Here is a 57,671-nt window from a genome sequence, read left to right on the forward strand (position 1 = left end):
AGCCAATAACCTTATTAATCGTCCTAGAAACTGGTGTCAAAATTTCTTCTAAGATATCGGATATCACTCTTTCCTCCATAGACACATAACGCCTTGTTAAGGTGTGAGGCACGCAATACCGAAGGTTCCGTATAACACCTTAACCACTAAAGCTAACGCATAGTAAAAATGCCACGCGTGCCGAATCACTCTTGAACAATTTGTTATACGAATTTCTTCAGTGCCAACACTTGCCGTTCAAATAACTCACAATCTGACTTTGAGTATGACTTAGCTACATTAACCCATTGAACGCCCGTTTCATCTATGTGGCGAAACTCGACTTGAAGTGCATATTTAGAACAACGAAAAAGAGCAAAAACCAAACCTACAACCGTCAGACTAAGAACTAAAACTAGTAGCCATTGTGGCACCTCTTCCAACCTTGGAATAACTAACCAAACTGCCCCTGAAAAAACACACACCCAGAATAAAACTTGACCTAAATTATCAAGAAAGCTTAACTTTTTAACCCTAACATTGTTTATCTTAGACAAAGGATATGAGTCTTTCTTAAACCTGAACTCTTTTGAATCCAAGTTAAAATCAGTATTTTTGTACATAATTTCCCTCTATTCGTATAACGCCTTGTTAAGGTGTGAGGCACGCAATACCGAAGGTTCCGCATAACACCTTAACCACTAAAGCCAACGCATAGTAAAAATGCCACGCGTGCCGAATCACTCTTGAACAATTTGTTATACGAATTTTTTCAGTGCCAACACTTGCCGTTCAAATAACTCACAATCTGACTTTGAGTATGACTTAGCTACATTAACCCATTGAACGCCCGTTTCATCTATGTGGCGAAACTCGACTTGAAGTGCATATTTAGAACAACGAAAAAGAGCAAAAACCAAACCTACAACCGTCAGACTAAGAACTAAAACTAGTAGCCATTGTGGCACCTCTTCCAACCTTGGAATAACTAACCAAACTGCCCCTGAAAAAACACACACCCAGAATAAAACTTGACCTAAATTATCAAGAAAGCTTAACTTTTTAACCCTAACATTGTTTATCTTAGACAAAGGATATGAGTCTTTCTTAAACCTGAACTCTTTTGAATCCAAGTTAAAATCAGTATTTTTGTACATAATTTCCCTCTATTCGTATAACGCCTTGCTAAGGTGTGAGTAACGCAATACAAAAGCTACCGCACAGCGCCTTAATCACCATAAGCCACCGCATAGTAAAAATGCCACGCGTTACGAATCACTCTTAAGCAATTTGTTAGTACATGCGCTACTTCTGTTTATGCGCTCCAAGATATTGAAAACTGGCATGATATGAAAGGCTTTGAACACTGAAGTGAGACGGGCAGCTACAAAACTTAAACTCGATTAAGAGACGAGAGTTGGCTAGAAGAAAAATGGACTGAACAGCCCTACTTTCACTTGCTTCAAATTGGAAAAGGATTCGATCCTCGTACTCCGACAGCAGCTCTAAAGGAAGACAAGATTCGCTTGGAAAGCACAGCGAAAGTGAAGAAGCGCCAAAGAAATAGGCTAAGAGTTAGAAACCGTAAACGGTGAAGTAAAAGCAAACACTCCGCATATAGTGCCACCGGAAAAAACGTGAAAGGTACAAACGTAAAGGTGTAAAGACAAGCGCCAAAACAGATAAACACCAAAACTTATGACCTTTGATGTAAAACCCGTACTAACGCTTTGTTAAGGTGTGAGGCACGCAATACCAAAGCTCCCGCATACCACCTTAACCACTAAAACTAACGCATAGTAAAAATGCCACGCGTGCCGAATCACTCTTGAACAATTTGTTATGTAGCCGACTTTCAGCTTAGTGCTTTCTGCCCAATTAGGATTTTGGGGGCAATACCAGCTTTGCGATACAAACTTAAAGCAGATTCATTGAAGGAATATACTTCTAAAAACAGCTCTTCTCCGCCGTTAGAGATAGCCCTTTCCTCAAATGCCTCTATTAGCGCCAATCCAACGCCTTGGCTTCTAAAGCATGAATCCACTACTATTTGTTCAATGCTCGCGATTTTTCGCTGTTTGAGCGTCCAAGACTTACGAACCCATAGCTCACCAAAAATAAAACCTACTAACTGCCCATTGCTCTCGGCTACCAGGAAAATCGAGCTTTCACTTTCGATTATCTTGTGTAGGTCTATTTTTTGCTCAATTTCTTCCGGTGATAAAAAGTCATCAGGTAAATTTGCTTGATGATACTCATTAAGCTGAAACTGTAGTTTCTTGATAACGCCGATATCTTCAATGCGAGCTTGGCGAATATTTAACATATATAAATCCTTTTAACTTACCGTCTTCTCGTGGCTACATAACGCCCGCTTAAGTGGTGAGCAACGCAATGCAATGTTTCTGTACACCACCTAAATCACTAAAATCAACGCATGGTAAAAATGCCACGCGTTGCGAATCCGTCTTAAAGCGTTTGTTAGAAATACGTTACTCATTGAACACTTTGTTAAGTTGATCTTTTATTTCGTCACGCGAGTCTCCGGTGACTATATAGACTTTTTGATTACCTGAAATTTTATTATGCTCAGTAATCAATTCCTTAGTTCTCTGAGTCACCCCTGAAGAAACGACCAAAATACCGCCTTTTTCTGACTCAACAACCTTATGTAAGAACTCTCTGGCTGTTCCCAAACCCAACAATTTCCGATACCTTTTTACCTCAACAACCATTTGTTTTTGCGCACTTTCAACTATGAAATCATATCCATCAACATTTGTTGCCGAAAGTACACCTAATTCTTTGAGTATTTCTCCGACCATTTTTTCATATTCAAAACCTGCAATAAATGCTGAACCATGATGATTAACGATAATATCACCTGACATAATATCGGCTTCAGTTTCCTTGTCAGACTTGAATTTAGCTACAAGACTCGCAGCTCCTATGCCTGCAATCAAAGCTCCAAAACCCGAAAGCAAGATTGATAAAATACTGATCCAGTCAGTTTTAGCAGAGATGGGTTCAGTCGGCGGTTTGTATTGAGAACGGATAGTGTTAATCGTATCCAGCAACTCACCCCTTTTTTCTAAAGGTATGAACTTATTACTCATAAAGCGTTCTTGCACTTGGACTAATAATTCTTCAGATGTATAAGGGTAAACAGCACCTTGCTTTAACTCCTTACCTCTAATAAAAGTTTCGATGTCTGAAATCGTGACTTCTCTACCATGAAAAATAACCTCTTGCAGATCATCCATTAAACTTTCATGGATGACGTTAATTTTACTTGTTGTAATGTCTTTGACGTAATCAGGAACATACATTAAAGAGAAATAAAATGTACCAGCCACCCCTATTGCTCCAAACAAGTTCCAAGAATTTTTAAGTATCCACTTTAGTAAAGAATTCAAATATTACTCCTAACTTAATTCGTATTTCTAACGCCGCATTAAGGTGTGAGCAACGCTACCACCAAACCCAAACCATTGCACCGTAAACACGAAACCCAACCTTGAACTGAAAATGCCAAGCGTTGGGAATCACTCTTAAATGCTTTGTTAGCACTATTTTTCTTGATTAATTGCGTCTAATACAAATTTTCTACTAATCTCGTCGATAGGTATATCCATTTCATCTGAATATTTTTCTATAACTTTGTACTGTTCGACCGAAACCTCATACGAAATAGCCATTGGGTTTGAGTTAAAAATAGTTACGAAGACAACACTGATGGGAATACTGATACCTATTATTTTACAAAACTCTCTTTTTATGTCTCCTTTTTCAAACTTTACACCTAATCTTAATTGAGAAGAAAGCAGAGCAATAAAGAAAAAGAGTAGTGCATATAAAGCAAAAAACTTCGCATAATTCACATAAAGAGCACCTTTAAATAAGCTCATAAATAGTGACCCAAAAGCCATGCCAAGAATGACTGAAATGGCTGGTAAACTTAATTGTTCGATTCTCTCAGACAAGTGTTTTACCAACTCATCAAGATACTTTTCTATAGATGGGCAGGTGATAAATTGATACAGAACAACGCCTAAAAACTGCACCAAAAATACGGATACAAGAGTGTAAAATGGTATATGGTCTCCAACCAGAGTCGAAAATAGCCCTCTATTAATGTGGTTAGGTAGCAAAGCCATAACTTCCATCAATAGAGAGGAAATGAAACCAAACACCCCAAAAAACCTGAGTTCATTACCGAGATTCAAACAATAGTGTTTAAGATACACGCAAATTTTGATAAAAGATTGTTTCATAAGAATATTTCGTAAAATTTTCTAATAATATTCATATTACGTAGAAATATCAACTGATAGTGCTAACGCCCTGTTAAGGTGTGAGCAACGCAATACCGAAGCTCCCGCATACCGCCTTAAACACTAAAACCAACGCATAGTAAAAATGCCACGCGTTGCGAATCGCTCTTAAACAGTTTGTTATATTTTTGATTTCAGTGGACTCAATACCTCAAGTAATCTTTTATGAATTGAGATTCGATCGACGTTACCAGTTTCTTGACAAACAAAAGCCGCACCCTCTTCTGCCAAAACCTCAATAGCCTGAGGTTTACAAATTTGCATAAAACTGAAGTGCGAAGCACCTTTGATTTCATTGTAAGAAAGATTGCTTAGGTTGGTATTTATATACGGAGTAATTTGTAGCTTAGGCGGGATAGTCTCGTCCAACTCAGCACCAACTACTACTGTTTTTGCCGACAGAGTATCTAACGATTTAGGTAATATCGCAGGCACGTAACCTGGAGCAATCGCAACTGCATTTTTTATCCGTTTATCCCTGTAATCGCCCGAGATCATAAGACGTTCTTGTTGTGAAAGCTCATTCAGTACATTGCTATAATAATCGCATGATGCATCATTGTACTTATGACAGTATTCTTGATACCCCTTAATATCGAATTTTGCGCCTGCTAATGCTAATGCTGTATAACCACCCAAAGAGTAACCGATGACCGTTATATTATCTTTGTCTACATACTGGGCGTAGTTACTTGATAGTATCTGATCGATAAGGAAGGAGACATCTCGAGGCTGCTCCCACATTCTGAGAACGCCCTCGGGCGTAGCTTGACCTGTTGTGTAAGTAGGATGATTTGCTGACACGACAAAAGCACCATTCTCAGCTAACTCACTCCCAAGCCATGATAGGTTTTTCCAATTACCTGAAGTCCCGTGAACTAGGATGTACAATGGAAAACCCCTGCCGTTTGGGATTGCTGATTTAGCAGCCTTAAACCCATAGAAAGCAATATTTTCGGCGAAAATGGCTTCGGAAGCAGTTGTCGTTGTCGGGTAAAATAGCTTAGTCTCAATGAGCCTATGCCTTTCATTGTCTTGGTAATTGTCTTCGGCGATGCCTATAGCCGCCATGCTTGCCGAACTTAAGCAGCATAAAGAGGCTAAAACTATTCTTTTCATACTTTCCTTTATCCACTGACGTAAAACAAAAATATAACGCCGCGTTAAGTAGTGAGCAACGCTACCACTGAACCGAAACCATTGTGCCGTAAACACTAAAGCCGATTAAAACAAAAAATGCCACGCGTTGCGAATCTGCCTTAAACGCTTTGTTATGTGTTTTCATCCGCAGCTTTTGGAACAGTATTCTTTGCTATCTGAATCAACGTATATGATATGCCACATACGAAAAATTTTGCGATCCATAGCATTATCCCTGAAACTAGAGCACCGATACCTATTTGAATTCCATAGGAAACAGTGGAAAAAATACCAACTGCAACTGTTAGTACCGCTAGACATGTTACAACCACATCCATTTTTCTCAATAATGACTCAAATTGCTCGACTCTTTTCACTAACACTCCTTGTTATCCATTTAAAAGCGAAGATTCTATCAATTTATGTAGCAGGCTCGACACATTACTGACCAAGACACATAACGCCGCGTTAAGTAGTGAGCAACACTACCACCCAACTTAAAACATGCCACCGTAAACACAAAACTCAACCAAAACAAAAATGCCACGCGTTGCGAATCTGCCTTAAACGCTTTGTTAGCTTATTACTTTCCGAGCATTCCATACTAAAACAACAACTTATTTTGACATTAAACGTGAAGTCGAAATTATAAACATAGCCGACGACTTCAGGCGATGAACTTTGTATTAACTTGAACTTAGCCAAAACCGCCGAGCGTGGAGACTCACGGAACTTCACCCACCAAAGCTCGTATTAGATTTGCTGCTTTCACATGCAAAACTTTGCCATGAATGAAATAGAGGCGGAACTGAAATTACCACCAACAAACCAAGAGCAAGAGCAAGAGCAAGAGCAAGAGCAAGAGCAAGTAAGCTTACAACCACACACGGTAATAATGACCGCTAAAAAATGTTACTTGCTACTGCTGATACTACCAAAATATTTGCCAATCAGATTGCTCATTTTGACGATATGCCCTACCTAACATCAGCTATATGAGTTTGATTTTTCAGACTGTAAGCTAACGCCGCGTTAAGTAGTGAGCAACGCTACCACTGAACCTAATCCATTGTGCCGTAAACACTAAAGCCGATTAAAACCAAAAATGCTACGTGTTGCGAATCTGCCTTAAACGCTTTGTTATGTGTTGTTTGCCCAATTTTCCGCCTTTCGTTTTAGACTAAACCACTGATATCCGCCAAAAACAACACCACCAGTTAGCCAAATAAGCAGATTTTTCAATACATCAAAGGTAAACAAACCACTAGAAAATTGCTCATAAATAAACCCTGTAGCAATAAACATGATCAGGCCAAATGGTAAGCCTGTTTCCACTGTAAACCTAATAAAACCTTTTCTCTTAGCCGCTAACCAAAATGTATCATGAATAGTCATCAAGCTTCCTTACTAACTGATTTAATGGGTAAAAATATAGACAATACTCTGTCAATTTCTCCGATTTTAAGTGACTCTGATCTTAAAAAACCTGAAACACATAACGCCCTGTTAAGGGGTGAGCAACGCAATACCGAAGCCGCCGCATACCACCTTAATCACTTAAACCAACGCATAGTGAAAATGCCACGCGTTGCGAATCCCTCTTAAACAGTTTGTTATGTGACTTGCCCCAAAACCTAATCACCAAAAAACAGTGGGGAAACAGCCAAGAGAACAGCACAACTTAACTTAAAATAGAATACCGCTAGGAATACAAAATTCAGCTTATTATTTTTAGGAACCGGAGTACCTAACAACACATCTGTTCTAGAGTAATGCTTAGCGGAAAATATACCTAATAGAAACACTAAATAGGCACTCAACATTAATAATACCAAATCACCATTAATACGCATGAGAATCGGTACTAATAAAGGCATCAAAAAAACAAAGCAGACACATATAAACCAAAGCTTCAGTATGGAAGAAGTAGCAGCCCATTTAAATTTACTAGCTAATAGTTTGGGTATGTATTCCATGTTATTCCTTCTCTGGTCACATAACGCCGCGTTAAGGTGTGACACGCGCTTGGCTATACTTGAGCGAAGCGAAACTGCCAAGCGTGTGGAATCACTCTTAAACGCTTTGTTATGTATATTTTCCGTAGTGCTCTCTATGGTAGGCAATGAAATTTACACCTACTTTATGTTTCTTATTGGTTCTAAGGACACCTTTAATTCCAATTAAGGTCAAATCATCAGCTATTGTGAAGACACCATTATCAAACATCACGTGATGATTTGGACACAAGCAAAGAATATTCTCTTCGATGTCCGGTCCGCAATGAGGCTGACCTAACGGCTGTATATGCGCAGCTTCCGCGTACAACCCAACGCCTGTGTCTATCGCCAACCCACAAACCTGGCAACTGTAATTGTGGATAGATTTAACCTTTTTAGCTATCTTAGAATCTCGAACGATTCTCTGGACAGTAGTCTCTGTACGCTTAGTCTCACCATACTCTGGTGGTTCGACGTTAACTACATGCTGATTCCCAGTTAGGACATCGACCGCAATTAAACGATACCTCCATATTTTGTATCCTGATAATCCGTTTTCACACCAATAATCAACGACTCGATACAAACCGGCATATTGGAAGCCTTTAGAAGGCGAGTAATTGCTCGGGTGTTTATAGCTACGGGTAACCCTGACAGGGAGACCTTCAAGCGAGTTTCTCGCGAGCGCCATATTTGTCCGTTCTAATTTCTGATCAGCTATTTGCTTGCCTGAGTTCTCATCTCGACCACCTGCTCCGGTGTAAATAATTTCATCACCAAAGTCTTCATCATCTTCATAGCCGCCGGATAAAACTATTGAATCTGCGCCCTCTTTCGCACCGCCACTTATACCAGCCTGAGTTGGAGGGTGAATTCCAACCTTAGCTAAGGTTGCTCGACTTTCAAAAATATCACCGACCTCAACACCAAGAATATGCCCAAAAGTTCTCATGTGCCTCCTTATATACATAACGCCGCGTTAAGTAGTGAGCAACGCTGACTACCGAACCTAAACCATTGTGCCTTAATCACCAAAGCTGATTCAAACTAAGAATGCCGAGCGTTGCGAATCTGTCTTAAACGCTTTGTTATGCTCGTACTCAAAGAAATTGAAGGACTAAACAAGTAATAAACGCTGGCAGACCGGCAATGAAGAAGACTAATCCTGTCTGGTAATTCATTCGATAGTGCTCTCGTTCGTCTTTTTCGAAATCATGCCCTTCTACCATTTTGTAAACTTTATCTCTTCTAGGATCATCTAACCGAGTCGTCTTACTATGGACACCACCTTCCCACATTAGCTTCGCTAAAACCCATATAACGATGACAACAAAGAACAGAAAGTCGACCAACTGAGTCGTAGCAAAGAATGGAACAAACTGGGCTAGAGCGATAACAACAAGAGCCGCTAAGAGGTTAATTAGAAACACTTTCTTGAATAAATCGAGCAAAATCATCTCCTAGAGCATAACGCCGCGTTAAGTAGTGAGCAACGCTACCACTGAACCTAAACCATTGCACCGTAAACACAAAACTCAATTTGAACTGAGAATGCCACGCGTTGCGAATCTGTCTTAAACGCTTTGTTATACGACTGGTACCTGCAGAGTCCCTTTGATGACCGTCACTGCTGAGCCTATTAACTTCGTACGCCCATTAGATAAAAGCTCAGTAGCAACATAACCACCTCGTTCTGAGGCCTGATAGCCTTGTAGTTTTAACTTACCCAGCTTTGCCGACCAATAAACAGTTAAAGCACAATGCGCTGAACCTGTAACGGGGTCTTCATTTACACCTACCCAAGGTGCAAAATACCTTGAAACAAAATCTAACTCGTTACTACGTGAACTTGTAGTAACCAGAACTCCGCGCCCCTTAGTTTGTTTCATTGCCTCAAAGTTTGGCTTGAGGCTCCGTAATGTTTCCTCACTATCAACCTCAATGAAAACCTTCGAATCAAAGCTACCAAAGGAAATTATTTCACATGCCTCTATGCCTAAGTTATCCAATAGCACCTGACAGGGAGAAATGTCGAATTGAAGGGTTGGTGATGGAAAATCCAGTTCAATTGTAGATTCGTTAACCAGTGCAGTTAAGGTACCAGACAAGGTTTCGAAATTAACGGTATCGTGCGTACTTACTTGCCCCCTTTCTTTAAGGACATGAGCAACAGCAAGAGTTCCGTGACCACATAGCTTTACCTCCGCTTTCGGAGTAAACCACTTTAAAGTCATATCAGAAAGCGATAAAAAAGCCGTTTCGGACACAGCCATTTCTTCGGCAATTGATAGCATTAAGCTATCACTTAACCCATTGTTTGTTATACAGACTCCAGCAGGATTACCTTTGAATGCGTCACTTGCAAATGAATCAACCTGATAGATATCTAAGTCCATTTAGTTCTCCTAATTTAATAAAGTCGTATAACGCCTTGTTAAGGTGTGAGGCACGCAATACCGAAGCTTCTGCATACCACCTTAGCCGCTAAAACCAACGCATAGTCAAAATGCCACGCGTGCCGAATCACTCTTGAACAATTTGTTATGTGTTAGATTTTAAAGACTAATTTTTGTTTTTGAGCAATAAGATCAACATCTTCAAGTGGTTCATATTTCCATTTGGACAACGCTTGTACAGCTACCTTTTCAAAGATCCCCTTTGGGGAGGACTCGATTACAACAATATCAGACACATCCCCATTTTTAGTAATGTTAAACGTCATGACCACATACCCTGACAGGTTATTCTCTACTGCAACTTTGGGGTATCTCGGCGATACAAACTCTATTGGCTCTATATCTAAATATTCCGATGAGTAAGTGTTTTCTGCTGAACTTGAACACCCTGCTACTAAGATCAAGATAAATAGTTGCAAAAATCTCATAATCTCTCTCTGACACATAACGCCCGCTTAAGTGGTGAGCAACGCTACTACTACACTCAATTATTACACCGTAAACACAAAACCTAAATTAAACCAAAACCGCCGAGCGTTGCGAATCCGTCTTAAAGCGTTTGTTAGTAGGTCAATTCCAAGAGAGCACCTGTACTTGTTGCCACCTACCCTTATAGCCAGCACTCATTTTGTTGTAGTTAGCTTCTGTCATTGCCTTTTTGTTTGGTTTGATCAACATATCAAATGCGTCCTCTAACCCGTAGGGGGCGAACAGGTTAATATTACCTGAGCTATCTAGATTGAACCCAATAGCAAAGGCAGAAAGCCAAGACTCGATACCTTGTTCGACACGCTCGTATGCCTGAATGGAGCAACCAAACTTCTTAGAGTAGCGCTCATGTATGACTGCTTGGTTTTTGACATCAATGTCGACACTATGACTTAACCGTGAACTAATACGATTTTTGAATTCATCTTCAGTGACATGATTAGAACTGTCGAAATAGACGATATCAAAGTCTTTAACTTGAGCAAGAAGCGATTTACTTTCAATACTGTTCCAGATGATTTGAGTAATAGCGCCACCTGCGATATAGAAGTTTGGCAGCCTTACTTCCCGACACACTTCAGCTGTTTCGATTAACTCAGGAACTTGCTGAATTAGATGCTTGAGTTTTTGTTTGTTCATCCTGACCTACTAACGCCCAATTAAGGGGTGAACAACGCTACCACCAAACCTAAAACATTGTGCCATAAACACTAAATTTGAAGTAGAAGCAAAAATGCCAAGCGTTGTGAATCCCTCTTAAATTGCTTGTTATGTTTTTGATTCCGCGAGCGCATCTTGCTTGTCTAAAAACTTGGAAAGACTTTCAGTATTGTACGCTAACTCTTTTGACATATTGAACTCTTCAAATTTTTGAGCTGGAAAGAGACAATACTTAAAAGTGCTTTCCCCGTTTAACCATAAATCAGGCATAGGATCATCTCGCATTTTTTTACGATGTACTTTTACAAAGAATAGGCAGCCACCCAGCATGAACCTATACAAGCGCACTCTATTTTTCCTGTCAATTAAAGGGGCTCGGTAAGCGAATACACCACTGTCATTTGGATGAGTTTGTAGGCGGAACATAGCCACATTGAACCATTCTGGTATTTCCTGCTCTGAGTAAGCTATTCTATAAACTTCATCTTGGAAACCATATAAGTCAATTTTACCGTACTCTTCCTTTGTAATACTGTATTTCCATAGAATTCCTGCGCAAAACCTTAATATCTTTTCATTCTCAATGCCCGAAACCACCTTGGGTCCAATTTGCAAACCAATACTATTTTCTCTTATCAACCTTAGTATTTTAGCTGTATAGTCTTCAAGCTTTCCTAATATACCGTCGCACTTGGCACATAGAATTTCTTTATCAAATGTTCCCGATTGAGTAACATGAAACTTTCCGTCCTCACCAACTCCTGTTGCATGAGCTTTTCCGACTTGCACCTCTTTACAAAACACCTGTGGAATTAAGTGTGCTTTAATCGTTTTCTTCTCACCGCATCTAACACAAGACATCTATCCTACCTATAGATTAAACACTAAATTCAAACAAAAAACATAACGCCCTGTTAAGGTGTGAGCAACGCAATACCGAAGCTTCCGCAACCACCTTAAACACTAAACGCAACGCATAGTAAAAATGCCACGCGTTGCGAATCACTCTTAAACAGTTTGTTAGGCAATTAGTGCAGCGAGTGCCGGCAAACATGGTGCGACTATCGGACCTAAAACGGTAATATGATTAGAAAGAACAGACATAAAGCTCTGATACTTATCTTTAAATGAATCGGTCCCATAGTTGCTCTCCATTTCCCTAATGCTCGATTGAACCTCAGTATAAGATGCATCATGTTTGACAGACTCTATAGCTTCAAGGAGCTGAGCGAATACTTCAGGTTGGTTTTGATTAGTTATTGCATGCTGCTCAAAATCAGAGCTTCCTGTGGCAACGTTTTGCACATTACCAGTTATGTATGTATTAAAAATTTGATGTACCTTTTCTTGCGGTAAGGGATTTGTATGAAGCGCAGCTTCACCAGCATCAGGAGCTTCAGACTCAATCTCGAGTACGAAGCTGAGTATTCTATTCCTTACTGCATCTAGCGCTGCCACAATTGAAGTTAGTGGAATAACCTTCCATGCTTGTAAACAATTCATTCCCTGATAAATATCTTGCCCCACAAACGCTACTAAGTCAGGATTCCAAGGTTCACTTGCAGTACCACTTGTAGACTTTGAGACTAATGTTTCCAGTGATGCCACAGCACCACGCATGTATGACTTTTCTAAATTTTCGCGAAACTCTTCAGGTATACAAGAAAGTGGAATATCTGCGTTGTTTAGCCCTGAACCAAAAGCGCCCGCGAAATGACCTTTGGAGTTAACAGTAAGGATTCTGTAATCAGGTAGACCATCAGCTGATTTATATCCGTCCAACTCATTATCAACCCAAGACTTAAATTCATCATTTCCGAGTCGAGCTGCAAGCACTTTACATTTTCTAAGCAACGTCGCTAACTCTACTTCAGAGTTAACAGCTGCATCTTGAATCTCTCTTAATAAGGACACGATAGATCCTCCTAACGTTAACTATTGTTGTTATTGCCTAACGCCCTGCTAAGGGGTGAGCAACGCAATACCAAAGCCGCTGCAAACCACCTTAATCACTAAAATCAACGCATAGTAAAAATGCCACGCGTTGCGAATCCCTCTTGAGCAGTTTGTTAGTCGCGAGGCACCGAGCGACAATTTTAAGCCGAACCAAACTTTGCAAACAACAAACTTTATGTGCTTTGATTCATTTAAATCAGGCGTAGTCTCAAAGCGGCTAGTCAATGAAACCACTTGGAACAAACAACGCCGCAGAAAACGGACTGACAACACCAAAAAACGCTTTTGGAAAACCAATCTCACAGTGCGGACTTTCAACAAAGTCACTGAAACCACGTGGAACTTACCACACCAGAGAAAACGTCATTTCAGCGAGTAAATCGGCTTTTGTACCAACAAACTCACCGAGCGGAGTTGCAACCAAAAATCAAACTCTCGATTGCCCTGCTCTGTCAGCACCAACGAACAAAACAACCGCTAGAGCACTTGCAAAACGTTGGACTCAAAACAGCTAAAACTAAGTTCTAATGATCGATGATGAATCTGTGTTCCAAACAAACTGCTGCTAAATTTTAAGCTCAGAAACATGATTTTGATTGCTAGCTTTTTCTGGCGACTAACGCCGCGTTAAGTGGTGAGCAACGCTACCACCTTACCTAAACCATTGTGCCGTAACCACTAAAGCTGAATCAAACAGAAAATGCCAAGCGTTGGGAATCCGTCTTAAACGCTTTGTTATATGCGCAAAGGCTTATATCTGAGATCTTGATAACAAAAATCACACGCAAATAACCTTAAAGTTAGGAAGGTTAAAAACAATAAGGACCCTACTAATGGTAAAAAGAAAAAATGTCCCGTATGGTAGCGATGTGTCTGCTGGAACATATAAATGCTCCGATTGCGGAAAGATATATTCCAACCAATCTAAAACTTCACTTCCACCATGTCCCAACTTTTCTAAAACACCACATCCTTTAAGAGCTTGGGATATTCTTACTGGTCAAGGAGATGCGACCAAAGACCCTTATCCTTAAGCTGCAATTCAACCGAGCACTACATATTGCTGCTCGGTTGAACTGTACATATAACGCCCAATTAAGGTGTGAAGCACGCAACTACGAAACTCAATTTGACTACCGTAAACACCGAACTTAACGCAAACTAAAAGTGCCAAGCGTGCTGAATAACTCTTAAATTGTTTGTTATATGCGCCCGAGAACCCCACAACTGACTAATAAGTCGTGGCCTAAACCCGACAAACCAATCCTGATGTTGTACGAATAATCCAAGTGAGCTGGAATAATTTCGTTGTTTTGCGCTCTCTGGTTTTGAAAATGCGCTTCTGTTGTAGAAATAACTTGAATTATTTCTAGCCGTTTAAGGTTATTCCAAGCAACCTCTAACTCACCATCCGATACTTCATTATTAATGACTTTGTTTTCAGCTAACTGTTCTATGAACACACCAAACATAGGATCACCGTAATTACCATAATGCGCGTCTATGTCTTTATGTTCTAAATAGCCATTGAAGATTGAGTTGATAGACAAAGAGGATTCAACTATCAATTTTAACAAGTTAGCTTCAAATGGTGATAGTTGCTGTAAGATTGCAATATGAGATGGATGAGCGGATTCTTGATGGCTCTTTTGAAATGCGCCTGAGATCAACTCAGCAAACATCAACTTTAAAGTTTCGTCATCACATACAGCATAAAACCCCTCTAAACTATTCTTCAAGCGGACGGGGTTAGGCAAAATTAAGTCATCTTTATCAACACAACTCAAGTCTTTAACTAATTTCTCTTTTAGCCAATCTCTAGCTCCCTTTAAGCCATAATTCACTCCTGAAATCGGTGACAGCAGCTCTATGAGCTGGCCAGCGTCACCAAGAACATTACCAATATGCTTTGCAAAAGGTTGCAAAGTATCTTGATAAATATCCGTTCCAACAGCTTTAATTACTTCATTTTCAGGATTAGACATTAAATTCTCCTACTAATCTCCAAAAGGGGCATATAACGCCCAATTAAGGTGTGAAGCACGCTGCCACAAACTCAAATTGAACACCGTAATCACTAAACTTGATTCAAACTAAAAATGCCAAGCGTGCTGAATCACTCTTAAATTGTTTGTTATGTTTTAGTAGCCTCGAGCTCATTGCCAGCAATGGTACACAAAACCAAACCACTTTCTTTTTCGCTAGAGCTAATAACGAGCTTCCCAAATGAATCCCAAACTGAACTTTTACCACAAGTTTCCCAGCCACCTGTTTCTGATATATGGTTGCTTAGAAGTACAGGGATTCGGTGTTCTAAAGCAATTTCGGATAGGATTTTAGAATCAGGGGTAAAGCCATTACCAGAAATTAGAGCACTTACAACATAAGCATCCGCACCGAGCTTTTTAACCCGCTGAGAATGTTCCGGTGTTGTGAAGTCGGCACAAATAGCCAGTGCTATTTGATGCCCATTAACAGTAAAAAAGTAATCGGTCGTCCCAAAAGAACAATACTTCTCTTCGCCTTCATGCAGATATTGCTTTGAATAAAATTGGACTGAGCCATCGGGAAAACAAACTACCGCACCTATTGTTGGCTTTGAGGAATTGTTAGCTTTTAGCGGACAACCTGCAATAACTATAATCTCATTTTCAACTGACGCTTGAGATAGTTCTTTAAAACTCAACGGCTCAGGTGAAAAAGCCAGCTCAGCAACCAAGTCTAGCTCATAGCCCGTCAATGATAATTCCGGAAAAACGACAACATCAGCTTTGTAAGAAGATGATTTCTTGATCATTTTAATATGATTTTCAATATTCCCACATAAGTCGCCTCTCACGATCGGGATTTGAGCCAAGCTTATAGTTACACCAGCTTTCAAGTTTCCTCCTTAAAACATAACGCCTTGCTAAGGTGTGAGTAACGCAATACAAAAGCTACCGCACGGCGCCTTAATCATCATAAGCCACCGCATAGTAAAAATGCCACGCGTTACGAATCACTCTTAAGCAATTTGTTAGTAAATGCGCTACTTCTATTTGTGCGCTCCAAGATATTGAAAAGTGGCATAATATGAAAGGCTTTGAACACTGAAGTGAGACGGGCAGCTACAAAACTTAAAATCGATAGAGAGACGAAAGTTGGCTAGAAGAAAAACGTACTGAACTCCGCTACTTTTACTGACTTCAAATTAGAAAAGGATTCTTTCCTCGTACTTCAACAGCCACGCCAAAAGTAATCAAGGTTCTCTCAAAAGCCACGACGAAAATGAAGAAGCGCTAAAGAAATAGACTAAGAGTTAGAAGCCGTAAACGGTGAAATCAAAGCAAACACTCCGCATATAGTGCCACCGGAAAGAACGTGGGAGGTACAAACTGAAAGGTGTAAAGACGAGCGCCAAAACAGATAAACACCAAGACTTATGACCTATGATGTCAAACCCGTACTAACGCCCTGTTAAGGTGTGAGCAACGCAATACCGAAGCTGCCGCATACCACCTTAAACACTAAAACCAACGCAAAGTAAAAATGCCACGCGTTGCGAATCACTCTTAAACAGATTGTTATATGCGTGGTGACATTGGCGCGAAAGGTATTTCGCATATTTTCAAGTAAGGCTCCTCACCAAAAGGAGACTCTGTTAATTCAATTTCTCCATGCGATGTATAAACGTCAAACAGAGCATTACTTTCCACCAAATCACCTTCAAGCTCAATGACTCTATCATTTGCGCTACTGCACCCTCCACGCTGCCCTCGTTTGAAGGCTAAATACATTTCGTGCATTGACTTAACTGCAAGCGCACAATGAATCTGTTCATGGCGATAGAGCTTCTCAAGATATAGGCGAAACTCCTCAGCTGACTCAGCTGAAGTCTTAGACATTTCGAACTGCGGAAGTGTATAGGTAACTTCAAGCTCAAATTTATGAATTTCGCAAGAATCATCATTCGTATGGAAGTCGTATTTCCACGCTGTGTACCCGTAAAAGCCTTCATTTACAAGAAACTCAGGTCTAGCGTTAAATGAGCGCTCAATTTCTTCAACACTATTCCCGCTAATCTCATACACTTCAAACTTTTTCTGGAAGGGAAAGTCTAGCTTGACGTCAGCATTAGCCTGACTAAACGCCATTAAGCAGAATATTGAAAGTACTACTTTTTTCATCATTATCCTTGAAGCATATAACGCCCTGTTAAGGTGTGAGCAACGCAATACCGAAGCCGCCGCATACCACCTTAAACACTAAAACCAACGCATAGTAAAAATGCCACGCGTTGCGAATCACTCTTAAACAGTTTGTTAGGCTAATTTATATTGCGCACCCACTTATTCCTGTCTTCTTGGGAACGTACAATCTTTTGGGAACTAGAAAGTTCATGAACAGCCTTAGAAAATTCAGCCTCTGATAGACCAAGCTTGTTTTGAAGATCCAGATCTAGAGCGGTTGGATGCTTTAAAGCTACATAGATTTTAGCTGAAGGCGAACTCGTCATTGCTTTAGTGATTACCGTTTGCTGATAATTCCGATGGGCGCGCTTTTGATTATCTGTCCATTGAGCTCTTGCATGCTTACCTTCACCTTTAGGTAGATCCTTCCGAGCAATTAATTGCCCTTCAAACTTAAAATCCGCGGATATCTTTACAATAAGAAGCTTATTGAAGTTTCCGGCTAGTTTCACCTTAACTTCGTCTTTCCTCTTTTCGGGAGAAATTGTTTTAATTTCGATAAAATCGTTGCCTAACTTTCCATCTGAACCTCTTGTACATGGCTTATGCCGTCTGATCCCATACTCAATTTCAGCATATAGCTCACCTAGCTCTCCCCAGATCTGTAGATAGCGATTTGTATGCAAATAAAATGATTTAGCACTTTCAACCAACGTCATAAAAATTGCTACAAGTTCAGGGTTAACTTCAAAAGCCTCACTATCGAGAGTGTTGTCCAAGGGCTCCCACTCTTCGGAAGAAAAGCCTAGTTCTTCCAAGGTAGTTTCATATGGATTGTATCCGCAAGCTGCCGCGTCAGCTATTTGCTCTGCACTATAACCTTGAGCGTGCATATCATATAGATGTTCCCAATCACTCATTCTTAATCCTTACTTGATACAATTACATGAAATTGCCTAACGCCGCATTAAGGTGTGAGCTGCGCTTGGCTATACTTGAGCGAAGCGAAACTGCCAAGCGTTGCGAATCACTCTTAAATGCTTTGTTAACTTTCTAAAACTCGAAATCTAACCAATCACCATTATCTACAGAATTGCTTTCACTTTCAGTACACTGACTAGGTTCAAGTAAATTTACAAGCCTTTCTCCTTGGTTCAAAAGGTGATCGTAAGTCATTATTGATAAACTAGTTAGTCGTGAATTCAAGCCATGTAGCGCTTTGTGCTTTTCAGCAGTCCAATCGTAAGAGCGACCAATAACAATCGTTGCTCTTGGATGATATGCAACAATTTCAGGGTGATCTGCTAACCCTTTGGATGCGACATCATTAAAGACATCCATATACCTATGACATTGACCAATTGCCTTAGAAACTTCAGAAGAAAAATAGAAATTCCGATGAGAACTATCGTAGTTTAAAACTTCCATATTCGGGCGCTTCAACTCGATGATATCCCTAAAGCCACCAATAACATTGGATAGCATCAAGTCTAAGTGGTCGTGAGGGGAGATAGCTCTAACATCGTCGTTAACGACGTATGCATTACCAAATGCCCAAGGATATTCCTCACACCACTTTTGGTATATCTTTTCATCGTTTTCTTGGTTGTTTAGATGGTTACGCAATTGATTAACTGCTGACTTCATGTCTTTTAGGCGGATAGAACCTTTTAATGCATTTGCTAATTCATCAGATAGGTCTGTATTTTCCAGATGCTTAACGATTTCAGTTTGAGACAACACTGCTGTTAACGCATTTGCGACGGATTGAGGGTCATGCTCAGCTAATTGAGCTGTACCGTCATTGACACGAATTAGAAGAAAGTCACCCTCTGTTTCATCTTTAACCGCAACGTGAGATTTAATAGCTTCATATAGTTTGAGTAACGAACCTGCTTGTAACGACACAGATTTCTCATCAACAGGAAGCCACCCAAAAGGGGTTTTGTCTTTCTTGTACGTGATGATCTTTCCAGCAAGCTCTACGCCATGAGATTTAGTTATATAAAATGGAACAAAGTCTATTCTTGAACGTGTGGTTTCATGGATCGTTACTGGATCACTGTACCCAACGTTTCCAGACTTTGCTTGCTTTTTACCAATTGAGCCTACTGACAAATTTACCTCCAAACTCAAAAGAAAGTTAACGCCCTGTTAAGGTGTGAGCAACGCAATACCGAAGCCGCCGCATAACACCTTAAACACTAAACGCAACGCATAGTAAAAATGCCACGCGTTGCGAATCACTCTTAAACAGTTTGTTATGTAAATTTATTTTCGCGTATCTACCTTTAGTGAAAACGCATTGTACAAACTTATTTGGCTACGCCCTCGATATTCTGAAACAGTACCTTTACCGCAAACTCTGCTATCTACTAACTGTTGCAGTGAGCCATGCTCTTGCTTAAATTCAACGAGATCATCTTCCCATACAACAAGTGTTAGAGATTGTTTTGGGAAGCGATCATCCATATTTAGGTATAGCCCACGCTTGAAACGAGATACTTCTTTTAAAGTACCACAAGCTATTACGTCTTCACCTTCATGGAAAGGAGCATCTTTAGAGTCAATTTTGGTAGCACTGTAGCCGAATGAAGGGAGCAGCAATGATGTAAGCAAAGCTATTGGAGTAATAAGTTTCATACAAGTTAACCTTAAACGTCATAGATTTGCACATTATACAAAACACCATCCCGCTTAGGTAACGAAATTTACATAACGCCCTGTTAAGGGGTGAGCAATGCAATACCGATGCTTCCGCATACCGCCTTAAACACCAAACGCAACGCATAGTGAAAATGCCACGCGTTGCGAATCCCTCTTGAACAGATTGTTAGGCATTCGCCTCATGGTGTGTAGACAGTTTATTAAGCAGCTCATGCTTGACTGCTGAAAGCTCAAATATGGTGTCAGTATAACGACCATTCTCATTAATGCCTTTTAGGGCAGTAATTAGCTCACTTAGGTTAAAATCCAGTTCTTTTAGATTGACTGCATGCTCTGGCGTTAAAAATGGTAGGCAACGTTTCATTAGAACTTCCAAGCCACGCTTCAGGTTTAATTCATCGTGCGCCTCTATGCATGAAAATATGGCGCTAAAGCTACTATCCGTAGCATTCTTAAAGCTTTTATTTTTAATTTGAAAGTTAGCTTGAAGATGAAATAAACCAGCAGACAGAACATGCAACCTTTTATCGTTCTCAGAGCTAGCTGAGTCAAACTTCGAACAGATCTCTTGAGTAATATATTTCATAAGCTCAGCTTGAGCGTCTAGTACCTTTTGCTCAATATGTTTTTGTAGCAACTCAGACTCTAATTTCACTTTTCGATTATGGTAAAAAGTAAACAAGATCGGAATCAAAACACCGACGAATGCAACCAAACCAAGTGTAATTGTCATTAGTTGAGAGAAAGATGTCGCATAGAATCCGTTCACTTTCTCTAGTAATTCAATTGAAAATTTATCCAAGTTTCCTCCTGATGCCTAACGCCCTGTTAAGGGGTGAGCAACGCAATACCGATGCCGCCGCATACCACCTTAAACACTAAAACCAACGCATAGTGAAAATGCCACGCGTTGCGAATCCCTCTTGAACAGTTTGTTAAATTCGTTCTGACGTATACATGCTCAACTTTCTAATTTCATGGAGTAGAGGCTTTACAGACTCTCGACACTCAAAGTAAAGAGAACATGTATCGTCATAACCTTGTACGAAAACAGCCCGATATTCTGGAATTACGAGCTGCAAAGCATCAGCATCCGCAACTGAAAACCTAGATAAACGACGGACAAACAAAGAGCTGTTTCTTGGCTCCTTAAATATCAACCGACTAACAGATCTATATTTGTACTGGTAACACGAAACATCCTCCGCTAGAAGACGATGAAACAAATGCCAACGTAGGTCGATATCGGCTTGTTGGTCTAACGAACGATTAGTAAAATATTGCTCAAACTCTTCTCGTGTTAACCAATGATCGAACACAGTGATTGCAACACATTGCCAATCCTCAATGCTCTCGTTCGTTTTATTGTCTAGAACGGAATAAAGTGACTTGAGGCTACCCTGCACCCCTTTTGATACATTTCGAAATGCTCTCATAAACCCTCAAGAATTTAACGCCCTGTTAAGGTGTGAGCAACGCAATACCGAAGCCGCTGCAAACCACCTTAATCACTAAAATCAACGCATAGTAAAAATGCCACGCGTTGCGAATCACTCTTGAACAGTTTGTTAGGCTATTGATTCTCTGGGGTTCTCACGTACGTCCCATTGAAGGTGACATTTAGCCCCCCACAACCGTTGTCTTTGCTCACTACGAGGGTATCTTGCTCTAATAAAATTTGGAGAGTACAGCCGTCAACGTCATAGTCTATTTGATTACCTTTTAACGTTACGACTCCGTCGATTTCTCCAAAATTTACAAGGCCAGAAGAAGAGTCACCTACCCAAACTGATGTCCCTGATAGTTCGTAGGTGTTCGAACCCACCTTAGTTAAGTCAATAAAGGCAGTGTCAGTATCCAATTGATCATTGTTATACCGCTCATAATGCCCCTGAAAATCAGGAACAACTGCTGCATATGCAAGCGATGAAACAAGCAACATACTTAGAGCTACGCAAACTGTTTTCAAGCTCAAATTCTCCTCAATAGCCTAACGCCCTGTTAAGGTGTGAGCAACGCAATACCGAAGCTGCAGCATACCACCTTAAACACTAAAACCAACGCATAGTAAAAATGCCACGCGTTGCGAATCACTCTTGAACAGTTTGTTAGTTTTTACTATTTCCACTGAGCTCAACAATGACGTCATCTGGTGTGACAACACGTGTTAGCAAGTGAGTGATGCTTGGGTCTTCAATAGGCTCAAGAGCATAAACTGGTTTACCGAGACCTAAAGCATAACCAATATCCATTGCTACACTTTTTCCGACGTAACCACCAAAGTTTAGAATGTAGGTAATTTCGGCTTCTCGAATGCGTTGCAAGCAACCATCAATACCGTTAGCTTGAAGAGGCTCAGAGATAGTAGTTTCAATACCTGCATTGACCAAAGTTTCTCGTATAGCCTGCATCTTTTCTAGATTTTTAAAACTACCAGCAATATAGACAGATTTACTCATACAACTACCCTATTTTTGCGTAAATTTTGATGTAAACACTAACGCCCTGTTAAGGTGTGAGCAACGCAATACCGAAGCTCCCGCATATCACCTTAAACACTAAAACCAACGCATAGTAAAAATGCCACGCGTTGCGAATCACTCTTAAACAGTTTGTTATAGCGCATTTGCACCTTCAAGCGCCCATACCATTACACCATCACGCTCAAACTTAGTCTGACGTCCATACCCAAAATTCGGACACATAAAAAATGCATACTTTAGCTGCGCATCTGTAGCGGCAACCTTGTCGATATCTTTTTTGAGTTTTTGATTATTGCTTGGGGTGACTGATGCAAAAACTTCAGCCGCTAACGTTCCACAATTTGACTCAATATCTGAGCCAGGCGCTGTACCTAAATTTAGAGTATATGGAGCAAGTTCAGAGTGATGCTTAAACAAGACCTCCATTGCGTTAAATGACGCTAAGTAAGTAAATGATTGATTAATTTGTTCAATTACATTCAACTCACGATCAGAATCCAGCGGATCAAAACCGACACCACCAAACTTCATTTTTGAAAATAACCCGTATGCATCCTGTTCAGTGCGGATTTGTTCAACAGATTTATCGATTGAATCCATGACCAACTGCTTTAGAGCTGCGACCTCTTCTTTGTCAGTAACACTGATAGTCTTACGCATTATTTCCTCCTGCGCTATAACGCCGCATTAAGGCGTGAACAACGCAATACACAACGGCTACCGCATTGCGCCTTAAATACAAAACTCGACGCAAACCGAAAATGCCACGCGTTGTGAATCGCGCTTAAATGCTTTGTTATACGCCCAACGCTGAAGCTACGATTTTAAGCCGAGCCCCACTTTGTAAGCACGAATTTTTATGTGTATTGATGCACTTTTGTGAGACTAAGACATTCAGCGATTTTTGATTGAAGCGCACTTGAAACACACAACACCAAAGAAAACAGAACTTCAGCAAGCACATAAGCTTTTAGGCTGACAATTTGGCAAAGCGGAGTTTCAACAAACACTACCGTATCGAACTTGCCTTATTTACCCAGATTGGGCAACACTCGCAAATTTAGAATTTGGGCATGAAGGCTTGGAGTCGATTACCTAATGATTTAGCAAAACTAAGAGGAACTAATGCGAATTAAACAAAGCGATAAGCCACAAGAGAAGGAGTCTTTGACGCAAGGGATTAGCAGCAAAACTCACCCTGCGTATAACGCCCTGTTAAGGGGTGAAGCACGCAATACCTATGCCGCCGCATGCCGCCTTAACCACTAAAATCAACGCATACCAATAATGTCACGCGTGCTGAATCCCTCTTGAACAGTTTGTTATGAGCGTACTTACGTTGCCCACTTACCAGACAAAAAGTTTGAAACAAACGAGGATAAGTGCAACTGTGACAAGACCAATCCAACCGATTGTTCGTGTTATTGCTTCCGGTGATTGTGTATTGAAATGCGGAAATAAAATGACCCCAAAAGATAACAGTGGCACAAAACCGTATAATTGCCCCATTTGTGATGATGTACCCGAAGGGAAAGGCGGAACAAACAAATACAAAATCGTATACGCAATATAGGCAAGCATTGCAATGCACGCTTCCTTTACCGACGTATCACTTTCTCCATACCAAAAGTAGAAACCCACAATGACACAAAAAACAGCCACACTGATCAATAGAACTATTCTCCTAATTACCCTTTAGCTCATAACGCTTTCTATACGGCGATTTGCCGTTTTTCTGGCAGGTTACCGCCTTCTTTCTTATCAAAAGCGCTATCAATCGTAGCACTTATATGTATGAAACAAATAGAAAAACAGTATGAATATGTGTGGTAGCGCGCGCAATTAGTCGGCGCACAGCACGCTAATTTCAAAAGTGGTGATACATTAACGGAGCTGTATAAATAAACAGGTTAATTTATCATGAAAAGTCAGTTTTTACTTAGTGTAAAAGAGCACATGCTTACTCGTCATTATGCGAATAAAACTATCGAAAGTTATCTATTTTGGATAAAACGCTTTATCACTTTTCACCAGCTTGCACACCCATCAACACTAGCAGAAGATGATGTCATTCAATTTCTGAGTTACTTAGCGGTAGAAGAAAAAGTTGCGGTAAAAACGCAAGCTTTGGCGCTGAACTCAATATCATTCTTATATCGTGATTATTTCAAAACCCCACTATCACTTGATATGAGATTTCAGAAATCCTTGACCGAAAAGAAACTTCCCGTTGTATTAACCAGGGAGGAGATCCGAAGATTCGTTCAGCATATCGACCCGAGGTATAGACTCCATATTCAGCTGCTTTACGGCTCAGGGCTTCGAGTTATGGAATGTTTACGCTTAAGAGTTCAAGACATCGATTATGATTATGGTGCAGTTCGCGTTTGGCAAGGAAAAGGAGGTAAAAATCGTACAGTCACATTAGCCAAAGAACTGCATGAACCACTCAAAGCTCAAGTTAATTTAGCAAGAAACTATTACTTTAAAGATAGGCACATGCCTGGTTATGCGGGCGTATACATCTCTGAAGGTTTACGACGTAAATACCCAAAAGCGGAGCTAGATTTTAACTGGCACTTTTTGTTTCCATCAACAAAGTTAAGCGCAGATCGAGACACTGGTGAACTCAGAAGGCATCATATCAATGAAAGCGCAATACAAAGAGCAGTAAAGCGCGCGGCAAGCGACGCAAGCATTGAGAAAACTGTAACTTGCCACACACTAAGACACAGTTTTGCCACGCATTTATTGGAATCTGGCGCAGACATTAGAACTGTTCAGGAACAATTAGGGCATACTGATGTAAAAACCACGCAAATCTATACTCACGTTATCGAGCGCGGGGCTGGTGGTGTGTTGAGTCCATTATCCAGCCTTTAGAAAAACAAAGCCACCTCGAAAGGTGGCTTTGTTTTATAACTCTTTATTGACGAACACCGAGTTTCACATTGCCTTTTGAATCAAACCAAAGTGCTTGCGAACGGCGACGTCCTATTAGTATCGGACCATCGTCATAAAAGAGAAAGTTCTTCCAGTGCTTTTTAAAAATAGACCATTTCGTTTCGATGACATTGTACTTCTCGTAGCAAAAGTAAACGGTTACATCGTCTTGCCAATCGATATGTGCCTCAGCTTCCGCTGGCATGTCAGGATCATCCGACTCCCACGCAGCCATCCAATCCACAGTTTCAGACCAATTCGCCTCATTCATTGGCCAGTCTTGGGAACTAAGTCTATCCATATCAGGGCTTTGAGCACTGATATTTTCTTTCCAAAATTGTGCTGAGCGGGCTTGGCTCATCGGCTTAATAAAAGCCAAATCTTCTTCTGGCACAGGCATCGACTGATGCGTAAAAATCCATTTTCTTTGGTATTCGTCCAAAGGCAAATAAGACATTCAGTCTCCTTTATTACGATTTCAGCCAACCTTTCTCTGTGGCTTCTTCAATCAACTCTTTCGCTTTGTCCCATAAGGTAACAGAGCCAAATTCAATTCGTTTATTAATGGTAAGTGCTTGTTCGCGTGAGACACCATGTTCCTTCCAACTCTGACCATTATTATGGTAGTTCAAGAGCATTGGAATTAACCGATCGAGTGCTTTTGCATACTTAGCATCATCGGTCTGCGCGGCTTCAAATTCATGCCAAAGCGCCAATAGCTCTTGCTCCTGATCGCTGGGTAACATACCAAACAAGCGCTCTGCGGCTCTGATTTCTTTTTCTGCTTGCTCTTGAGACGCAGCAGTATCATAAACAAAGGTATCGCCCGCGTCGATCTCTACTACGTCATGTATCAATAACATTTTCATCACTCGGCAAATATCAACAGGTGCATTCGCATGCTCTTCCATCAATATTGCCATCAGTGCGACATGCCAACTATGCTCACCACTATTTTCGAGGCGCCCTTCAGCACTTTTAACTCGAGTTCGGCGCAAAATGCTTTTGAGTTTATCGAGCTCGATTACAAGTGCTAACTGCTTTTCCAATCGTTCCATACTATCGTCCTTCTGGCTGCCAATTCGGATTAATAAGCGACGTTAGGACGTGGTCTTGCCACTCACCATTAATCAAAAGGTAATCTTTTGCATACCCTTCTCGGTTGAACCCTACATGCTCTAGCACAGATTCACTACGTTTATTGTGAGGCATGTAGCCAGCTTGAATACGATGCAGTTTCTGGACATTAAACATGTAGTCGCAAGCCATGGTTAATCCACGACGCATATAACCATGCCCTTGCGCTTTTTCAGCGAGAGAATATCCGACGTTACAAGAATAAAAAGGGAAACGACTCAAACTACTAAAGGATATCGTACCTAGCATTTCACCCGAAGAGGCTCTGACTAAAAGGCAATAATACCCCAATCCCATTCGATGCAGCTCATTGAGCTTGATAAGCTTTTGCAACCAACCGTTCACTGAGAAAAAAGCCTCTTCACGTTTCGGTTCAAACGGTTTCAGGTATTCTCGATTCGCTTGAAAATATTCGGCAATCATATCTGCGTCACCGATTTCAGCGGTACGAAGAAGCAAGTCACCGTCCAACTTATGAACGGCGATAGATGAGCTGTTATCTTCCATTACAAATGATTAATTCCGTCTTTTCGTTCAATTCGATTAATTCTTACGTATACCGTAATCACGCAGTTTATTAGCGATTGAGGTATGCGATACATTCAAGCGCTTAGCAAGCTTGCGGCTTGATGGGAATGACTGATACAAACGTTCCAGAACTTGAGATTCATAATCACGCATGATCTCATCCAATGAACCGTCGATGTTAAGCGTTGCACTACCAGCGCCGACTGACTGAGGCTGAGGTAAATTGAAGTGATCCGCGTTTAGTATACCACCATCCATTTCCGTGAGCGCTCGAAGAACCATGTTATCCAGCTGGCGCATGTTTCCTGGCCACTGATAATTTGCAAGGGCATCAACTAGACCATCATCAAACTCTGGCTTATCAATCCCAAGCTGTTGAGCATGTTTCGACACAAACAACTCAAGCAATGGTGCAACGTCGTTTGAGCGCTTGCGTAACGGAGGAATGCTGAGCGTAAGTACGTTGAGACGATAAAACAAATCTTCACGGAACATTCCTGCTTCAGAAAGCTCGGCAAGGTTATGTTTTGTTGAAGCGATGATACGAACATCGACATGCATCTCATCTTCTGCACCGACACGACGGAAATTACCATCTTGTAGAAAACGTAACAGCTTGATTTGAAGATGCGAGCTCATTTCACCGATTTCATCAAGAAATACCGTCCCGCCATTTGCTTGCTCAAAGATGCCTTTGTGGCCTTGTTCATGATTAAATGAACCCGGCGCATGACCAAAAAGTTCGGTTTCTGCTACATCGTCAGGCATCGAAGCACAACTCAAAACTAGGAATGGTTTGCTCGCACGGCTAGAACGGCTGTGGCAAGCTTTAGCAAGCATTTCTTTACCGGTCCCCGTTTCGCCCTCAATCAACAATGGTTGGTCAAGCACAGACAGCTTCTTAGCTTGGTTCATTAGTGCTTTATGACGGTTCGATAGACCAACAAAGTGCTCAAAACCCAGAGGATTATGCAGCGGTAGCGCTTCTTCAATTCTGGCAACTTGCTGACTAGAGCGAATCGTCATTAGAGTACTCGCTAGAGTCGAGTTTTGCGCTTCGTCTCGGATATAAACGGGCATCAACTCTAGAACATAGTCCAAGCCATCAATCACAAGGTTTTCCCGTGTTCGGCCATTCACACCCTCAGACCAACGAGAGAAACGAACACTTGGTAACAAAGCACCGATTTGAGTACCAATCACTTCTTGCTTGTGAAGGCCAAGCAATGAAAGTGCAGACATGTTTGCCATGTCTACGGCACCTTTAAGATCAATGGCAAAAACCGGATCGGGCAAGTTATCAACTAACGAGAGCAGCTCCGTATTGTGGCGCTCCATCGGCATAAACTGGATTTTACGTACGTCTTTCACCCCCGGAATACGGCGGATTTCAGCCATCAGCTCACTAAACGTATCAAAATCAATATCCGGGCAATTCAAATAGATAATACCGCTAATATCGATTTCGATACCACGCAAGTCGATGCTTTTAGACGCTAAAATATCGAGCAGTTCTCGGGTCAAGCCGAGTCGATCTTCACATAAGACTTCAAGACGCACTTAAAATATCCCAATTCACAACTGTCAGGAAAAGTTGACAGTAGTTTCTATCATGCTTGGAATGGCGTCAAGCAATCCTATCCATCAAAGTTGATATTCGTTACGGTTTCATCGTAATTGATGCAACTTTCGCCGCCACTGCCTTGCGTATGGTGCCCAACTTAACCTGACGGTCAGGATACCAGGGTAGTGGACGCAATAAGGTCATCGCTTTCAAGCCCAAACGTGCCGTTAGAATACCAACACCTAGCCCCTGCCCCGCACGAGCAGAAACTTTGCCAGCAAGATCCATCGACATCAAGTCCATACTGGCATCAATAGCGAGCTCACTGGCACCAGCCGCCGCCATATTGACAAATACCGCTCTTAGTAACTTGATGCGAGATGCATAACCTAGCTCTACCCCATATACCTTGGAGAGGTTGTCGATCATTTTGAAGTTTCGCCAAGCCACCAGCAACATATCAGCGGCAGCCAGAGGGCTCACGGCGACTAGGGCCGCACACTCGGTTGCGTGCTGTGATACGATTTTCGTTGCCAACTTGTCTTGTTGGCTCACCACCATCGAGTCATACATATCAAGAATTTCAGCGTCACTATGAGCAGGGTTAATACTGTTCTGCCAACGATCAAAGCCCGGATTCTCTGCCATCACACCACTTTGTTCTGCTACGGTTTCGCAAAAGGCTTTCCCTTTCCCAACGCTCTCACTATTAACAAGTGCTTCTGCTTCTTCTTGAACACTAAAATGATTTCGTAGTTTTCGCAGTTTCCAAAGCTCTTTACCCATAGCTCCTAAACCAAGCGAAGCGATCGCAGCAATAAACCCCGTCCAGCTTAAGGCCAGCCAATCAGAAGCCTGAATTGCGGTTATAACCGAGTCCACCGCTTGCCAGCCAACCAAACCAGCAAAAGTTGCAAATGCGCCAGTCGCGAGCCATTTTCTGCCCGATTTTGGACGAATGACATGCTCGAGTTGCAATTCCTGTTCGGTCTCCTGGTGCGCTTCTTTAACTTCAACAGGTACAAATGTTTCTTTTTCGCCGAATGTTTGCTGCGCCGTCAACTCCGGTTGATTCGATTGCTGCTCTTTTTCCATTACCTTTTCAGAGAAAACTTGTTTTTGCTTCAACTCACTCATTTCAATTTATCTCCAATCAGGTAATCCAGTGCTTTGTCTAAGCGTATGTGCTTCACTGGCTCATCATTCGGTGAGGGCATCGGACGAAACGACGTAAAATCAAACCCGTTGTTTTGCCAATAAGCTGCATTTGGTAGCTTTTTCGGCACCTCTCCGGGAAACATAGTCATCGGCTCACCACCCAATGTTGTTCCTTGTAACGCCGGGATGGTCTTATCTCCAGAGGAAATAAACCCCGTCGTGGTTGCTTGGATGGAAGCGATACTCATGCAGCTCATCTCAATATTCTCGTAGGCTGCCGTTTGCCATGCTGGATGCACCATTTGTTGGAGCAGAGACACCAAATTTGGGTGCTGATCGGGCGTGATATGATCCGCTTTTGTAGCAGCAAACAACACTTTGTCGATTTTTGGTGAGAACAAACGACGCAAAAAGCTACTACGACCATAACGGAAGCTATGCATGATCTGTTCTAGCGCTTGGCGCATGTCGTAAAACGCTTCATCACCAGCATTGAGAGGCTGCAAACAATCCACCAGTACAATCTGGCGATCGAAGGTCGCAAAATGATGCTTATAAAACGCTTTCACGACTTTCTGTTGGTATTCATGAAAACGGGCTTCTAGCATCGCTAAGTTACTGCCCTTGGACGCTTTGCTTTCTGAATCAACACGACACGGGAAAAACTGTAGCACCGGCGCGCCTGCTAGCTCACCAGGTAATACAAAGCGGCCAGGCTGAACCCAATGAAGGCCAGCGTCTTTACAAGAATGAAGGTACTCTGTGTATGTGTGTGCAACTTTCTCAAGTAGTTTCTCATTCACTTCTGCAAAGAGATCCACTTTCTCCAGTTCAGAAAGCCAAGCTTTGGCTAAATCGCCACGCTGGCCTTTAAGTGCATCAAACTGAGTTTGCGACCACGTTGCAAAGTCCATGTCCAATAAAGGCAGGTCGAGCAACCACTCTCCTGGATAGTCGATAATATCAACATTTAAAATTGCGGTTTTACTCAACAGCTTTTTCGTGGTTTTATTTGGTTTGTACTTGAGCGCTAAGCGAATCTCACTCACATCACGTGTCGGTACTGGCCACTGAGGTGGAGTCGCATGAATTTGGCTCATCGCCTCATCGTAAGCAAAGCGTGGCACCATCATATTCGATTGAGGCTCACGCTTCGCCCCAATAAGGCGCTTATCTCTAGCCGCAGTCAAAAGAGGCAAATTGTCATGGGTTGCAGTATGAAGAAGCTGATTCACTAATGACGTGATGAATGCCGTCTTACCGGCACGAGAAAGTCCGGTGACAGCAATTCGAACATTAGAGTCCATACCTCTGTTGATAAAGTCATTAACTTCTTTCTTTATTCTCTTCATTACGCTTCTTTATCTTACTCCACTTTAAAACAACGTTGTCAGCGACTTCGAATTTCGAGCTATGAATACTGTTCTATCCCGAATCCTATGAGTTTAACTTTATATACCTTAATAAAAGATGAACAAAACATCCGGCTTAATGCTGTGTTAAAAAAAGAAAAGCCCCTGAGTGGTTCAGAGGCTTACTTAATCTACAGCATTAGTAACTCTATATTCGCTGATTACTATGTTAAACAGGAACCCGCTTTCTTTAAGCCTAGTCGTCTTCGATCAACTTATAGATAACAAATAGAGCGATTTCTAAAATCAGCCACAACACACATGTGATGGTCACGTACTTTTCATCAAAGATGCTGATACCGTGAAGAATCAAGTCATAGCCAACAAAGCCACCTATCACTACAGCAAGAATAATTTGTAGAATCTGAATAAAACGAGGCATGCCGTCTCCTAATTATTGTTCGCATAACGTTTGATTGCTATGCCTAAAGGTTTATATCCTTAATTATATAGACAAAAAGTGCAGGTTTCGCTGCACTTTTGTCAATTGTTTGCTAGGTAAATCAGCACCTTGTCACATTCTCTCTACTGAGACGCAGCAAGATTGCCCTTTGCCTTATGCTTCCATCTCTTGAATTTTCACTTTCCAAGTGTCTGGACCGATTTGGTGCGCGTTAACACCATTTGAGTCGACAGCCACTGTTACTGGCATATCTTCAACTTCAAATTCGTAAATCGCTTCCATACCTAAATCTTCAAATGCGACAACGCGAGCTTTCTTGATCGCTTTCGCCACCAAGTACGCAGCGCCACCGACAGCCATTAGGTAAACCGCTTTGTGATTCTTGATAGATTCAACCGTTGCAGGGCCACGCTCAGCTTTACCGATCATGCCCATGATGCCGGTCTTTTCTAGCATCATGTCGGTGAATTTATCCATACGCGTAGATGTTGTTGGGCCAGCAGGACCAACGACTTCATCACCAACTGCATCGACAGGGCCTACGTAGTAAATGAACTTACCGTTTAGATCTACGCCTTCAGGTAGACCTTCACCGTTATCTAGCATGCCTTGAATACGTTTATGAGCAGCATCACGACCAGTCAGAATTTTACCTGATAGAAGAACCGTTTCGCCTGTCTTCCACTCTTGTACTTCTTCTTTAGTAATTGTGTCTAAGTTTACGCGACGCGTATTTTCGCCCGCTTCCCAAGTGATATCTGGCCAATCTTCTAGTTTAGGTGGTGTTAGCTCTGCTGGGCCGCTACCATCAAGCGTGAAGTGTACGTGACGAGTCGCCGCACAGTTCGGGATCAAACAAACAGGCTTAGAAGCCGCGTGCGTTGGCGCAGTTTTGATTTTAACGTCGACAACAGTCGTCAAACCGCCAAGACCTTGCGCACCGATACCAAGTTTGTTCACGCGATTGAAGATATCCAAACGAAGCTCTTCTTCTGCGTTTTGTGGGCCACGGTCAATAAGCTCTTGAATATCGATGTGTTCCATTAGAGATTCTTTTGCCAATACCGCTGCTTTTTCAGCCGTACCGCCGATACCAATGCCAAGCATGCCAGGAGGACACCAGCCCGCCCCCATTGTTGGTAGCGTTTTTTCTACCCACTCAGCAATATCGTCAGATGGGTTTAGCATCACCATCTTAGTTTTGTTTTCGCTACCGCCGCCCTTCGCAGCGATCTGAATTTCAACTTTATCGCCCGGAACCATGTTGATATGTACGACGGCAGGCGTGTTGTCTTTGGTATTAATACGTTTACCAGCAGGGTCCATAAGTACGGACGCACGCAACGGGTTATCAGGGTTCGTGTACGCTTGTCGAACACCTTCATCTACCATCTGCTGAACCGTCATGTCGGTCGAATCCCATTGCACGCCCATACCGATGTTGACGAAACACGTCACAATACCAGTATCCTGACAAATTGGACGGTGACCTTCTGCGGACATTCGGGAGTTAATTAAGATCTGAGCAATCGCGTCTTTAGCGGCTTGGCTCTCTTCGCGGTGATAGGCTTTTTCAAGAGCTTGAACAAAGTCTAGCGGGTGGTAGTAAGAAATATACTGTAGCGCATCAGCGACACTGCTGATCACATCCTGCTTGCGTATTACCGTCATTACATGCCTCGTTATAGTTATGCTTCCATTATTGGCTTGGCTTCAATCGTGTTTGTTGAGCTTATTGCTCTTTTGAGCTTCGTTTTTTATAAACAATTGTCGAACGGCTGATATCGACACACGAAATGCTGAAGTTGCCTACTTGTAAACCATCTCAAAACCCTATGAATAGAGGGAGTTTGGCTATACAGAGGAATATGATACTCTTGCTGCCCATGACATGCCATGCAGTGAACGATCTCTTTGTCACAAATTACACAAATGAACAACATGGACAATCAATTCATTGATTTTAAAGCGCTGGAATACGCACCAGAGTTTGCTCTTCACCTTTTTTCTCGCATTCAACACCTACCTTGGGCGATGTTGCTGCGTTCTGCATCAAAAACGCATATCGATAGCCGCTTCGATGTATTGGTTGCCAACCCAATTGCAACGTTAGAAACCACTGCCGACAACACACAAGTTGAAACACCATCGAATGCCTATTCAACTCAAGATGACCCATTTGCGCTGCTTCATCAGTTGCAAGAACAGTGGCTTCCTCACGTAGAGTTAAATAAAGAATTGGATTTGCCTTTTGTCGGCGGTGCGCTCGGTTACTTCAGTTACGATTTAGGTCGCCGCGTAGAAACGATGCCAGAAGTGGCAGAAAAGGACCTCAACACGCCGGATATGGCGGTAGGTCTGTATGAATGGGCCGTTGTTGTTGACCACCAGCTAAAAAAAGCATGCTTAGTCGGTCAGAACATCGAGCAAGCTTGGCAATGGTTAAACGAGCAAAAAGCAGAACAAACCGTTGACTTCGCTTTGTCTGGTGATTGGCAGTCAAACATGACGAAAGAGAGCTACGCCACTCGCTTTGACAAGGTGCAAGAATACTTGTTGAGCGGTGACTGTTATCAGATCAATTTGGCGCAGCGCTTTAACGCACCGTATCAAGGCAGCGAGTGGCAAGCGTATCTGAAATTGGAGTCCGCCAACCAAGCGCCATTCTCAGCGTTTATCCGTATGCCTGAGTCTTCGATTTTGAGTATCTCTCCAGAGCGCTTTTTAGAGCTCAAAGATCGCGTCATTGAAACGAAACCAATCAAAGGTACTCGACCACGCAGCGAAGATCCAAAGCAAGATAACGCTAATGCCCATGACTTGCAGACAGCGGAAAAAGATCAGGCAGAAAACCTGATGATTGTCGATTTGCTGCGTAATGATATTGGTCGAGTTGCATCACCGGGTAGCGTTCACGTTCCAAAGCTCTTCGATATTGAAAGCTTCCCTGCCGTGCATCATTTGGTGAGCACCATTCGTGCAAATTTGGATGAACAATACGCTCCTGCGGATTTGCTGCGAGCGTGTTTTCCAGGCGGTTCAATTACGGGCGCACCCAAAGTTCGCGCAATGCAGATTATTGAAGAACTGGAGCCGCATCGACGCAGCGCGTATTGCGGCAGTATTGGCTACATTTCACGCCATGGTCGTATGGACACCAGCATTACTATCCGAACTCTTGTAGCGGAACAAAACAAACTTTACGCTTGGGCTGGCGGCGGCGTCGTGGCAGATAGCGATTGCGCCTCTGAGTATCAAGAAACGTTGGACAAGCTTTCAAAGATTTTACCAGCGCTGCAATCGTAGATTTCAACCGCGGACAACGTCGCTTTAATGCTATTGACGAAAACAATCTAAAACGCCTCCAGAACGGATAATGCCGCTCGTTTAACAGCGAGTGGCATATTTCTGTATCTCATCACCCTGCACAGCGACGAAGGAGCGTGATACAGGTTCTTCTATTCAAGCACTTTGTGGTCAAATTTGTTTCATTACCCGCTCATCGTGCTGCTACTAGATTCTTAGTCTCGCCAAGGCTCGCTAGAATGACCCAAAAAACATCGTTAAATGATCGGCATTATCCAGTGTGGTGCGTTTTTCTGTGTATTTTATTTGCATGTACTTTAGCTTTTAGCCGTTGGCCAACAAAAATTCTTTTTTAAAAGGAAGCGTCTACTGCTCAAGCCACTTACACATAATCTGTTCAATATCGGTTGCGGTGTACGGCTTAGTGAGGATGTCGTCCATGCCTGAATCAATACACTTTTGACGCTCTTCGATGGTAGTGCCAGCGGTTAATGCAATAATAGGATGAGTAAAGCCACGCTCTCTCAGATACATCGTCGCCTCATAACCATCCATTTCAGGCATTCGGCAGTCCATGAATATCAGTTCGTAGTCTTTACTTTTCACCGCTTCTAATGCTTCTTTGCCGTTGGCTTTTAAATCAGGTGTAATGTCGAGTTTTTTCAGCATTTGAGTAACAATGACTTGATTCATTCTGATGTCATCAACCACTAATATTGAGCGTCCTGCTAAATCGCTTCGCTCTATGGTGACCAATTCCCCCTCTGCTGTGCCTTGTGCTTGCCCTTCCTCAAGAGGAATAGCAACTTTAAAAGTTGTCCCTTTGCGCTCTTCACTCTCAAAGCTAATTTGACCTTGCATCAAATCCACGAGATTTTTACAAATCGCGAGACCTAAACCTGAACCTTCAAAGCTGCGTTTCGCCGAGCGATCAACTTGGACAAATGGATCAAATAGTGACGGCTGTGCTTTTATTGGGATGCCAATACCAGTGTCTTCAACCTCAAAATAAGCCGTGCCGTTAAGCCATTCCACACGTAACACGACACCACCCAAGTGAGTAAACTTAATCGCGTTTCCCACCAAGTTAACCAAAATTTGTGTAATGCGCTCTAAGTCACCGACTAAAAATTCAGGGATCCCCAGCTTTTTATCGATAGAGAAATGGATGCGTTTTTCCGCAGCCTTAGCTGCAAATACACCCATGATGGCTTTTTCAAGCTCCTCCCAGGCAAAAACTTTATGTATGATTTCCATCATACCGGCATTCATCTTACTGAAATCAAGAAGATCATTAATGATAACTCTCAATAAGTCCCCTGATTGAGTCAAATTGCTCAAGTATTGACGCTGCTCTTCTTCTAATTGGGTTCGACTCAATAACTCCGCACTACCCAATACGCCATTGAGAGGAGTTCGCAGCTCATGGTTAATCATGGCGACAAACTCCTTCGTCGCTTTTTCTGATTCCTCAGCCCGCTTTCTCAGCTCGACCTCTCGCTCTAAACTTAAGTGTCGACCAATAACACCATGAACTAAGTCAGACACGAGCTCCATCTGTTTGGAAATAAAAGACTGATCGATTTGATCTTGCAACACAGAGAAAATCAACTCCCCAACCGTTTCCCCATCAATGATAACTGGCAAATGCAAATTCTCTCCCTGCCAATTAGGAGAAGTTAAAATCTCGTTGTTATGACGAAGCTGTAAGTGACCAAAGTGATGACGACGCAATGAGCTCAGCTTTGTAGCGTCAAGAAACAAGTAAGCCGCAGAAATGATCGAGTTAGAAGTGAGCTGCTCAATAAAGCTCGCTATCATTGCTTCATCGAACGTGCTCGATAAAAAAGTACGACCGAACTTAATCAACGTGGCATCAATTTGCTCTTCAAACTCAAACTTACGCAGATCCTTTTTAGATTTCAGCTCCAGCTTTTTCAATGCAACACTGAGTTGCTGGTTGGATTCATATAACTCTAAGCTTTTCTGTTCCAACAGCTGCTCAGCTGCTTTTCTTGATGCAACTTCTCGTTTGAGTTTCCTTTCTAATGAGGAACTTCCCGTCATATCGTTCTTATTGAGCCTCTAACCAAAAACGTACTTTGCTGCCATCTTCTGACTGGTTTTGATGTTTGATATGAACTACCTCACCAAAATGTGCAGCACAACCTTTTATCAATCCTAAGCATACGTGAGACATACATCTTGCGCTGTGGTAGTCAAATACCAATTGGGATTGGTTTTCACTAATGAAATCAAATTGCGGAGGGTTAGCATCAGGATAGAGCTTCTTAACTTCGACATGAATAAAGTCTTCAACATGGCGAACAAATTGAAACGTCGTTTCACACTGTTGCAAACTGGCGTGACTAGGAATGGAGCGAAGTAAATTCAAAAAGACGCACTCTCCAAACACTTCTTGCAGTTGCTCGGGGGGAACACCAGATACTTTACTGAGATTCACGATCAACTTAACCAAGTCTTTGTGATCGTAACTACCAACAGCGGTGTAAACACCTTCATCGTTAGAAAGATCGAGAACTTGGTCTAACACATCAAGGCCGAATTTCTCTTCTACTAACTCCATGAACTCGGTGAAAATAATCCCTTTCATTGGCCAATACTTGCCCTATAGTGACGTCCTAAAATAAAGAATGGTGTATAACCTTATAAGTTTCAAATTAATATGTTCAAGCAGAGTGAGACACACAACACAAAGAGGGAAAGTGCTGGCGAGTGCTTTAATGCGAATGTTTTATTTGGTAACCAGTAACGATAACGCCATACGCTTTGCCGTCTTTGAGTATAATAAATAATGGTTAGGCACGATAAATAAGGACTCAGTTTGGTTATCGACAAAACTCATTTACTACAGAACTTTCAATTTCGGCTTCCAACGGGCTACCACAAAGAGTCCCTTGCACGACTGAAATGGATGAAAGAAAAGTCCCTGAGAGATGCGGCAGTCTTAATCGGTTTTGTGGAACGCGATGACGGGTTACAAGTCATTCTGACTAAGCGTGCAGCCCACTTACGCCATCATCCGGGACAAATCAGCTTTCCCGGTGGCAAATATGAGCAGGAAGATATTCAGCTCGTGAATACAGCTTTAAGGGAAACCAAAGAAGAAGTTGGGATAGAAGATGAGCATATTCATGTGTTTGGTCAACTGCCTACACTACCAACGATTAGTCAATTTAATGTGACACCTTTTTTGGCTTTTGTTTCTCCGGAATATAAAACGCATATTGACCCAAATGAAGTAGAGTCAGTTTTTGAGGTTCCTGCCAACCATATTCTGAACCCCAAAAAATTGTATAGCACCAAATTTGACCTAAAAAGAAGCAGTCATCGTGTATTTGCTATCCCATATAGACAGCATTTCATCTGGGGCATGACGGCACAAATTATCGAATCAATGCAAAAACATATTATTTCACATTAAACAGTTGTTGATATCGGTGCTTTTATAGGCGCGATCATTATGCGCATCAATATTAATAAAACGTTGCTTCATAAACATTCATTCACATTAGATTAATTTTCCATTTTCACCGCAAACGCTTGCGGTGAAATAAATTTATACAAACAGCCCTATTGATAAGTTTTTCTAATTTTACTCATTAGCAGAAATCACGAGTAGCACATCATTTTCGTGATAAAAAGCAGGTTTTTGACATATCATTCAATAAGCGTAAGCAATAAATGATTTAGATCTAATTTTCCTAGTGTAAAATCTTGCAAAATTACTCCCGACTTATTTCCTGTTCCCAAAATGAGTAACTAAAAAATGAATACAACTACTTCTGCGGTTTCTACCGCACAATCGTCTAGTAAGTTTTCTTACAAAGACTTTACCTGGTGTCTGTCCCTTTTTGGTACGGCAGTAGGTGCAGGTGTACTGTTCCTTCCTATTAAAGCAGGTGCAGGTGGCTTTTGGCCATTAGTAATCCTAGCCCTAATTGCAGCACCAATGACTTGGTTCGCACACAAATCTTTAGCTCGTTTCGTTCTTTCTGCGAAAAACCCTGAAGCGGACATCACCGACACAGTAGAAGAGCACTTTGGTAAGACTGGCGCAAACCTTATTACGTTCGCTTACTTCTTCGCTATCTACCCAATCGTACTTATCTACGGTGTTGGTATCACAAACACAGTTGACTCTTTCCTAGTTAACCAAATGGGCATGGAATCTATTCCTCGCTGGCTACTTTCTGGTGCACTTATTGCTGCAATGACAGCAGGCGTAGTATTCGGTAAAGAGCTTATGCTGAAAGCAACTTCAGCAATGGTTTACCCTCTCGTGTTCATCCTACTAGCTCTGTCTGTATACCTGATTCCTGGTTGGAACACTTCAATGATGGAAGTGTCGCCTGACTGGGGTGCAATGCCAGCTATCGTATGGCTAGCAATCCCTGTTATTGTGTTCTCTTTCAACCACAGCCCAATCATTTCTCAGTTCTCTAAAGAGCAACGTCGTGTATATGGTGATGACGCAGTTAAGAAAACTGACGCTATCACTGGTGGCGCAGCAATGATGCTGATGGGCTTTGTTATGTTCTTCGTTTTCTCTGTTGTACTTTCTCTGTCTCCAGAGCAACTAGCAACGGCGCAAGAGCAAAACATCTCTGTTCTTTCTTACCTAGCAAACGTGCATGAATCTCCACTGATCTCTTACATGGGTCCATTGGTTGCTTTCGCAGCGATCACCTCTAGCTACTTTGGCCACTTCTTAGGTGCGCACGAAGGTCTAGTTGGTCTAGTGAAATCTCGTTCAAAATCACCAGTAAGCAAGATCGAGAAGATGTCTCTAATCTTCATTGTAATCACAACTTGGATCGTTGCTATCGTTAATCCAAGCATCCTAGGTATGATTGAAACAATGGGTGCACCGATGATTGCGGCAATCCTATTCTTGATGCCAATCTTCGCAATGCAAAAAGTTCCTGCGATGGCTAAGTACAAAACTTCAGCACCTGTGCAAATTTTCACAGCAATCTGTGGTCTTGCTGCAATTAGTTCTGTAATCTACGGCGCTCTTTAATCATCTCTGCCCAGTGCAGTATGATTAATCCAAAAATATAACGATAAAATTAAGCCTCCCAACTCCCCTTGGGAGGCTTTCTTCTGAGGTAATCGATATGATTAGTGTTTTTGATATCTATAAAATCGGTGTTGGACCTTCAAGCTCACACACTGTAGGCCCAATGAAAGCGGGTAAAGAGTTTATTGATGATCTTCGTGCAATGGGAAAACTGCGCGACATCACTAAAATCACCGTTGACGTTTATGGATCACTATCACTGACAGGGAAAGGTCACCACACAGATATTGCTATCATCATGGGTCTTGCAGGCAACACTCCTGAGAAAGTTGATATCGATTCTATCCCGGGCTTTATCGCTCGTGTAGAAGAAACTGAACGCCTTCCTGTTGGCATGCACTGTCACACAGTATCGTTCCCACGTGAAGGTGGAATGAACTTCCACAAAACAAACCTAGAGCTACACGAAAACGGCATGCAGATCCACGCTTGGATTGATGACGAAAAAGCGTACTCAAAAACTTACTACTCTATCGGCGGTGGTTTCATCGTTGATGAAGAAAATTTCGGTAAAGAAGCTGAAAACCCAGTAAAAGTACCTTACCCGTTTACAACGGCAGAGGAACTGGTTAACCAATGCCACGAAAGTGGATTGTCCATCAGCGCACTAACCATGAAGAATGAGCATGCGCTTCATTCAGATGAAGAAACTCGTACTTATTTCGCGAACATCTGGCGCACAATGCGCGAGTGTATGGATCGCGGTATGAATGAAGAAGGTATTTTGCCTGGTCCACTACGCGTGCCTCGTCGTGCAGCAGCACTTCGCCAGCAGCTACTTACTTCAGAAAAGACGACAAACGACCCAATGTCTGTTGTTGATTGGGTAAACATGTTTGCTTTCGCAGTAAACGAAGAGAACGCAGCTGGTGGCCGCGTAGTAACGGCACCAACTAACGGTGCGTGTGGCATCATCCCTGCGGTACTGGCTTACTACGATAAGTTCATCCAAACTGTGACTGAAAAAGATTACATCCGTTACTTTGCAGCTTCTGGCGCAATCGGAGGTCTTTACAAGCGTAACGCGTCTATCTCTGGTGCAGAGGTTGGCTGTCAGGGTGAAGTTGGCGTGGCATGTTCTATGGCAGCAGCAGGCCTTGCTGAGCTTATGGGTGGTAGCCCAGAGCAAGTATGTATGGCAGCAGAAATCGCGATGGAGCACAACTTAGGTCTAACGTGTGACCCAGTTGCAGGTCAGGTTCAGGTTCCATGTATTGAGCGTAACGGTATTGCGGCAGTAAAAGCAATCAACTCTACTCGCATGGCACTACGTCGCTCTTCAGCTCCAACTGTTTCTCTAGATAAGGTTATCGAAACCATGCTAGAAACAGGTAAAGACATGAACGCGAAATACCGCGAAACATCTCAAGGTGGTCTAGCAATCAAAGTGATTTGCTAACACGCCTTTCTGAATACCAATCAAAACCCGAGTCTGTGCTCGGGTTTTTTTTATACCTAAAAAACCCAGGAAAATGCGTTATCAGGACAAGTAAAAAAAACCTAAAACGTTGAATATATCCAAATATTATGGATATCTCAGTAAAAAATCACATCTCTTCCCTAGCTTTATTGATAACGTAGCCAAAAATTAAACTTGGAGCACATCAACACATGATTAGGTTTGAAATTGGAAACCAAATCTGCGTTTGCTTGTCCGAAAACGAAATATCTCTAGAGCTCAATCAGTCACTCCACCACTCCATTCCTGTCAACCCAAATGAGTACGCCATTCTGTCAACTATCGCCACATACGGCAGTTTAAATACGCCGATTAGTCAGCGGTTAATAGAAAGCAAAATCACTCAACAATACAAAATGACACTGCCTGAAAATGGCTTTAAAAACGCGGTGGCCGCTCTAAGAAAGAAATTTCGCAAGCTCACGGAAGAACATTTAACCACTAACAAAAACATTATCGAAAACATTCACCGGACCGGATACTTCATCCCTTTTACTATGCAAAACAACCATCAGAATGGCATCGAACATCAACAGAAGATCAATCAATACACAACCAATAGTCTTCGCAAAGCGCTTCGTATTTGCCTGCGTAATAAAAAGATCTATTCAGAAGCAATGTGGGTTGTGTTGATCACTGCGATCATTTTCTTTGCTATCTGTTACTACGCGATAAACAGCATCGTTAAACATAATTATCTGGATAACGCCTTCGAAATTGCAGAGAATCTTTCCCGCAGGAGTTGCTTTGCTAATGAAAGCGAACTGAAGTCACTATTTGATAATGTGAAGTTGGTGGAATCGAGCATGATGCTAGATCGTTTCAATATTCGATGCTTAGTCACTCCAGAAACCGTTGTCCCTGTCAGCAAAAAAGCGTTTGAAGAGTGGAGTAACAATAGCAATTACACGACACAATCATTTGACTTAAATAACGCAACTGTTTTGGTTCGTGTTAAAAACATTAACTTATCCGACAATGTTGAAAATCATATTTCACGTTTTTTTCTTTCCGGTATGAAGCTATCAACGAATACCGGAACATCGTTAGAGATTGGTAACACCAATGAACGCTTCTTCAATTATCACGTAAAGAATAGTGGCTATAAAGAGGTGTATTACATCTCTGGACCGTTTCAAAGTATCATTCTACTGAGCTTACTTTTTCTCATTATACTGCGTCACCGCTCCCTACAAGCCTTTATGGCTTACTTGTGCGCAATTCGACAATTCAAAATAAAACTGGAACCGATTTATAACACTTCGGCACAAAAGATTGTGCACTACGAAGCCCTCTCCCGGTTTAAGGTAAAAAATACGCAACGGTTTATTGAAACACTGATCCGCAATGGATTGCTGCTAACTCATACCTTACTGGTGATTGATTCCATCTACACCAAACAAAAAGCGTTGCCCATCCCTATCAGCATTAACGTTTGTCCTTCTTTGCTGCGAGGGCGTAACTTTTCAATCCTATATAGAGAGCTATCTAATCGGGATTGCCGTTTGCTGACAATCGAAATCACAGAAAATGCATCGATGTATTATACCTCTGAGATTTATGGCAATGTCGCGAAACTAAAAGCACTGGATTGTAAAATCAGTATTGATGACTTTGGCACCGGCAATAATAATGTGGCGCTTATCAGCAAGCTGAATCCGGACTACCTCAAAATCGACCGAGAATTTGTTATTGGCCTAAAATCTGATGATAAAAAGATAGAAACCTTGCGTCAGTTAATTGCTATGGGCAATACGTATCGCTGCACGGTCATTGTTGAAGGCGTAGAAACGGCAGACAGTGCTCACTTACTCACAACATTGGGCGCCTATATTCACCAAGGTTATTATTACCCTCTTCATTGCTAGCTTTTCTTCACTCGGTTAGTTACTTAAAATAGATCTAATACTCTATAAAAACTCGTGGTGGCATAACGGTATGCCGCCAATTTGTGATTGAGCGATGATTGCGATTAAACCCACCAAACTGAAAGATTTTTCAAGTTTGATGCAATTGGATGTGCAAGAAGAGCAAAAAGGATTTTTTACACCGTTTGAAATGGCTTATCAAAAACGTAGTAAGTCAGAGGCGTTCTTTACGATTTATTCTGATGATCTATTAGTAGGCTACCTTGTTATCGATAAAGGTTTCTCCCAACATGCGCCGTTTGCTAAACGATACGAACTGGAGCTTAAGTACTTGATGATTGATCAACGTTTCCAACGTCAAGGGGTTGGGAGTGAGGCATTGCGTAAACTGTTCCTTTATGCGTATACCATTAACCCTAAAAGCACCTCTCTTTGCGCCACTGTCCCACAAAGTCAGCAATACGCTATCAGTTTTCTTGATGCGTGCGGATTCATTAATACAGAGGAAACAACATTGGGTGATAATGAAAAAGAATGGATTCTACGACACCCATTAAGCTAGCTGGTGAAGCATAATCAAAATTGGGCCATTCAGATACAACAAAGGCAAGCTTCTCGCTTGCCTTTGTTTAATGCTCAACAGAAAGTGACTTATTCGCCTTTGTAAATACAACCCGCTGTGCACGTTTCTTTGATTTCTACTTTACTTAGCAGTGGTAAGCTTGGCTTGAGCTGCTGCCAAATCCATTTTGCTAACACTTCGCTAGTCGGGTTCTCTAACCCTTCAATGTCGTTTAGGTAGTAATGGTCTAAGCGATTGTAAATTGGTTTAAATGCAGCTTTGATCTCTGCAAAATCCACTACCCAACCTGTATGTGGATCAACTTCACCTTCTACATAAAGACGAACAAGGAAAGAGTGTCCGTGCAAACGACCACACTTGTGACCTTCTGGTACGTGTGGCAAATGGTGTGCTGCTTCGAACATAAACTCTTTGTATAATTCTGTTTTCATCTTGATTCTCAGGCTTTAAAAAGACAGGCAATACTAAGGAATTCGCTGCCAAGAGACAAGCGTTACCCCATACAAGCGTAGCAAAAACTTCCGCTGGTTCCCGGCCTCTTTGCTATCACTCACACCAAAGCGCCGTATTTCTGTCACGCGCCAAACATTTGATTACACAGCACTCACATCACAATTACATATCCCCAACATGTGTGGGGTCACAATCATTCATTTCGTTGTTCGCAGTGCGCATTTGTGCACATTAATATTGTGCAGTTTGTTCCAATTACACTTATAAATTTATGCGCTCAACTATCACTTTTAAGCTCTTACTGGCGTTAATTGCTGTCTTCAGCTGCGTTCTAGCTGCCTCTACGGCTTACCAATACCATCAACAAAAAACCTTAATCAATGATGTTCTTAGTGAACAACTCCATGATAAGGCTAGTAATTATTTCGATAGCCTAAATATGATGATGCTTACGGGCACCATGTCGCAAAAAGAAACCTTACGTCAAAAGGCCCTGGCCCAAGAAGGCATTGAAGCAGTTCGCGTGTTGCGAGCTGATACTGTGACCAAACTTTACGGACCTGGGCAACAAAACCAACAGCCTGTCGATGATATTGATCAACGAGCGTTGAATGGTGAACTGGTGATTGAACCAATATCAGCCGATTGGGGCAAAGGGTTAGTAGTCGCGCTACCAATGAAATCGAGCGAAAATTACCGTGGCACCAACTGCGTTTCTTGCCACGTTGCACCAGCAGGAGAAGTGTTGGGCGCGATTCGCTTGGAATACAACATGAATCATGTCAATTCAATGATCAGTAAACAGGCAATGTTTGCGATGGGAATAATGGCCGTAATCGCATTTGTGGGCTTCATCATAACGATGAGTTTGATTCAAAAAATCATTGTACGACCAATTCAAAGAACGTCGAAATTCATGTCGAATGTGAGCCATAGCAAAGATCTATCTCAACGACTTATGCATCACCAACAGGATGAAGTGGGCCAACTTTCTACTGCAATCAATTCATTCATGGATACGGTCTCCGAAAGCTTAGAACGTGTGCAAGACACCTCTCACTCACTTGCCGACTCCGCGAGTAAACTAACTGCTGTCGCGCAGTCCACAGATAAAGCGGCCAATAACCAACAGCTAGAGACCAACGAAGTACAAAGTAATATCACCGATATGTTGCAGCAACAAACTGCGGTTGAGGACTCGACTAACAACGCTACTGTTTTGGTCAATCACACCGTTGATGTCGCCACTCATAGTGCAAGTCAAGCACACAACGTCAGTGAAGACATCAAACAACTAGTAAGTAACATTGATACCGTACGGGAAAAAATCAGTTCTCTAAATCAAAGAACCGAAGAAGTGTCGTCCATTCTTGTGGTTATTAAGGGTATTGCAGAACAAACCAATCTGCTCGCGTTGAATGCTGCTATTGAAGCCGCTCGAGCCGGAGAGCAAGGACGCGGTTTTGCGGTCGTCGCGGAAGAAGTGCGTAACCTGGCTTCTAGGACGGCTGAAGCCACTGGTAATATTGAACATATCATTTCTCAATTCCAGCAAGGAAGTGAAGAGTCATTAACTTCTGTTGATACCGTCTGCCAGTTTGCTCATCAACGCTCTGTCGATGTCGAGGCACTATCAGCCACAATGCATAACGTTGTTGACGAAATGCGCCAAGTGCTCAGACATGCAGAAGATATCCAAAACCAGACGCAAACCACATCTGATGTAAGTCAGCATATTCAATCTAAAATAGATGTGATCACACTGCATGCTAACGACACATCGCAATCAGCATCGCACACGCGTGATATTAGTGTTGATTTAGAGCATCTATCCGAACGTTTAGAGCAATTACTAAACCAATTCACACTTTCAGAGCACAAAAGAGTGAATAAATAGAGAGATTCTCCCCATCAAAACGAATATAAAGGTTGATGCGAGCGAATTGACAGGTAATATGTCTCGTTGAATCTGTAAAATGCTACCCAACTCAGCGCTTAGCTTGTTTTTTGAACAAAAATGTTATTAGACAAGTACTTTAAGTAAGCGTTGAGTTGAATTTTTACCTCAATGGAGAATATTGAAAACATGACTTACGCGCCTGTATCAGACGTATTGAAAGGTCAGCTAGCAGTAGACAGCGAAGTGACTGTTCGTGGCTGGATCCGTTCACGTCGTGATTCCAAAGCTGGAATCTCTTTCCTTGCCATATATGACGGCTCTTGTTTCGACCCGATTCAGGCCGTGGTCCCAAATAATCTTAATAATTACGAAGACGAAGTATTAAAGCTAACGACTGGCTGCTCTGTTGAAGTAACTGGTAAGATTGTTGAATCTCCTGCAAAGGGTCAAGACTTCGAACTTGCTGCCACTGACGTTAAAGTGGTTGGTTGGGTTGAAGATGCTGAAACTTACCCAATGGCAAAAACTCGTCACTCTATCGAGTACCTACGTGAAGTTGCGCACCTACGTCCGCGCACAAACGTAATCGGTGCAGTAGCACGTGTACGTAACTGCCTATCTCAAGCAATCCACCGCTTCTACCACGAGCAAGGTTACTTCTGGGTATCTGCGCCGTTGATCACGGCTTCAGATGCTGAAGGCGCTGGTGAAATGTTCCGCGTATCTACGCTAGACATGGAAAACCTTCCTCGCACTGACGCTGGTAAAGTGGACTACAACGAAGACTTCTTCGGTAAAGAGACGTTCCTAACCGTATCTGGTCAGCTAAACGCAGAAGCTTACGCTTGTGCGCTAAGCAAAGTTTACACTTTCGGCCCTACTTTCCGTGCTGAAAACTCAAACACAAGCCGCCACCTAGCAGAATTCTGGATGGTTGAGCCTGAAGTTGCGTTCGCAGAACTGGATGATGTAGCGAAACTGGCTGAAGACATGCTCAAGTACGTGTTTAAAGCAGTGCTTGCAGAGTGTCGTGATGACCTTGAGTTCTTCGCTCAACGCATCGACAAAGAAGCAATCACTCGTCTAGAGCAGTTCGTTTCTTCTGACTTCGCGCAAGTTGACTACACTGACGCAATCCAGATCCTTCTTGATTCAGGTCGTGAGTTCGAATTCCCAGTTGAATGGGGTATCGATATGTCTTCTGAGCACGAGCGTTTCCTTGCTGAAGAACACTTCAAAGCACCTGTAATCGTTAAGAACTACCCGAAAGACATTAAAGCATTCTACATGCGTGCTAACGATGACGGTAAAACAGTTGCAGCGATGGACGTTCTAGCACCGGGCATCGGCGAAATCATCGGTGGTTCTCAGCGTGAAGAACGCCTAGACATTCTAGATGCACGTATGCGTGAAGTGGGTATCGATCCTGAACACATGAGCTGGTACCGCGACCTACGTAAATACGGTACAGTGCCACACGCAGGCTTCGGTCTAGGCTTCGAGCGCCTAGTATCTTACGTAACTGGTATGGGCAACGTTCGTGACGTGATCCCATTCCCACGTACCCCTCGCTCTGCGAACTTCTAATCACTTTTTAGTGATATCGAATTAAAAAGACCTCCCATGTGGAGGTCTTTTATTTGTACGAATGATTTTCTAGCAACCAGTGTATGCACTCTAGTTGTTATTTTCGTCGTCATCCTCATCTGCTCGCGCTGCGTATTTTACTCCAACCACACACAAGCCAAACATCACAAATGGGATAACGGCAGCAGTGTATTCCGTCCAAACCATATGAGAAAAAGATTTCGCCAATATCAAGTGTGCAAACACCAACAAAAATGCGCTAAAAATAGCAACACCCATCAACCTAAGTTCATGCTTTACCAACTGCTTTTTCATTACGGCTCCTAACCTAAATGGTTGTCTGCCCATGATTGAAACACAGCTTCGGTATCGTCCACTGATACAGTTTGAGCAAAAAACAGGTAAACAGTTGGCTAATGAAGTAATTCTCCGACCGTCTTCACGGCTTGTTCTAATTCATCATTTACAGGTAACGATGTATTAAGCCTCAGGTAGCTCTCATAATTTGGAGCGACAGAAAACAACTGACCAAATGCTACAGTGATGTTCGCTTCCAATAACTTTTGATAAATCGCTTTTCCGCACTTTGTTTTCGGCAGTTCTATCCAAAGAAAATAGCCGCCTTCCGGTTGCGTGTAACGAATCGATTGGGGAAAGTACTTATCAACCAGTTCAATAAACGCCAATTGCCGCTGCTCAAGATTCTTTCGCAGTTTTCTAAGATGGCTATCATAACTATCGTTTTGCAAGTAATGCGCGATACCCTGCTGGATTGGTGCACTGCCTGACAACGTCGAGATAAGTTGCAGCTTTTGAAGTTGCGCATTGAAGCGTTTGTTTACCACCCAGCCCAGCCTATAGCCAGGGCAAAGGCTTTTTGAAAATGATCCACAATGCAACACGCGCTCTTGTGTATCAAAAGCTTTAAGTGAGCTTGGCTTTTTTTCAGAAAAATAAAGCTCTGAATACACATCATCTTCGATCAAGTACACATCGTATTTATCAGCCAGTTCGACGATACGTTGCTTCTGCCCGTCACTTAATAAGGTTCCTGTTGGATTGTGAAAGTTAGTCATTAACCAACATGCGCGAACATCATTGTCGGCAAAAGTCGCTTCAATTTGATCCACTGAATGTCCAGTTAACGGATCCACCGTTATTTCTATCGCCTTTAGACCTAAACGTTCAATCGCTTGAAGTGAGCCATAAAACGTCGGTGATTCAACTACAACAGTATCTCCAGGCTGGGTCACGGCCTGAAGGCTCAAATTCAACGCTTCTAATGCGCCAGAAGTAACGACAATATCATCATGGGTAAACACCATACCTTGTTGGATGTACCGTTGAGCAATCAAACGGCGTAGAGACTCACAGCCCGGCGGCAAGTTATCCAATAACGTCTCTGCCCCCATCTTCCTGCCTGAGCTGGCTAGATTGCGGTTTAGCGCTTCTAATGGGAACAATGCAGGGTCTGGAAACGCGGAGCCAAACTTCACCGCATTCGGTGAGGCCTGATTTTTGAGGTAGTCGTAAAGTTCATCGTTGATGCTGGAGCGATAAACGGAAGTGGCTGGAGAACTCGGTTCGAAGCGGTCCAACTCCGCAGTCACAAAGTATCCAGACTGAGGTTTCGCTGCGACCCAACCTTGTGCTTCGAGCAGCTGATAAGCTTGTAATACCGTACCTGCGCTGACAGAATGGTTTCGGCTTGTTACACGCACTGATGGCAGCTTTTCCCCTGCTCTCCATGTATTTTGCTGAATCTGCGTTTTGAACAGCTCAGCCAGTTGACGGTATCGGTTCATGTTTCCCTCATTTCACTTACAGCCGCACCATAGCATACTTCGCGCCAGCATTCTGATATGGGAGTATTCAATTTAGCAACGTAATTTATCAAGCTTATCAATAGATATTTCAGCCACGAAGTGAGCGTTTATATCCCATACTTTGACCGTTACACACATATTGCCTCACATCTTTGCAATACCTAAAAGCCAAGGTTTTACGTTGGACTGAGTGCGTTAAACTCACTTCGAACTACTGTCTTTAAATCAGGAGGAAGCGATGAAAGTTTTTACAATGGACGATCTCTCGTATCGCGGAAAACATAAAGGTGTACATAGTTGGGACCATCCTGGCAGTACCACCCCTTATTATTGGCATCCTGATTGGCTGCATATCGCTGAAGATGCTTTGGGTGAGCACAAAAAGGCTGACCTTGAAGTCCCTGATGGAGAAACAGCTACAGAAGAGCATGCAAAAGCGGCGATTCTCAAACACTTGAATGACGAGTAGTTTAGGCTCTATCACCGTTCAAGAATAGCATTAGGTAGGCGAATCCATCGTTGTATGCTTTAAACACAAATAAAGCTAAAACCTGCCAAATAGTAAATTCTTCTGAATGAGAAGTACGCATCTTCTATAGCGTTCAAAGGGCAAAATAAGTCGATTGTTATCACATTAATTTTCATTACATCTGTTACATTTAAATAGTAATGGTGATGCACACCTCAACTCATGGATTATGAGAGAAAACAATAATGGCGAAATACAACGAAGAAGATATTAAATACAAAGGTGAATCCAACGGCGTACATTCTTGGAGCTCTCCTTCCGGCCAACCTTATTACTGGCATCCAGATTGGTTACACGTTGCAGAAGATGCGACGGGTACGCATCCGAAGCAAAAACTTGAAGTTGAAAAGACAGAAGTACCAACCGAAAAACACGCATTAAAAGCGATCTTAAAGCATATGAACGACTGGGCGACTGAAAAACTTTCTTCTAACCCTGACATCGAAACCAATGCGGTTGAGTCGGAAATCAATCTGAAGAAATAACCCCAACCGATATCCATACTTCTAACAGTAAACGCTCCACCTTTGGTGGGGCGTTTTTGTCTCAACAAATCCTCACTAGACAACTATAAACGCGTTAACGCAAAGCACTGAATTGAAACGATTGGGATGTGTGCAAAACTTCTCCAACCATGGCATAAATGCCCTTCAAACTCTGTGCCTACCAAACGTTTTCATGGCAAAAACTTTAGTTATGTTAGAATTCTGTTTCAAATCGCAACTTTTTTAGGTTTTCTTTTCAGTAACGGTTGTAACCAATATTGCTGAAAGGTATAAATGTTAGCACACCCCTTCGATTAACATGGATGAAGATTATGTTTGAAAAAGTAGTTGCCGCTCCGGCTGACCCTATTCTTGGCCTTACTGAAGAGTTTAAAAAAGATGCTCGCGCAGACAAAATTAACCTTGGCGTAGGTATTTACAAAAACGAGCAAGGCGAAACTCCCGTTCTTGCGACAGTAAAGAAAGCTGAAGCAGCACTTGTTGAAACTGAAAAAACCAAATCTTACCTAACCATCGAAGGCACAGCAGAGTACGGCATTGCAGTGCAAAAATTGCTTTTCGGCTCTGATGCAGAAATTGTAAACGAAAAACGTGCTAAAACAGCTCAAGCTCCGGGTGGTACTGGTGCACTACGTGTTGCCGGCGAGTTCATTAAACGTCAACTAGGCGATGTAAAGATCTGGATCAGCAACCCAACATGGGCGAACCACAACGGCGTATTTACTGCTGCTGGTATCGAAACGGCACAATACAGCTACTACAATGCTGAAACAAAAGACAAAGACTTCGATGCGATGCTAAACGATCTGCAATCTGCATCTGAAGGCGACATCGTGCTTCTACACGGCTGCTGTCACAACCCTACAGGGATCGATCCTACAGCTGAAGAATGGGAAACATTGGCGAAACTTGTCGCAGAGAAGAAATTGCTTCCTCTGTTCGACTTCGCCTACCAAGGCTTTGCTAAAGGTGTGGAAGAAGATGCAGCAGGTCTTCGTACTTTTGCTAAGTACAACAAAGAAATCCTAGTCGCGAGCTCTTTCTCGAAAAACTTTGGCCTATACAATGAACGCGTAGGTGCCTTCACGTTAGTAGCTGAGTCAGAAGAAGTCGCAACAACCGCATTTTCTCAAGTTAAAGCCATTATTCGCTCTATCTACTCTAACCCACCTGCACACGGCAGCGCTGTCGTGACTCACATTCTTGGCAACGCCGAAATGCGTGCGGAATGGGAAGCTGAAGTAGCAGAAATGCGTGACCGTATTCAAGAAATGCGTGAACTGTTTGTAGCGGCACTAAAAGCAGAGGGTGTGGACGCAGACTTTAGTTTCATCGAACGTCAAAATGGTATGTTCTCTTTCTCTGGTCTTTCTAAAGAGCAAGTTAACCGCCTTAAAGAAGAGTTCGGTATTTACATTGTCGGTTCTGGCCGAATCAGTGTTGCTGGTATGACGAAGTCAAATATGGGCCCTCTATGTAAAGGCATTGCAGCGGTTTTATAATCGACTGTCGCATACTTTATTAAAAGGAAAGGTCAGCATAAGCTGACCTTTTTTGTTTTAACTTAACGCCAAAAACGAACCCGTCCGATCTAGTAGACAAACTTCAAACTCAGCCCTACTTCATTGACGTAATCTGAGCTTTCACCGCTATAATCAGTATCTCTAAACTGATAAAAAAGACCAGTGCCGATGACTTTATGCCATTGGTAGTTAAGACCGATCTTAAAATTGTTCTCATCAACGATATCACTACGGTTCAACTCCACTTCAGCTGTCGCAATAAGCTTTTCACTGAGCAAGTAATTCACCCCAACAGTTACAGCTTGAATCAATTCGCTATCGGAAGACAACGTATTATCCGTTTTGTCGTCCGTCGCTTTCGCTTTGATTGCGCCTATTCCATATAGCCCGTAGATATCGAATTGCTCTGTAACTCCATAACGGTAACCACCACCAAACAAAAGGCGGTCAATGCGAAGAGTAAAATCATCCGGATGGAAAAACTGCGCTGAGTAATCAACATTAAACAACCAGTTCTCAGTAAACAAATAGTTACCACCGAGTCCAACTGTGGTCGCATTAGAGTTATCTAACCATTCTTCGTTTGTCGTTCCGGCACCAACATCCAAATGAATGTGTTCGTACCCAAATTTTTCTGCTTGGTCCATGACCGCTGCGCTTGATATCGCCGGCAAAGCAGCTAAAGAAACAAGCAATAAATTTCTCACCATTCGACTTCCTTTCATGAGAATTATCTAAACACTGTATTCCATCGCCTGAGCTACTTGGCTCAAGAAGAATAGCTTAATCTAAAGACGTGATAACGATCTGAAACAGCCAAAGATCTAATCAGTCATCACGAAGAAAACATATCGACGACGTCTTTTTCAATTGAGGTGACCATATAGTAGTAAAAATGAAGCTCCCTTATCGTGCGATATGTCAGAATCTTATGACTGAGCACGAAAATCGCGGTTCAGATAAGACTCTGTTTTAAAACTAAGTTAAGATTACTTTATTATTTGCGAACTAAAAGGCGCCTTCGATGGATGCAGAACTTCTCGAGATTTACAACTTTCTCGCCAAGTATCCCCCGTTCAATGAACTCCCTGAAGAAACACTAAACAAGGTGACAGAGAGTGTCGAAATCTCGTACTACCGAGAAGATACCCCCATCATCCATTTTGGAGACTATATCCAAGATTTATACGTGGTGCGAAGCGGTGTTGTTGAAGTTTATCGACGCAAAGGTGAGCTGTATAATCGCCTTGACGAAGGTGACCTATTTGGCCAGATGGGCATGCTCACCAATAACAAAGTCCGCTTTCCGGTAAAAGCCATTGAGGATACCCTGCTCTACTGTATTCCTGGTGACATTTTCCAAGAAATTTACGATAACTTTGATTCCTTTGCGGATTTTGTTGAAGTTGAAAATAGCGCTCGTTTACGCCAAGCCATTTCAGAAAACAAAGACGCCAATGACCTGACGACGTCGAAAGTGAAAACCTTGCTGACTGGCGATGCTCATACGATTGATCGTGGTCAGACAATCCAGCAAGCCGCGCAGCAAATGGCGAATGACAACGTATCGGCTTTACTTATCGTCGACCCAGATTTCGTTCGTGACGAAGACGATCCACAGTCCCCAGTACTTGGTATCATTACTGACCGTGACTTGTGTACCCGTGTGTTAGCTGAAGGTTTGTCCCCACAGGACGATGTGTCTAGTGTGATGACCACGGAGGTCATGTCTCTTGACCACAACGCTTACATCTATGAAGCAATGTTAACGATGCTGCGTTACAACGTACATCACCTACCAGTGGTAAAAAACCAATTACCAATCGGTATTATCGAAACCACCGACATTGTTCGTTATGAATCTCAGAATTCGTTGTTGTTGGTGAGTAGTATTTTCCAACAACAGACTATCGAAGATTTAGCCGTTGTTGCCGAAGAAGTAAAAAGCAGCTTCGTGCGTTTGGTCAATGAAGATGCCAACTCTCACATGGTGGGTAGCGCGATGTCGGTCATTGGCCGAAGCTTCAAACAGCGTCTGCTAGAAATGGCAGAAGAAGAGCTTGGCCCACCGCCAATTCCTTATTGTTTCCTTGCACTTGGCTCAATGGGGCGAGATGAGCAACTGTTGGTAACTGACCAAGATAACGCCATCATTCTAGATGAGACTTATCAAGAAGAGAAACATGGTAAATACTTCGAAGCCCTAGCAAAATACGTCAGCGATGGGTTAGATGCCTGTGGCTACAAATATTGCACAGGCGATATTATGGCAACCAACCCACTATGGCGCATGACTCGTTCAGAGTGGGAAGAGTGTTTTGCTGACTGGATTGATAACCCGAACCCGAAAGCACTACTCAACGCCTCCATCTTTTTCGACTTGGATGGCGTCTATGGCCGCTTAAAATGGGCAGAACAGTTAACTAGCTTTATTGTTCGTCGCGCTCGAAAGAACAACCGCTTCTTAGCGTGTTTGGCTCGTAACGCACTAAACAGAACACCACCTCTGGGCTTCTTTAAAGACTTCGTGATGGAAAAAGATGGCAGACACAACAACTCCATCAACCTCAAACGTCGCGGTACTGCTCCTCTGGTCGACTTAATTCGCGTTCACTCTCTGGCGGTTGGTTCACGTGCACAGAACTCGTTTGAGCGTCTTGACGACATTATTGATGCTGGCATTTTGCCAAAAGGTCGAGCACAAGACTTAAAAGACGCGTTAGAATTTATTTCCATGGTACGTATTCGTCACCAAGCGACGGATGTGGAACTAGGCATTGAGCCTGATAACAATATCGAACCGGAAAACCTCTCTGAATTTGAACGTCGCAACCTAAAGGATGCATTCCAGATCCTAAGCAATGGCCAAAATTTCCTTAAGTTCCGCTACCAAGCGAACAAGAGCTTTAAGTGAGGTTTAGCATGATTAAAAAGCTCTTTCAGAAGCCAACCATTCAGTGGCCAACGAAGTTTGAACAAAAGCTGGAGATGGCGAAGGATGAGAATTTAATTGCGTTTTATAGCAACAAGCCGCCTGCTCCAGAAACACCGTTATCTGAGGTGGAGTTCGTGGCGTTAGATTTCGAAACGACGGGTTTGAATCCTGAAAAACATGACATCATTACTATTGGTTTGGTGCCGTTTAACCTGAAGCGAATTTTCCTACGTAACTCGCGTCATTGGAAGGTACGTCCACAGCGTGCACTCGATGAAGATTCAGTCATTATACACGGTATTACTCACAGCGAATTGATCGATGCACCTGACTTAGGCGATATCTTAAGCGAGCTGCTACCATGCTTAAGTGGGAAAATCATTGTTGTTCATTACCGTCGTATCGAGAGAGAGTTTCTGGATAAAGCGCTCAAAAGCCGTTTAGGGGAAGGTATTGAGTTTCCTGTTTTAGATACGCTGCACCTTGAAGAAACGATTCAACAGAAACGTTCAGGCTCTCTCTGGGAGCGTTTAAAAGGGAAAAAACCAGAATCGGTTCGGCTAGCGCAATCTCGACGCCGTTATGGGCTGCCAGACTATACGCCTCACCATGCATTAACCGATGCAATTGCTACCGCAGAGCTACTGCAAGCGCAAATCGCCCATCATTACAGTGAAGAGCAACCCATCAGTGAGTTCTGGCTGTAATATACTTCACGCTTAATAGCGATCAAAAAAGGAGCCAGATGGCTCCTTTTTACTTAGGTTGAGACAAGATTACAGCTTAAAGCGTTGAATCTCTTGTTCAAGTTCGTGTGATAGCTCAGACAGGTGAGCAGCTTGTTCTGCTGCTTGATGAGCTTCGACTGACAGCTCGTTAGACACGTCACGAATACCTTCAGTGTTACGAGTGATCTCAGTGGTTACCGATGCTTGCTCTTCTGCTGCTGAAGCAATCTGCGTTGCCATATCACTGATACGCTCAACAGCAGTGTGGATTTGCGTCAAGCTCGCTGCAGCCGCATTGGCATCATCAACACTGGTATCAGCTAGACGACGACTGTCACCCATAATACCGACCGCTTTGGCTGTTGTGCCTTGTAGCATCTCGATAGTTTCTTGAATCTCTTGCGTTGAAGCATGAGTACGTTGGCTCAATACGCGGACTTCATCTGCAACCACAGCAAAACCACGACCTTGCTCACCTGCACGTGCCGCTTCGATCGCCGCGTTCAGTGCAAGTAGGTTCGTTTGCTCTGCAATGCCTTGAATCGTTGATAGAATCGTATTGATGCTATTTCCGTGTGCTTCTAGCTCTTGAATCACATCAGTAGCAACTTGAACTTCTTGCGCTAAGTTCTGAATAGAGCCTTGCGTTTGAGTTACTTGGCTAGAACCATGTGAACAAGCTTGAACCGCTTCTTCTGAATTACTTGCCGTGCTATCAGCATTACCTGCAATTTCTTGTGTCGCTGCTGCCATTTCGTTCACAGCCGTCGCCACCATGTTGATTTCATCTTGCTGGTAAGAGATACGCTGACTACGCTCCTCAGCTTGCTGTGCTGTCGTGCGTGCTTGCTCTGAAAGCGCAGAAGATACGTGGCTAAGCTTAGTAACCATTGTGTGCATGTTGCCAACAAAACGGTTGAAGTTTTCCGCCAGTTTACCTACTTCATCATCACTGCGTGGTTCTAGGCGTTGCGTTAAGTCACCTTCGCCAGATGCAATTTCTTCCAGTGCATTTGATACGCGGTTCAAGTCACGGAACAAGAAACCAACTAGCCAAGAAACTGCAAGAATAACCACAATCGTGATCGCCACAGCAGTAAACAATAGATCTCGTAGCAATACCGCATGACCTGCTTCTTCTGTTGCGCGATCCATTTCAATCGCAAACATCCAATGCGTGCCAGGAACTTTATTGAAGTAGTAAAGCTTCTCTTTTCCTTTGATTACCGTATCTTCGATACGACCTTCATCGGCGGCACGCTCAATTGCCTCTTCTGAAAAATCTTTTAGAACACTGGTGATAGGCTTAAGCGTCAAGCTTTTATCTGGATGCGCTAAGAAGGTGCCTTCATTCATGTCGATTAGCATCGCATGCGCGTTTTCACCTGCATCTAAGTTAATCACATCGCTGATAAGCTGATCGATCAGTACGTCCGCACCAACAACACCAACAAACTGACCATTTTTCATTACTGGCTCAGCAATGGTCACAAGTAGTGCATTCGTGATTGCGTCTTGATATGCGGCTGTAATGATTTGCTTACCCGCGGCATCAGCATCCTTGTACCAAGGACGTGTGCGAGGGTCATAATCAGCACGGTTACGCTCCGGATGAGAGCGGTACATATCACCGTTTGGTGTACCAAGGAAGATGTCATCGAAGCCACCAGCCTTGCGAGCTTGTTGTAGGAAAGGAACAACGTCTTGCTCGGTCGAGTAGTCGTTGAACGCAGTGGCAATATCTTTACGGATATTGACCCAATCAGAAATTCCCTCTGACGCAGTAGTACTAAGACTTTGCGCACGTGAATAGACACCTGAACGAGTCTGATCAAATAATTGACCAGCCGACAACCAAGTAAGTGCTGTTGCCATCACAACAACAGCAG

The 57,671-nt window shown here is 42.5% G+C and carries 59 protein-coding genes and 1 pseudogene (1 of these 60 running past the window's edge); 17 read left to right on the top strand and 43 right to left on the bottom strand.

The features are described 5' to 3' along the window. Nucleotides 1–203 precede the first annotated feature (203 nt). The 7 genes from R7E42_RS16480 to R7E42_RS16510 form a co-directional block, all read right to left on the bottom strand. The gene (locus R7E42_RS16480; protein ID WP_318072831.1) at nt 204–602 is read right to left on the bottom strand and encodes a DUF6232 family protein; all 399 of its coding nucleotides are present in this window, start codon (nt 600–602) and stop codon (nt 204–206) included. 135 nt (nt 603–737) lie between these two features. Continuing rightward, entirely contained in the window at nt 738–1,136 is a 399-nt protein-coding gene (locus R7E42_RS16485; RefSeq protein ID WP_318072831.1) for a DUF6232 family protein, read from the bottom strand. 698 nt (nt 1,137–1,834) lie between these two features. After that, the gene (locus tag R7E42_RS16490) at nt 1,835–2,305 is read right to left on the bottom strand and encodes a GNAT family N-acetyltransferase (RefSeq protein ID WP_262653994.1); all 471 of its coding nucleotides are present in this window, start codon (nt 2,303–2,305) and stop codon (nt 1,835–1,837) included. 166 nt (nt 2,306–2,471) lie between these two features. Beyond that, complete coding sequence (locus R7E42_RS16495) at nt 2,472–3,395, bottom strand: restriction endonuclease (protein ID WP_071161330.1); 924 nt, start codon at nt 3,393–3,395, stop codon at nt 2,472–2,474. A gap of 153 nt (nt 3,396–3,548) precedes the next feature. After that, nucleotides 3,549–4,253 carry a hypothetical protein gene (locus tag R7E42_RS16500; RefSeq protein ID WP_262681961.1) on the bottom strand — a complete coding sequence of 235 codons (705 nt, stop codon included), beginning with the start codon at nt 4,251–4,253 and terminating at the stop codon, nt 3,549–3,551. A 180-nt stretch (nt 4,254–4,433) separates the two neighbouring features. Continuing rightward, nucleotides 4,434–5,432: an alpha/beta hydrolase family protein gene (locus tag R7E42_RS16505; protein WP_085570170.1), complete on the bottom strand. Its 999-nt coding sequence runs from the start codon at nt 5,430–5,432 to the stop codon at nt 4,434–4,436. Between the two features lie 152 nt (nt 5,433–5,584). After that, a complete protein-coding gene (locus R7E42_RS16510; RefSeq protein WP_318072832.1) occupies nt 5,585–5,830 on the bottom strand; it encodes a hypothetical protein in 246 nt (81 codons plus the stop codon). Nucleotides 5,831–6,225: 395 nt separating this feature from the next. Between R7E42_RS16510 and R7E42_RS16515 the strand changes: the two genes are divergently transcribed. Then, a complete protein-coding gene (locus tag R7E42_RS16515; RefSeq protein WP_318072833.1) occupies nt 6,226–6,438 on the top strand; it encodes a hypothetical protein in 213 nt (70 codons plus the stop codon). A 155-nt stretch (nt 6,439–6,593) separates the two neighbouring features. Here R7E42_RS16515 and R7E42_RS16520 read toward each other — a convergent pair whose 3' ends face one another. The 9 genes from R7E42_RS16520 to R7E42_RS16560 form a co-directional block, all read right to left on the bottom strand. Beyond that, nucleotides 6,594–6,848, bottom strand: a complete 255-nt coding sequence (locus tag R7E42_RS16520; protein ID WP_029807730.1) for a hypothetical protein — start codon at nt 6,846–6,848, stop codon at nt 6,594–6,596. Between the two features lie 239 nt (nt 6,849–7,087). Then, nucleotides 7,088–7,429: a hypothetical protein gene (locus tag R7E42_RS16525; protein WP_047734426.1), complete on the bottom strand. Its 342-nt coding sequence runs from the start codon at nt 7,427–7,429 to the stop codon at nt 7,088–7,090. 109 nt (nt 7,430–7,538) lie between these two features. Beyond that, nucleotides 7,539–8,402, bottom strand: a complete 864-nt coding sequence (locus R7E42_RS16530) for a YDG/SRA domain-containing protein (protein WP_318072834.1) — start codon at nt 8,400–8,402, stop codon at nt 7,539–7,541. Between the two features lie 148 nt (nt 8,403–8,550). After that, entirely contained in the window at nt 8,551–8,901 is a 351-nt protein-coding gene (locus R7E42_RS16535) for a hypothetical protein (RefSeq protein ID WP_025572882.1), read from the bottom strand. Between the two features lie 135 nt (nt 8,902–9,036). After that, entirely contained in the window at nt 9,037–9,846 is an 810-nt protein-coding gene (locus tag R7E42_RS16540) for a PhzF family phenazine biosynthesis protein (protein ID WP_318072835.1), read from the bottom strand. Between the two features lie 152 nt (nt 9,847–9,998). Next, nucleotides 9,999–10,334, bottom strand: coding sequence for an energy transducer TonB (locus R7E42_RS16545; protein WP_213962181.1), 336 nt, complete (start codon nt 10,332–10,334; stop codon nt 9,999–10,001). Nucleotides 10,335–10,476: 142 nt separating this feature from the next. Beyond that, nucleotides 10,477–11,034 carry a nucleotidyltransferase family protein gene (locus tag R7E42_RS16550; protein WP_318072836.1) on the bottom strand — a complete coding sequence of 186 codons (558 nt, stop codon included), beginning with the start codon at nt 11,032–11,034 and terminating at the stop codon, nt 10,477–10,479. A 129-nt stretch (nt 11,035–11,163) separates the two neighbouring features. Further along, nucleotides 11,164–11,916: a hypothetical protein gene (locus R7E42_RS16555; RefSeq protein ID WP_318072837.1), complete on the bottom strand. Its 753-nt coding sequence runs from the start codon at nt 11,914–11,916 to the stop codon at nt 11,164–11,166. Between the two features lie 159 nt (nt 11,917–12,075). Then, a complete protein-coding gene (locus tag R7E42_RS16560; RefSeq protein ID WP_103190229.1) occupies nt 12,076–12,969 on the bottom strand; it encodes a hypothetical protein in 894 nt (297 codons plus the stop codon). A 266-nt stretch (nt 12,970–13,235) separates the two neighbouring features. On the opposite strand from R7E42_RS16560, the pseudogene R7E42_RS16565 reads away from it, so the two are divergent. Then, nucleotides 13,236–13,539 (top strand): annotated as a pseudogene (locus R7E42_RS16565) (hypothetical protein). Between the two features lie 674 nt (nt 13,540–14,213). Here the strand turns inward: R7E42_RS16565 and R7E42_RS16570 are convergent. The 11 genes from R7E42_RS16570 to R7E42_RS16625 form a co-directional block, all read right to left on the bottom strand. Then, nucleotides 14,214–14,996: an Abi-alpha family protein gene (locus tag R7E42_RS16570; RefSeq protein ID WP_318072838.1), complete on the bottom strand. Its 783-nt coding sequence runs from the start codon at nt 14,994–14,996 to the stop codon at nt 14,214–14,216. A 149-nt stretch (nt 14,997–15,145) separates the two neighbouring features. Beyond that, nucleotides 15,146–15,892, bottom strand: coding sequence for a carbon-nitrogen hydrolase family protein (locus R7E42_RS16575; RefSeq protein ID WP_180709712.1), 747 nt, complete (start codon nt 15,890–15,892; stop codon nt 15,146–15,148). Between the two features lie 682 nt (nt 15,893–16,574). Then, nucleotides 16,575–17,177, bottom strand: a complete 603-nt coding sequence (locus R7E42_RS16585) for a DUF922 domain-containing protein (protein WP_206225641.1) — start codon at nt 17,175–17,177, stop codon at nt 16,575–16,577. 140 nt (nt 17,178–17,317) lie between these two features. After that, nucleotides 17,318–18,100, bottom strand: coding sequence for a hypothetical protein (locus R7E42_RS16590; protein ID WP_101961164.1), 783 nt, complete (start codon nt 18,098–18,100; stop codon nt 17,318–17,320). Nucleotides 18,101–18,233: 133 nt separating this feature from the next. Then, entirely contained in the window at nt 18,234–19,298 is a 1,065-nt protein-coding gene (locus R7E42_RS16595; protein ID WP_318072839.1) for a Shedu anti-phage system protein SduA domain-containing protein, read from the bottom strand. 153 nt (nt 19,299–19,451) lie between these two features. Then, nucleotides 19,452–19,823: a hypothetical protein gene (locus R7E42_RS16600; RefSeq protein WP_167415273.1), complete on the bottom strand. Its 372-nt coding sequence runs from the start codon at nt 19,821–19,823 to the stop codon at nt 19,452–19,454. 190 nt (nt 19,824–20,013) lie between these two features. Beyond that, complete coding sequence (locus R7E42_RS16605; protein WP_031781083.1) at nt 20,014–20,649, bottom strand: hypothetical protein; 636 nt, start codon at nt 20,647–20,649, stop codon at nt 20,014–20,016. 133 nt (nt 20,650–20,782) lie between these two features. Continuing rightward, nucleotides 20,783–21,283: a hypothetical protein gene (locus R7E42_RS16610; RefSeq protein WP_031781084.1), complete on the bottom strand. Its 501-nt coding sequence runs from the start codon at nt 21,281–21,283 to the stop codon at nt 20,783–20,785. 137 nt (nt 21,284–21,420) lie between these two features. Next, on the bottom strand, nt 21,421–21,816 hold the full coding sequence (locus tag R7E42_RS16615) for a hypothetical protein (RefSeq protein ID WP_151514915.1): 396 nt from the start codon (nt 21,814–21,816) through the stop codon (nt 21,421–21,423). Nucleotides 21,817–21,955: 139 nt separating this feature from the next. After that, nucleotides 21,956–22,306: a nucleotide pyrophosphohydrolase gene (locus tag R7E42_RS16620; protein WP_029863040.1), complete on the bottom strand. Its 351-nt coding sequence runs from the start codon at nt 22,304–22,306 to the stop codon at nt 21,956–21,958. A gap of 156 nt (nt 22,307–22,462) precedes the next feature. Beyond that, a complete protein-coding gene (locus R7E42_RS16625) occupies nt 22,463–22,990 on the bottom strand; it encodes a hypothetical protein (RefSeq protein WP_318072840.1) in 528 nt (175 codons plus the stop codon). Nucleotides 22,991–23,455: 465 nt separating this feature from the next. Here R7E42_RS16625 and R7E42_RS16630 point away from each other — a divergent pair, with 465 nt between their 5' ends. Continuing rightward, nucleotides 23,456–23,599, top strand: coding sequence for a hypothetical protein (locus R7E42_RS16630; protein WP_318072841.1), 144 nt, complete (start codon nt 23,456–23,458; stop codon nt 23,597–23,599). A 78-nt stretch (nt 23,600–23,677) separates the two neighbouring features. Here R7E42_RS16630 and R7E42_RS16635 read toward each other — a convergent pair whose 3' ends face one another. Then, nucleotides 23,678–23,992: a hypothetical protein gene (locus R7E42_RS16635; protein WP_318072858.1), complete on the bottom strand. Its 315-nt coding sequence runs from the start codon at nt 23,990–23,992 to the stop codon at nt 23,678–23,680. Nucleotides 23,993–24,250: 258 nt separating this feature from the next. On the opposite strand from R7E42_RS16635, the gene R7E42_RS16640 reads away from it, so the two are divergent. Continuing rightward, on the top strand, nt 24,251–25,213 hold the full coding sequence (locus R7E42_RS16640) for an integron integrase (RefSeq protein WP_017636093.1): 963 nt from the start codon (nt 24,251–24,253) through the stop codon (nt 25,211–25,213). A 43-nt stretch (nt 25,214–25,256) separates the two neighbouring features. Here R7E42_RS16640 and R7E42_RS16645 read toward each other — a convergent pair whose 3' ends face one another. The 8 genes from R7E42_RS16645 to R7E42_RS16680 all read right to left on the bottom strand — a co-directional run bounded on the left by R7E42_RS16645 (nt 25,257) and on the right by R7E42_RS16680 (nt 33,146). Further along, nucleotides 25,257–25,730 (bottom strand): DUF2947 domain-containing protein, encoded by a 474-nt coding sequence (locus R7E42_RS16645; RefSeq protein WP_017636094.1) that lies wholly within the window; start codon nt 25,728–25,730, stop codon nt 25,257–25,259. Between the two features lie 13 nt (nt 25,731–25,743). Then, nucleotides 25,744–26,331: an HD domain-containing protein gene (locus R7E42_RS16650; RefSeq protein ID WP_005376917.1), complete on the bottom strand. Its 588-nt coding sequence runs from the start codon at nt 26,329–26,331 to the stop codon at nt 25,744–25,746. Between the two features lies 1 nt (nt 26,332). Further along, nucleotides 26,333–26,917 (bottom strand): ribosomal protein S5-alanine N-acetyltransferase, encoded by a 585-nt coding sequence (rimJ, locus tag R7E42_RS16655; RefSeq protein ID WP_005388271.1) that lies wholly within the window; start codon nt 26,915–26,917, stop codon nt 26,333–26,335. 36 nt (nt 26,918–26,953) lie between these two features. Beyond that, nucleotides 26,954–28,498, bottom strand: coding sequence for a transcriptional regulator TyrR (gene tyrR / locus R7E42_RS16660; RefSeq protein ID WP_318072842.1), 1,545 nt, complete (start codon nt 28,496–28,498; stop codon nt 26,954–26,956). A gap of 100 nt (nt 28,499–28,598) precedes the next feature. Further along, nucleotides 28,599–29,639, bottom strand: a complete 1,041-nt coding sequence (locus R7E42_RS16665) for a YcjF family protein (protein ID WP_005388274.1) — start codon at nt 29,637–29,639, stop codon at nt 28,599–28,601. Beyond that, nucleotides 29,636–31,012 (bottom strand): YcjX family protein, encoded by a 1,377-nt coding sequence (locus R7E42_RS16670; RefSeq protein WP_318072843.1) that lies wholly within the window; start codon nt 31,010–31,012, stop codon nt 29,636–29,638. Before R7E42_RS16670 ends, R7E42_RS16665 begins: the two co-directional genes overlap by 4 nt. Before the next feature lie 256 nt (nt 31,013–31,268). Beyond that, complete coding sequence (locus R7E42_RS16675; RefSeq protein WP_005376906.1) at nt 31,269–31,454, bottom strand: hypothetical protein; 186 nt, start codon at nt 31,452–31,454, stop codon at nt 31,269–31,271. 174 nt (nt 31,455–31,628) lie between these two features. Beyond that, entirely contained in the window at nt 31,629–33,146 is a 1,518-nt protein-coding gene (locus R7E42_RS16680) for a fumarate hydratase (RefSeq protein ID WP_005376905.1), read from the bottom strand. Nucleotides 33,147–33,416: 270 nt separating this feature from the next. On the opposite strand from R7E42_RS16680, the gene pabB reads away from it, so the two are divergent. After that, nucleotides 33,417–34,781, top strand: coding sequence for an aminodeoxychorismate synthase component 1 (pabB, locus tag R7E42_RS16685; RefSeq protein ID WP_182016838.1), 1,365 nt, complete (start codon nt 33,417–33,419; stop codon nt 34,779–34,781). A 366-nt stretch (nt 34,782–35,147) separates the two neighbouring features. On the opposite strand, the gene R7E42_RS16690 is transcribed toward pabB, so the two are convergent. After that, nucleotides 35,148–36,848, bottom strand: coding sequence for an ATP-binding protein (locus tag R7E42_RS16690; protein ID WP_005388280.1), 1,701 nt, complete (start codon nt 36,846–36,848; stop codon nt 35,148–35,150). A 7-nt stretch (nt 36,849–36,855) separates the two neighbouring features. Continuing rightward, nucleotides 36,856–37,395, bottom strand: coding sequence for a heme NO-binding domain-containing protein (locus R7E42_RS16695; protein WP_005388282.1), 540 nt, complete (start codon nt 37,393–37,395; stop codon nt 36,856–36,858). A gap of 231 nt (nt 37,396–37,626) precedes the next feature. On the opposite strand from R7E42_RS16695, the gene R7E42_RS16700 reads away from it, so the two are divergent. The 5 genes from R7E42_RS16700 to R7E42_RS16720 all read left to right on the top strand — a co-directional run bounded on the left by R7E42_RS16700 (nt 37,627) and on the right by R7E42_RS16720 (nt 43,774). Further along, complete coding sequence (locus R7E42_RS16700) at nt 37,627–38,226, top strand: CoA pyrophosphatase (RefSeq protein ID WP_005376901.1); 600 nt, start codon at nt 37,627–37,629, stop codon at nt 38,224–38,226. Nucleotides 38,227–38,571: 345 nt separating this feature from the next. Continuing rightward, nucleotides 38,572–39,825 (top strand): aromatic amino acid transport family protein, encoded by a 1,254-nt coding sequence (locus R7E42_RS16705; RefSeq protein WP_005388284.1) that lies wholly within the window; start codon nt 38,572–38,574, stop codon nt 39,823–39,825. Nucleotides 39,826–39,922: 97 nt separating this feature from the next. Next, nucleotides 39,923–41,284: an L-serine ammonia-lyase gene (locus R7E42_RS16710; RefSeq protein WP_005376899.1), complete on the top strand. Its 1,362-nt coding sequence runs from the start codon at nt 39,923–39,925 to the stop codon at nt 41,282–41,284. 212 nt (nt 41,285–41,496) lie between these two features. Beyond that, complete coding sequence (locus tag R7E42_RS16715) at nt 41,497–43,212, top strand: EAL domain-containing protein (protein ID WP_138940463.1); 1,716 nt, start codon at nt 41,497–41,499, stop codon at nt 43,210–43,212. A 94-nt stretch (nt 43,213–43,306) separates the two neighbouring features. After that, nucleotides 43,307–43,774 (top strand): GNAT family N-acetyltransferase, encoded by a 468-nt coding sequence (locus R7E42_RS16720; RefSeq protein WP_017820448.1) that lies wholly within the window; start codon nt 43,307–43,309, stop codon nt 43,772–43,774. A gap of 89 nt (nt 43,775–43,863) precedes the next feature. Here R7E42_RS16720 and queD read toward each other — a convergent pair whose 3' ends face one another. Continuing rightward, complete coding sequence (gene queD / locus R7E42_RS16725; protein ID WP_005376896.1) at nt 43,864–44,226, bottom strand: 6-carboxytetrahydropterin synthase QueD; 363 nt, start codon at nt 44,224–44,226, stop codon at nt 43,864–43,866. A gap of 293 nt (nt 44,227–44,519) precedes the next feature. On the opposite strand from queD, the gene R7E42_RS16730 reads away from it, so the two are divergent. Together R7E42_RS16730 and asnS are read left to right on the top strand one after the other, a co-directional pair. Further along, nucleotides 44,520–46,145, top strand: coding sequence for a methyl-accepting chemotaxis protein (locus R7E42_RS16730; RefSeq protein ID WP_025767294.1), 1,626 nt, complete (start codon nt 44,520–44,522; stop codon nt 46,143–46,145). Nucleotides 46,146–46,334: 189 nt separating this feature from the next. After that, nucleotides 46,335–47,735 (top strand): asparagine--tRNA ligase, encoded by a 1,401-nt coding sequence (gene asnS / locus R7E42_RS16735; RefSeq protein ID WP_017636101.1) that lies wholly within the window; start codon nt 46,335–46,337, stop codon nt 47,733–47,735. Nucleotides 47,736–47,825: 90 nt separating this feature from the next. Here the strand turns inward: asnS and R7E42_RS16740 are convergent, their stop codons facing one another. Together R7E42_RS16740 and R7E42_RS16745 are read right to left on the bottom strand one after the other, a co-directional pair. Further along, nucleotides 47,826–48,050, bottom strand: a complete 225-nt coding sequence (locus R7E42_RS16740) for a hypothetical protein (protein WP_017636102.1) — start codon at nt 48,048–48,050, stop codon at nt 47,826–47,828. A gap of 98 nt (nt 48,051–48,148) precedes the next feature. Beyond that, nucleotides 48,149–49,540 carry a PLP-dependent aminotransferase family protein gene (locus R7E42_RS16745; protein WP_213901592.1) on the bottom strand — a complete coding sequence of 464 codons (1,392 nt, stop codon included), beginning with the start codon at nt 49,538–49,540 and terminating at the stop codon, nt 48,149–48,151. Between the two features lie 259 nt (nt 49,541–49,799). Here R7E42_RS16745 and R7E42_RS16750 point away from each other — a divergent pair, with 259 nt between their 5' ends. From R7E42_RS16750 to R7E42_RS16760, 3 genes are all read left to right on the top strand, one after another. After that, a complete protein-coding gene (locus R7E42_RS16750) occupies nt 49,800–50,030 on the top strand; it encodes a hypothetical protein (RefSeq protein ID WP_017636104.1) in 231 nt (76 codons plus the stop codon). A 245-nt stretch (nt 50,031–50,275) separates the two neighbouring features. Continuing rightward, a complete protein-coding gene (locus tag R7E42_RS16755) occupies nt 50,276–50,575 on the top strand; it encodes a hypothetical protein (protein WP_005376885.1) in 300 nt (99 codons plus the stop codon). A gap of 332 nt (nt 50,576–50,907) precedes the next feature. After that, entirely contained in the window at nt 50,908–52,098 is a 1,191-nt protein-coding gene (locus tag R7E42_RS16760; RefSeq protein ID WP_318072845.1) for an amino acid aminotransferase, read from the top strand. 89 nt (nt 52,099–52,187) lie between these two features. Here R7E42_RS16760 and R7E42_RS16765 read toward each other — a convergent pair whose 3' ends face one another. Further along, the gene (locus tag R7E42_RS16765; RefSeq protein WP_017820457.1) at nt 52,188–52,829 is read right to left on the bottom strand and encodes an outer membrane beta-barrel protein; all 642 of its coding nucleotides are present in this window, start codon (nt 52,827–52,829) and stop codon (nt 52,188–52,190) included. A gap of 314 nt (nt 52,830–53,143) precedes the next feature. On the opposite strand from R7E42_RS16765, the gene R7E42_RS16770 reads away from it, so the two are divergent. Together R7E42_RS16770 and R7E42_RS16775 are read left to right on the top strand one after the other, a co-directional pair. Further along, nucleotides 53,144–55,033, top strand: a complete 1,890-nt coding sequence (locus tag R7E42_RS16770; RefSeq protein ID WP_033905640.1) for a DUF294 nucleotidyltransferase-like domain-containing protein — start codon at nt 53,144–53,146, stop codon at nt 55,031–55,033. 8 nt (nt 55,034–55,041) lie between these two features. Continuing rightward, nucleotides 55,042–55,761: a 3'-5' exonuclease gene (locus R7E42_RS16775; RefSeq protein WP_005376881.1), complete on the top strand. Its 720-nt coding sequence runs from the start codon at nt 55,042–55,044 to the stop codon at nt 55,759–55,761. A gap of 69 nt (nt 55,762–55,830) precedes the next feature. Here the strand turns inward: R7E42_RS16775 and R7E42_RS16780 are convergent, their stop codons facing one another. Further along, on the bottom strand, nt 55,831–57,671 hold the 3' portion of the coding sequence (locus R7E42_RS16780) for a methyl-accepting chemotaxis protein (protein WP_005376880.1). Its footprint extends 43 nt past the window's final position; the window shows 1,841 of its 1,884 coding nt (coding positions 44–1,884); its start codon lies beyond the right edge, outside the window — the gene reads right to left on this strand; it ends in the stop codon at nt 55,831–55,833.

The organism is Vibrio sp. Vb1337, assembly GCF_033338715.1.
Lineage (GTDB): Bacteria > Pseudomonadota > Gammaproteobacteria > Enterobacterales > Vibrionaceae > Vibrio > Vibrio alginolyticus.

Bases quoted from the DNA above. Each gene is read 5' to 3' on its own strand.
- R7E42_RS16480 (WP_318072831.1), bottom strand. From the start codon at position 602: ATGTACAAAAATACTGATTTTAACTTGGATTCAAAAGAGTTCAGGTTT.
- R7E42_RS16485 (WP_318072831.1), bottom strand. From the start codon at position 1,136: ATGTACAAAAATACTGATTTTAACTTGGATTCAAAAGAGTTCAGGTTT.
- R7E42_RS16490 (WP_262653994.1), bottom strand. From the start codon at position 2,305: ATGTTAAATATTCGCCAAGCTCGCATTGAAGATATCGGCGTTATCAAG.
- R7E42_RS16500 (WP_262681961.1), bottom strand. From the start codon at position 4,253: ATGAAACAATCTTTTATCAAAATTTGCGTGTATCTTAAACACTATTGT.
- R7E42_RS16505 (WP_085570170.1), bottom strand. From the start codon at position 5,432: ATGAAAAGAATAGTTTTAGCCTCTTTATGCTGCTTAAGTTCGGCAAGC.
- R7E42_RS16515 (WP_318072833.1), top strand. From the start codon at position 6,226: ATGCAAAACTTTGCCATGAATGAAATAGAGGCGGAACTGAAATTACCA.
- R7E42_RS16520 (WP_029807730.1), bottom strand. From the start codon at position 6,848: ATGACTATTCATGATACATTTTGGTTAGCGGCTAAGAGAAAAGGTTTT.
- R7E42_RS16525 (WP_047734426.1), bottom strand. From the start codon at position 7,429: ATGGAATACATACCCAAACTATTAGCTAGTAAATTTAAATGGGCTGCT.
- R7E42_RS16530 (WP_318072834.1), bottom strand. From the start codon at position 8,402: ATGAGAACTTTTGGGCATATTCTTGGTGTTGAGGTCGGTGATATTTTT.
- R7E42_RS16540 (WP_318072835.1), bottom strand. From the start codon at position 9,846: ATGGACTTAGATATCTATCAGGTTGATTCATTTGCAAGTGACGCATTC.
- R7E42_RS16545 (WP_213962181.1), bottom strand. From the start codon at position 10,334: ATGAGATTTTTGCAACTATTTATCTTGATCTTAGTAGCAGGGTGTTCA.
- R7E42_RS16550 (WP_318072836.1), bottom strand. From the start codon at position 11,034: ATGAACAAACAAAAACTCAAGCATCTAATTCAGCAAGTTCCTGAGTTA.
- R7E42_RS16555 (WP_318072837.1), bottom strand. From the start codon at position 11,916: ATGTCTTGTGTTAGATGCGGTGAGAAGAAAACGATTAAAGCACACTTA.
- R7E42_RS16570 (WP_318072838.1), bottom strand. From the start codon at position 14,996: ATGTCTAATCCTGAAAATGAAGTAATTAAAGCTGTTGGAACGGATATT.
- R7E42_RS16585 (WP_206225641.1), bottom strand. From the start codon at position 17,177: ATGAAAAAAGTAGTACTTTCAATATTCTGCTTAATGGCGTTTAGTCAG.
- R7E42_RS16590 (WP_101961164.1), bottom strand. From the start codon at position 18,100: ATGAGTGATTGGGAACATCTATATGATATGCACGCTCAAGGTTATAGT.
- R7E42_RS16600 (WP_167415273.1), bottom strand. From the start codon at position 19,823: ATGAAACTTATTACTCCAATAGCTTTGCTTACATCATTGCTGCTCCCT.
- R7E42_RS16610 (WP_031781084.1), bottom strand. From the start codon at position 21,283: ATGAGAGCATTTCGAAATGTATCAAAAGGGGTGCAGGGTAGCCTCAAG.
- R7E42_RS16620 (WP_029863040.1), bottom strand. From the start codon at position 22,306: ATGAGTAAATCTGTCTATATTGCTGGTAGTTTTAAAAATCTAGAAAAG.
- R7E42_RS16625 (WP_318072840.1), bottom strand. From the start codon at position 22,990: ATGCGTAAGACTATCAGTGTTACTGACAAAGAAGAGGTCGCAGCTCTA.
- R7E42_RS16630 (WP_318072841.1), top strand. From the start codon at position 23,456: ATGCGAATTAAACAAAGCGATAAGCCACAAGAGAAGGAGTCTTTGACG.
- R7E42_RS16640 (WP_017636093.1), top strand. From the start codon at position 24,251: ATGAAAAGTCAGTTTTTACTTAGTGTAAAAGAGCACATGCTTACTCGT.
- R7E42_RS16645 (WP_017636094.1), bottom strand. From the start codon at position 25,730: ATGTCTTATTTGCCTTTGGACGAATACCAAAGAAAATGGATTTTTACG.
- R7E42_RS16650 (WP_005376917.1), bottom strand. From the start codon at position 26,331: ATGGAACGATTGGAAAAGCAGTTAGCACTTGTAATCGAGCTCGATAAA.
- rimJ (WP_005388271.1), bottom strand. From the start codon at position 26,917: ATGGAAGATAACAGCTCATCTATCGCCGTTCATAAGTTGGACGGTGAC.
- R7E42_RS16665 (WP_005388274.1), bottom strand. From the start codon at position 29,639: ATGAGTGAGTTGAAGCAAAAACAAGTTTTCTCTGAAAAGGTAATGGAA.
- R7E42_RS16670 (WP_318072843.1), bottom strand. From the start codon at position 31,012: ATGAAGAGAATAAAGAAAGAAGTTAATGACTTTATCAACAGAGGTATG.
- R7E42_RS16675 (WP_005376906.1), bottom strand. From the start codon at position 31,454: ATGCCTCGTTTTATTCAGATTCTACAAATTATTCTTGCTGTAGTGATA.
- R7E42_RS16680 (WP_005376905.1), bottom strand. From the start codon at position 33,146: ATGACGGTAATACGCAAGCAGGATGTGATCAGCAGTGTCGCTGATGCG.
- pabB (WP_182016838.1), top strand. From the start codon at position 33,417: ATGGACAATCAATTCATTGATTTTAAAGCGCTGGAATACGCACCAGAG.
- R7E42_RS16690 (WP_005388280.1), bottom strand. From the start codon at position 36,848: ATGACGGGAAGTTCCTCATTAGAAAGGAAACTCAAACGAGAAGTTGCA.
- R7E42_RS16695 (WP_005388282.1), bottom strand. From the start codon at position 37,395: ATGAAAGGGATTATTTTCACCGAGTTCATGGAGTTAGTAGAAGAGAAA.
- R7E42_RS16705 (WP_005388284.1), top strand. From the start codon at position 38,572: ATGAATACAACTACTTCTGCGGTTTCTACCGCACAATCGTCTAGTAAG.
- R7E42_RS16710 (WP_005376899.1), top strand. From the start codon at position 39,923: ATGATTAGTGTTTTTGATATCTATAAAATCGGTGTTGGACCTTCAAGC.
- R7E42_RS16715 (WP_138940463.1), top strand. From the start codon at position 41,497: ATGATTAGGTTTGAAATTGGAAACCAAATCTGCGTTTGCTTGTCCGAA.
- R7E42_RS16720 (WP_017820448.1), top strand. From the start codon at position 43,307: ATGATTGCGATTAAACCCACCAAACTGAAAGATTTTTCAAGTTTGATG.
- queD (WP_005376896.1), bottom strand. From the start codon at position 44,226: ATGAAAACAGAATTATACAAAGAGTTTATGTTCGAAGCAGCACACCAT.
- R7E42_RS16730 (WP_025767294.1), top strand. From the start codon at position 44,520: ATGCGCTCAACTATCACTTTTAAGCTCTTACTGGCGTTAATTGCTGTC.
- asnS (WP_017636101.1), top strand. From the start codon at position 46,335: ATGACTTACGCGCCTGTATCAGACGTATTGAAAGGTCAGCTAGCAGTA.
- R7E42_RS16740 (WP_017636102.1), bottom strand. From the start codon at position 48,050: ATGAAAAAGCAGTTGGTAAAGCATGAACTTAGGTTGATGGGTGTTGCT.
- R7E42_RS16745 (WP_213901592.1), bottom strand. From the start codon at position 49,540: ATGAACCGATACCGTCAACTGGCTGAGCTGTTCAAAACGCAGATTCAG.
- R7E42_RS16750 (WP_017636104.1), top strand. From the start codon at position 49,800: ATGAAAGTTTTTACAATGGACGATCTCTCGTATCGCGGAAAACATAAA.
- R7E42_RS16755 (WP_005376885.1), top strand. From the start codon at position 50,276: ATGGCGAAATACAACGAAGAAGATATTAAATACAAAGGTGAATCCAAC.
- R7E42_RS16760 (WP_318072845.1), top strand. From the start codon at position 50,908: ATGTTTGAAAAAGTAGTTGCCGCTCCGGCTGACCCTATTCTTGGCCTT.
- R7E42_RS16765 (WP_017820457.1), bottom strand. From the start codon at position 52,829: ATGGTGAGAAATTTATTGCTTGTTTCTTTAGCTGCTTTGCCGGCGATA.
- R7E42_RS16770 (WP_033905640.1), top strand. From the start codon at position 53,144: ATGGATGCAGAACTTCTCGAGATTTACAACTTTCTCGCCAAGTATCCC.
- R7E42_RS16775 (WP_005376881.1), top strand. From the start codon at position 55,042: ATGATTAAAAAGCTCTTTCAGAAGCCAACCATTCAGTGGCCAACGAAG.